This is a genomic window from Streptomyces luteolifulvus, from assembly GCF_008806595.1.
GTDB classification, from domain to species: domain Bacteria; phylum Actinomycetota; class Actinomycetes; order Streptomycetales; family Streptomycetaceae; genus Streptomyces; species Streptomyces luteolifulvus.
This window is the reverse complement of the sequence record NZ_VZRB01000006.1, coordinates 228,340-284,507: the sequence shown is the minus strand read 5'-3', so window position 1 is coordinate 284,507 and position 56,168 is coordinate 228,340. Positions and strand designations below refer to the sequence as shown.

General features: G+C 69.0%; 54 protein-coding genes and 2 pseudogenes (2 of these 56 only partly in view). 39 read left to right on the top strand and 17 right to left on the bottom strand.

Translation table 11 applies throughout. From position 1 onward, the window contains the following. Both F7R91_RS11810 and F7R91_RS11805 read left to right on the top strand, forming a co-directional pair. Positions 1–1,638, top strand: the 3' portion of a protein-coding gene (locus F7R91_RS11810; RefSeq protein ID WP_150947382.1) for a P-loop NTPase fold protein. It extends 135 nt beyond the left edge of the window; the window shows 1,638 of its 1,773 coding nt (coding positions 136–1,773); the start codon falls outside the window, past its left edge; the stop codon is at positions 1,636–1,638. Positions 1,639–1,738: 100 nt separating this feature from the next. Beyond that, positions 1,739–2,590, top strand: a complete 852-nt coding sequence (locus F7R91_RS11805) for a S1 family peptidase (RefSeq protein WP_150947380.1) — start codon at positions 1,739–1,741, stop codon at positions 2,588–2,590. Between the two features lie 26 nt (positions 2,591–2,616). Here F7R91_RS11805 and F7R91_RS11800 read toward each other — a convergent pair whose 3' ends face one another. Both F7R91_RS11800 and F7R91_RS11795 read right to left on the bottom strand, forming a co-directional pair. After that, positions 2,617–4,227, bottom strand: a complete 1,611-nt coding sequence (locus F7R91_RS11800; RefSeq protein ID WP_150947377.1) for an N-acyl-D-amino-acid deacylase family protein — start codon at positions 4,225–4,227, stop codon at positions 2,617–2,619. 11 nt (positions 4,228–4,238) lie between these two features. Further along, positions 4,239–5,504 (bottom strand): amino acid deaminase, encoded by a 1,266-nt coding sequence (locus F7R91_RS11795; protein ID WP_150947375.1) that lies wholly within the window; start codon positions 5,502–5,504, stop codon positions 4,239–4,241. A 136-nt stretch (positions 5,505–5,640) separates the two neighbouring features. Between F7R91_RS11795 and F7R91_RS11790 the strand changes: the two genes are divergently transcribed. The 4 genes from F7R91_RS11790 (at position 5,641) to F7R91_RS11775 (ending at position 8,573) form a co-directional block, all read left to right on the top strand. Next, a complete protein-coding gene (locus F7R91_RS11790) occupies positions 5,641–6,798 on the top strand; it encodes a sugar kinase (RefSeq protein ID WP_150947373.1) in 1,158 nt (385 codons plus the stop codon). Beyond that, entirely contained in the window at positions 6,795–7,556 is a 762-nt protein-coding gene (locus tag F7R91_RS11785) for an IclR family transcriptional regulator (RefSeq protein ID WP_150947371.1), read from the top strand. Before F7R91_RS11790 ends, F7R91_RS11785 begins: the two co-directional genes overlap by 4 nt. Then, on the top strand, positions 7,553–7,963 hold the full coding sequence (locus F7R91_RS11780) for a RidA family protein (protein WP_150947369.1): 411 nt from the start codon (positions 7,553–7,555) through the stop codon (positions 7,961–7,963). Before F7R91_RS11785 ends, F7R91_RS11780 begins: the two co-directional genes overlap by 4 nt. Before the next feature lie 85 nt (positions 7,964–8,048). Beyond that, the gene (locus F7R91_RS11775; RefSeq protein ID WP_150947367.1) at positions 8,049–8,573 is read left to right on the top strand and encodes a hypothetical protein; all 525 of its coding nucleotides are present in this window, start codon (positions 8,049–8,051) and stop codon (positions 8,571–8,573) included. Here the strand turns inward: F7R91_RS11775 and F7R91_RS11770 are convergent. The 3 genes from F7R91_RS11770 to F7R91_RS11760 all read right to left on the bottom strand — a co-directional run bounded on the left by F7R91_RS11770 (position 8,531) and on the right by F7R91_RS11760 (position 12,728). Then, the gene (locus F7R91_RS11770; RefSeq protein WP_331000553.1) at positions 8,531–9,439 is read right to left on the bottom strand and encodes a hypothetical protein; all 909 of its coding nucleotides are present in this window, start codon (positions 9,437–9,439) and stop codon (positions 8,531–8,533) included. The genes F7R91_RS11775 and F7R91_RS11770 overlap by 43 nt on opposite strands. Before the next feature lie 10 nt (positions 9,440–9,449). After that, positions 9,450–10,808, bottom strand: coding sequence for a M14 family metallopeptidase (locus F7R91_RS11765; RefSeq protein ID WP_150947365.1), 1,359 nt, complete (start codon positions 10,806–10,808; stop codon positions 9,450–9,452). A 240-nt stretch (positions 10,809–11,048) separates the two neighbouring features. Continuing rightward, positions 11,049–12,728 carry a chitinase gene (locus F7R91_RS11760; RefSeq protein WP_225320605.1) on the bottom strand — a complete coding sequence of 560 codons (1,680 nt, stop codon included), beginning with the start codon at positions 12,726–12,728 and terminating at the stop codon, positions 11,049–11,051. Positions 12,729–13,061: 333 nt separating this feature from the next. Between F7R91_RS11760 and F7R91_RS11750 the strand changes: the two genes are divergently transcribed. The 14 genes from F7R91_RS11750 to F7R91_RS11685 all read left to right on the top strand — a co-directional run bounded on the left by F7R91_RS11750 (position 13,062) and on the right by F7R91_RS11685 (position 24,551). Beyond that, positions 13,062–13,943, top strand: coding sequence for a hypothetical protein (locus tag F7R91_RS11750; RefSeq protein WP_191971456.1), 882 nt, complete (start codon positions 13,062–13,064; stop codon positions 13,941–13,943). 76 nt (positions 13,944–14,019) lie between these two features. After that, entirely contained in the window at positions 14,020–14,727 is a 708-nt protein-coding gene (cpaB, locus tag F7R91_RS11745) for a Flp pilus assembly protein CpaB (protein WP_150947358.1), read from the top strand. A gap of 9 nt (positions 14,728–14,736) precedes the next feature. After that, positions 14,737–15,993 (top strand): AAA family ATPase, encoded by a 1,257-nt coding sequence (locus tag F7R91_RS11740; RefSeq protein WP_150947356.1) that lies wholly within the window; start codon positions 14,737–14,739, stop codon positions 15,991–15,993. A gap of 3 nt (positions 15,994–15,996) precedes the next feature. Then, entirely contained in the window at positions 15,997–16,401 is a 405-nt protein-coding gene (locus F7R91_RS11735; RefSeq protein ID WP_150947354.1) for a TadE/TadG family type IV pilus assembly protein, read from the top strand. Continuing rightward, the gene (locus F7R91_RS11730; RefSeq protein WP_150947351.1) at positions 16,385–16,771 is read left to right on the top strand and encodes a TadE/TadG family type IV pilus assembly protein; all 387 of its coding nucleotides are present in this window, start codon (positions 16,385–16,387) and stop codon (positions 16,769–16,771) included. The genes F7R91_RS11735 and F7R91_RS11730 overlap by 17 nt, the downstream gene beginning before the upstream one ends. Before the next feature lie 10 nt (positions 16,772–16,781). Beyond that, positions 16,782–18,119, top strand: coding sequence for a CpaF family protein (locus F7R91_RS11725; protein ID WP_150947349.1), 1,338 nt, complete (start codon positions 16,782–16,784; stop codon positions 18,117–18,119). A 14-nt stretch (positions 18,120–18,133) separates the two neighbouring features. Continuing rightward, positions 18,134–19,078, top strand: a complete 945-nt coding sequence (locus tag F7R91_RS11720) for a type II secretion system F family protein (protein ID WP_150947347.1) — start codon at positions 18,134–18,136, stop codon at positions 19,076–19,078. 13 nt (positions 19,079–19,091) lie between these two features. Next, complete coding sequence (locus F7R91_RS11715) at positions 19,092–19,979, top strand: DUF5936 domain-containing protein (RefSeq protein WP_150947345.1); 888 nt, start codon at positions 19,092–19,094, stop codon at positions 19,977–19,979. Positions 19,980–20,104: 125 nt separating this feature from the next. Continuing rightward, positions 20,105–21,577, top strand: a complete 1,473-nt coding sequence (locus F7R91_RS11710) for a sensor histidine kinase (RefSeq protein ID WP_150947521.1) — start codon at positions 20,105–20,107, stop codon at positions 21,575–21,577. Beyond that, positions 21,574–22,419, top strand: coding sequence for a response regulator transcription factor (locus F7R91_RS11705; protein WP_150947343.1), 846 nt, complete (start codon positions 21,574–21,576; stop codon positions 22,417–22,419). Before F7R91_RS11710 ends, F7R91_RS11705 begins: the two co-directional genes overlap by 4 nt. A gap of 108 nt (positions 22,420–22,527) precedes the next feature. After that, complete coding sequence (locus tag F7R91_RS11700; protein ID WP_150947341.1) at positions 22,528–22,722, top strand: Flp family type IVb pilin; 195 nt, start codon at positions 22,528–22,530, stop codon at positions 22,720–22,722. Then, on the top strand, positions 22,719–23,342 hold the full coding sequence (locus F7R91_RS11695) for a pilus assembly protein TadG-related protein (RefSeq protein WP_150947519.1): 624 nt from the start codon (positions 22,719–22,721) through the stop codon (positions 23,340–23,342). Before F7R91_RS11700 ends, F7R91_RS11695 begins: the two co-directional genes overlap by 4 nt. A gap of 13 nt (positions 23,343–23,355) precedes the next feature. Continuing rightward, positions 23,356–23,928: a hypothetical protein gene (locus tag F7R91_RS11690; protein ID WP_150947338.1), complete on the top strand. Its 573-nt coding sequence runs from the start codon at positions 23,356–23,358 to the stop codon at positions 23,926–23,928. An 8-nt stretch (positions 23,929–23,936) separates the two neighbouring features. Then, the gene (locus F7R91_RS11685) at positions 23,937–24,551 is read left to right on the top strand and encodes an OmpA family protein (RefSeq protein WP_150947336.1); all 615 of its coding nucleotides are present in this window, start codon (positions 23,937–23,939) and stop codon (positions 24,549–24,551) included. Positions 24,552–24,559: 8 nt separating this feature from the next. Here the strand turns inward: F7R91_RS11685 and F7R91_RS11680 are convergent, their stop codons facing one another. Further along, positions 24,560–24,928: a DUF192 domain-containing protein gene (locus F7R91_RS11680; protein WP_150947334.1), complete on the bottom strand. Its 369-nt coding sequence runs from the start codon at positions 24,926–24,928 to the stop codon at positions 24,560–24,562. Between the two features lie 228 nt (positions 24,929–25,156). Here F7R91_RS11680 and F7R91_RS11675 point away from each other — a divergent pair, with 228 nt between their 5' ends. The 6 genes from F7R91_RS11675 to F7R91_RS11650 are packed head-to-tail and all read left to right on the top strand — an operon-like array spanning position 25,157 to position 29,804. Beyond that, positions 25,157–25,819: a hypothetical protein gene (locus F7R91_RS11675; protein ID WP_150947332.1), complete on the top strand. Its 663-nt coding sequence runs from the start codon at positions 25,157–25,159 to the stop codon at positions 25,817–25,819. Next, positions 25,807–26,844, top strand: a complete 1,038-nt coding sequence (locus tag F7R91_RS11670) for a hypothetical protein (protein ID WP_150947330.1) — start codon at positions 25,807–25,809, stop codon at positions 26,842–26,844. The genes F7R91_RS11675 and F7R91_RS11670 overlap by 13 nt, the downstream gene beginning before the upstream one ends. A 36-nt stretch (positions 26,845–26,880) precedes the next feature. After that, on the top strand, positions 26,881–27,504 hold the full coding sequence (locus F7R91_RS11665; RefSeq protein ID WP_150947328.1) for a hypothetical protein: 624 nt from the start codon (positions 26,881–26,883) through the stop codon (positions 27,502–27,504). After that, positions 27,505–27,807: a hypothetical protein gene (locus F7R91_RS11660; protein ID WP_150947326.1), complete on the top strand. Its 303-nt coding sequence runs from the start codon at positions 27,505–27,507 to the stop codon at positions 27,805–27,807. Then, positions 27,804–29,195, top strand: coding sequence for a hypothetical protein (locus tag F7R91_RS11655; RefSeq protein ID WP_150947324.1), 1,392 nt, complete (start codon positions 27,804–27,806; stop codon positions 29,193–29,195). Before F7R91_RS11660 ends, F7R91_RS11655 begins: the two co-directional genes overlap by 4 nt. Positions 29,196–29,201: 6 nt before the next feature. Beyond that, positions 29,202–29,804 carry a hypothetical protein gene (locus tag F7R91_RS11650; protein WP_150947322.1) on the top strand — a complete coding sequence of 201 codons (603 nt, stop codon included), beginning with the start codon at positions 29,202–29,204 and terminating at the stop codon, positions 29,802–29,804. Here the strand turns inward: F7R91_RS11650 and F7R91_RS11645 are convergent. Beyond that, positions 29,787–30,257 carry a hypothetical protein gene (locus F7R91_RS11645; protein WP_191971448.1) on the bottom strand — a complete coding sequence of 157 codons (471 nt, stop codon included), beginning with the start codon at positions 30,255–30,257 and terminating at the stop codon, positions 29,787–29,789. The genes F7R91_RS11650 and F7R91_RS11645 overlap by 18 nt on opposite strands. A gap of 649 nt (positions 30,258–30,906) precedes the next feature. Between F7R91_RS11645 and F7R91_RS11640 the strand changes: the two genes are divergently transcribed. The 4 genes from F7R91_RS11640 to F7R91_RS11620 all read left to right on the top strand — a co-directional run bounded on the left by F7R91_RS11640 (position 30,907) and on the right by F7R91_RS11620 (position 35,320). Continuing rightward, positions 30,907–31,566 (top strand): hypothetical protein, encoded by a 660-nt coding sequence (locus F7R91_RS11640; protein ID WP_150947319.1) that lies wholly within the window; start codon positions 30,907–30,909, stop codon positions 31,564–31,566. Then, a complete protein-coding gene (locus F7R91_RS11635) occupies positions 31,554–32,582 on the top strand; it encodes a hypothetical protein (RefSeq protein ID WP_191971447.1) in 1,029 nt (342 codons plus the stop codon). The genes F7R91_RS11640 and F7R91_RS11635 overlap by 13 nt, the downstream gene beginning before the upstream one ends. A gap of 338 nt (positions 32,583–32,920) precedes the next feature. After that, a complete protein-coding gene (locus F7R91_RS11625; RefSeq protein WP_150947315.1) occupies positions 32,921–33,796 on the top strand; it encodes an LLM class flavin-dependent oxidoreductase in 876 nt (291 codons plus the stop codon). 732 nt (positions 33,797–34,528) lie between these two features. Then, entirely contained in the window at positions 34,529–35,320 is a 792-nt protein-coding gene (locus F7R91_RS11620; RefSeq protein WP_150947313.1) for a class I SAM-dependent methyltransferase, read from the top strand. Between the two features lie 3 nt (positions 35,321–35,323). Here F7R91_RS11620 and F7R91_RS11615 read toward each other — a convergent pair whose 3' ends face one another. Next, positions 35,324–36,478, bottom strand: a complete 1,155-nt coding sequence (locus F7R91_RS11615) for a winged helix DNA-binding domain-containing protein (protein WP_150947311.1) — start codon at positions 36,476–36,478, stop codon at positions 35,324–35,326. Positions 36,479–37,376: 898 nt separating this feature from the next. Here F7R91_RS11615 and F7R91_RS11610 point away from each other — a divergent pair. The 4 genes from F7R91_RS11610 (at position 37,377) to F7R91_RS11590 (ending at position 42,380) form a co-directional block, all read left to right on the top strand. Then, positions 37,377–38,150 carry an isoprenyl transferase gene (locus tag F7R91_RS11610; RefSeq protein WP_150947309.1) on the top strand — a complete coding sequence of 258 codons (774 nt, stop codon included), beginning with the start codon at positions 37,377–37,379 and terminating at the stop codon, positions 38,148–38,150. A gap of 318 nt (positions 38,151–38,468) precedes the next feature. Beyond that, on the top strand, positions 38,469–39,794 hold the full coding sequence (locus F7R91_RS11600) for a PhoH family protein (RefSeq protein WP_150947305.1): 1,326 nt from the start codon (positions 38,469–38,471) through the stop codon (positions 39,792–39,794). Positions 39,795–40,212: 418 nt separating this feature from the next. Continuing rightward, on the top strand, positions 40,213–40,908 hold the full coding sequence (locus F7R91_RS11595) for an aggregation-promoting factor C-terminal-like domain-containing protein (RefSeq protein WP_150947303.1): 696 nt from the start codon (positions 40,213–40,215) through the stop codon (positions 40,906–40,908). A 137-nt stretch (positions 40,909–41,045) separates the two neighbouring features. Further along, positions 41,046–42,380: an AI-2E family transporter gene (locus tag F7R91_RS11590; protein WP_150947301.1), complete on the top strand. Its 1,335-nt coding sequence runs from the start codon at positions 41,046–41,048 to the stop codon at positions 42,378–42,380. A gap of 72 nt (positions 42,381–42,452) precedes the next feature. Here the strand turns inward: F7R91_RS11590 and F7R91_RS11585 are convergent. Next, positions 42,453–42,749 (bottom strand): annotated as a pseudogene (locus F7R91_RS11585) (carboxymuconolactone decarboxylase family protein); the annotation flags it as partial. Between F7R91_RS11585 and F7R91_RS11580 the strand changes: the two are divergent. The 4 genes and pseudogenes from F7R91_RS11580 to F7R91_RS11565 all read left to right on the top strand — a co-directional run. After that, a pseudogene (locus F7R91_RS11580) lies at positions 42,742–43,167 on the top strand (LysR substrate-binding domain-containing protein); the annotation flags it as partial. The pseudogenes F7R91_RS11585 and F7R91_RS11580 sit on opposite strands and share 8 nt — an antisense overlap. A 182-nt stretch (positions 43,168–43,349) precedes the next feature. Continuing rightward, positions 43,350–44,225 (top strand): MarR family transcriptional regulator, encoded by an 876-nt coding sequence (locus F7R91_RS11575; protein ID WP_150947299.1) that lies wholly within the window; start codon positions 43,350–43,352, stop codon positions 44,223–44,225. A 96-nt stretch (positions 44,226–44,321) separates the two neighbouring features. Continuing rightward, entirely contained in the window at positions 44,322–44,708 is a 387-nt protein-coding gene (locus tag F7R91_RS11570; RefSeq protein WP_191971446.1) for a roadblock/LC7 domain-containing protein, read from the top strand. Between the two features lie 4 nt (positions 44,709–44,712). After that, the gene (locus F7R91_RS11565; RefSeq protein WP_150947297.1) at positions 44,713–45,141 is read left to right on the top strand and encodes a hypothetical protein; all 429 of its coding nucleotides are present in this window, start codon (positions 44,713–44,715) and stop codon (positions 45,139–45,141) included. A 45-nt stretch (positions 45,142–45,186) separates the two neighbouring features. Here F7R91_RS11565 and F7R91_RS11560 read toward each other — a convergent pair whose 3' ends face one another. The 5 genes from F7R91_RS11560 to F7R91_RS11540 all read right to left on the bottom strand — a co-directional run bounded on the left by F7R91_RS11560 (position 45,187) and on the right by F7R91_RS11540 (position 49,991). After that, positions 45,187–47,520: an ABC transporter permease gene (locus F7R91_RS11560; protein ID WP_150947295.1), complete on the bottom strand. Its 2,334-nt coding sequence runs from the start codon at positions 47,518–47,520 to the stop codon at positions 45,187–45,189. Continuing rightward, positions 47,517–48,209, bottom strand: coding sequence for an ABC transporter ATP-binding protein (locus F7R91_RS11555; protein ID WP_150947293.1), 693 nt, complete (start codon positions 48,207–48,209; stop codon positions 47,517–47,519). The genes F7R91_RS11560 and F7R91_RS11555 overlap by 4 nt, the downstream gene beginning before the upstream one ends. Beyond that, complete coding sequence (locus tag F7R91_RS11550) at positions 48,206–48,730, bottom strand: PadR family transcriptional regulator (protein WP_150947291.1); 525 nt, start codon at positions 48,728–48,730, stop codon at positions 48,206–48,208. The genes F7R91_RS11555 and F7R91_RS11550 overlap by 4 nt, the downstream gene beginning before the upstream one ends. 104 nt (positions 48,731–48,834) lie before the next feature. Then, positions 48,835–49,122, bottom strand: a complete 288-nt coding sequence (locus F7R91_RS11545; RefSeq protein ID WP_191971445.1) for a hypothetical protein — start codon at positions 49,120–49,122, stop codon at positions 48,835–48,837. Next, positions 49,068–49,991, bottom strand: a complete 924-nt coding sequence (locus F7R91_RS11540; protein ID WP_150947287.1) for an SPFH domain-containing protein — start codon at positions 49,989–49,991, stop codon at positions 49,068–49,070. Before F7R91_RS11540 ends, F7R91_RS11545 begins: the two co-directional genes overlap by 55 nt. A gap of 261 nt (positions 49,992–50,252) precedes the next feature. On the opposite strand from F7R91_RS11540, the gene F7R91_RS11535 reads away from it, so the two are divergent. After that, entirely contained in the window at positions 50,253–52,613 is a 2,361-nt protein-coding gene (locus F7R91_RS11535; RefSeq protein WP_150947285.1) for a transglycosylase domain-containing protein, read from the top strand. Positions 52,614–52,674: 61 nt separating this feature from the next. Here F7R91_RS11535 and F7R91_RS11530 read toward each other — a convergent pair whose 3' ends face one another. From F7R91_RS11530 to F7R91_RS11520, 3 genes are all read right to left on the bottom strand, one after another. After that, positions 52,675–54,801, bottom strand: a complete 2,127-nt coding sequence (locus tag F7R91_RS11530; RefSeq protein ID WP_150947283.1) for a SpoIIE family protein phosphatase — start codon at positions 54,799–54,801, stop codon at positions 52,675–52,677. Positions 54,802–55,097: 296 nt separating this feature from the next. Beyond that, the gene (gene fomD / locus F7R91_RS11525; protein WP_150947281.1) at positions 55,098–55,790 is read right to left on the bottom strand and encodes a cytidylyl-2-hydroxypropylphosphonate hydrolase; all 693 of its coding nucleotides are present in this window, start codon (positions 55,788–55,790) and stop codon (positions 55,098–55,100) included. Between the two features lie 79 nt (positions 55,791–55,869). After that, on the bottom strand, positions 55,870–56,168 hold the final stretch of the coding sequence (locus tag F7R91_RS11520; protein WP_150947279.1) for a class II fumarate hydratase. Its footprint extends 1,087 nt past the window's final position; 299 of the gene's 1,386 nt are visible here — the last part of the coding sequence; its start codon lies beyond the right edge, outside the window — the gene reads right to left on this strand; its stop codon occupies positions 55,870–55,872.

The window sequence follows — 56,168 nt, the reverse complement described above, 5'->3', positions numbered from 1 at the left end:
GACGCCGGGTGGGGCATGGGCAAGAGCAGCCTGATGCGGCTGGTGGAGACGGAGCTGCGGCAGCGCGGGGACGTGGAGACGGTCTGGTACAACGCCTGGACCTCCACGGGGGCCGACGCCCTGGAGGGGCTGATCAAGTCGGTCCTGATGCGGTTCGACCGGCGGGTGCTGCGGCGCGCGGTGCACCGGCTGGCCGAGCACAGGACGCTGATCACGGCTGTACGCGCGACGCTCACCGTGGCCGTCGCGCCGTTCGGAGTGGCGGGGCTCGTCGACCGGCTATGGCATGAGCTGTCCGTCGGCCCCAAGGCCCGTAACGCCATGCGGGACGCGCTCTACGACCTCGCCACCGAGTGGGCCGAGACGGCACAGCACGAGCCGCGGCGGCTGCTCGTCGTCTTCGTGGACGACCTCGACCGCTGCTCGGAGGAGACGGTCCTCGCGGTGTGCGAGGCGGTGAAGGTCTATCTCGACGTGCCGGGACTCGCGTTCGTGATCGGCTGCGACCGGTCCGCGCTCGGGCCGTCGGGACTGCTGCGGGAGCTGGGACCGGCCGGTTCGGCGTTCATGGAGAAGATCTTCCAGACGAGCTACCGGCTGCCGGCGGCGGGCGGCGAGGACCTGGAGGCGTACGTCCGTCACTGCGCCGAACACTGCGGGCTGCGCGAGCTCCTTGACGACGACCTGGTGAGGCTGATCGCCGACCGCTCGGCCCGCAACCCGCGCCGGATCAAGCGGCTCATCAACGGCTTCGGCCTGGAGTGCTCCCTCAATCCCGTGTGGGCGGGGTTCAAGCCGGAGGCGGTCATCAGAACGCTGCTGCTCCAGCATCTGTACCCGGACTTCTACCGCATCCTCGTGGCAGGCGACGGCACCTACGCCCACGCGGCCCACGAGTTCCTCGAATACCGGGTGGCCCGGCGGGTGCTGAGCCAGTGGGCCCAGGCAGATCCCGAGGTGTGGCGGACCACGGTGGACTCCGTGACCGGACACGGTCTCGCGGCACCGGACCCCGAGGACCGGGACACCTGGGAGGCCGTACGGGCCCGGCTGGAGGAGGAACTGCCCACCGCGTTCCCGGCGTTGGCGCGCGACCAGAACTTCGTCCCTCTCGTCGAGGAGTGGATGCGTCTTCCGCAGATCGACGATCTGGTGAAGCAGTTGCAGGAGGGCGGGGCGGCGCCCGTCACCGCGATCCGCGCTGACGAGGAGCCGCGGACGGCCGCGGACGGGACGCCGGCCGAGGGCCGGGACACCTACCGGGGCATCCGTGTCCTGTGGGTGGACGACCATCCGGAGAACAACACGTCCTTCGCCCGCTATCTGGAGCAGCACGGCGCCCATGTCCTGACGGCGGAGAACGGTCAGGCCGCCGACCGGATGCTCGGCCTGCACGCCGTCGATCTGGTGATCTCCGACGTGGCGCGCGGCCTCGACCGGGACGCCGGGCTGACCGACCTCGCCCGCTGGCGTGAGTGGGGGAGCTTCGACGGGCCCGTCGTGTTCTTCACCGGCCGGGTCACCCCGGCACGCGAACAGCGCTGCCGTGAACTGGGTGCCGTGATCGCGGTCGACGGTACGGCGCTGTTCGATCACATCGACGCCGCAACCGTCGAAATCCGCCAACGCCGGTCTTGAAATAACTCCTTGCCCGTCCACCCCTCTGTAATGACAATGCCCATGACAAGACAACGCCCGGAAGATCTCCGGTCGTTCACGTCTCAGAGGGGACCCCCACATGAGAAAGCCTCTCCTTGCCACGCTCACAGCCCTGGTGATATCCGGGGCGGGCATGGCACCCGCGGTCGCCGCGACCGACCAGGCGGCACCCGCGAAGAAGGCGTCGCCGACGCTGAAGGCCGTCAGCCTCGCCGGGACCGTCGCACTGAGCAACTGCTCCGGCTCCGTCATCCGCTTCCCCAACTCCGCGGACACCGACCCGGGCTTGGTGCTCTCCAACGGCCACTGCCTGGAGACGGGCTTCCCGGAGCCCGGCGAGGTCATCGTCAACCAGGCCTCCAGCCGCTCCTTCGGACTGCTCAACTCCTCCGGTACACGGGTCGGGACGCTGCGCGCCAGCAAGGTCGCCTACTCGACGATGACCGACACGGACGTGACGATCTATCAGCTCACCCGCTCTTACGCGTCCATCAGGAACACCTACGGCATCAGCCCGCTGACCGTGCAGGACACACACCCGGCCGCCGGCACCGCCATCACGGTCGCCTCCGGCTACTGGAAGCGGCTGTACAACTGCAACATCGACGGGTTCGCGTACCGCCTCAAGGAGGGCGACTGGACCTGGAAGGACTCGGTCCGCTACACCTCCGCCTGCCAGACCATCGGCGGAACCTCCGGCTCGCCGGTCGTCGACCAGGCCACGGGCAAGGTCGTCGCCGTCAACAACACGGGCAACGAGGACGGCGAGACCTGCACCGTGAACAACCCCTGTGAGGTCGACGCGAACGGCAACGTCACCGTCCGCGAGGGCATCAACTACGCCCAGGAGACCTACCAGATCCCGGCCTGCTTCACGACCCGCAACCAGCTCAATCTGAACGCGAGCGGCTGCGTTCTGCCCAAGCCGTAGGCGCAGGGACGCGGAAGGGTGTTCCGTCACACGGGACTGCGACGGACCGCCCGCCCCGCCAGTACGTCCGTCCGCCGCCCGTCCTCGATCACGAACCGGCCGTCGACGAGGACGTGGGGGATGCCCGTCGGGAGGGTGCGCGGCCGCTCGAAGGTGGCGCCCGCCGCCACCGTCGCGGGGTCGAACAGCACGAGGTCCGCCCGGTGGCCCTCGCGGACCACACCCCGGTCCGGCAGCCGCAGCCGGGCCGCCGGACGGCCGGTGAGGTGGGCGATGCACTCCTCCAGCGACAGCACGCCCAACTCCCGCACATAGTGGCCGAGATACCGCGGGAAGGTGCCGTAGGCGCGCGGGTGCGGCTTGCTGCCCTGCAGGATGCCGTCGGAGCCGCCGGTGTGGACCGGATGCCGCATGACGGCCGCCACGTTCTCCTCGTGGCCGACGTGCTGGAGGATCGTCGGGCCGAGCCGGTCCTCGACCAGCAGCCGGCGGGCGGTCGCCCAGGGGGCCTCGCCGCGCAGCAGCGCCGACTCCTGGACCGTACGGCCCACGAAGTCGCCCAGCGCCGGATCCGTCACGCCGGAGATCTCGACCGTGTCCCAGTCGACGGGCACACCGTGGCAGCCGTCGGCGCCGACGGTCTCCAGATCGTGCCGGATGCGTTCGGCGGTCTCCTCGTCCGCGAGCCGCGCAAGGACCGCCTCCGGCCCGCCCTCGCCCGCCCAACCGGGCAGCAGGGCGACGAGAGTGGTGCAGCCGGGGGTGTACGGGTAGGTGTCGAGGCTGATGTCGGCCCCGCCCGCCAGCGCCTCGTCGAGGAGCGACAGCAGCTCGGGCGCCCGGCCCTTGTTCACACCGAAGTTCAGGGTGGCATGGGCGAGGTGGAGCGGGCAGCCGGCCTCCCGGGCCACGGCCACCATCTCCTCGTACGCCTCCAGCGCGCCGGCGCCGTAGGAGCGGTGGTGGGGGCAGTAGTAGCCGCCGTGCTCCGCCACCACCCGGCACAGCGCGGTGAGTTCGGCGGTCCCGGCGTACATGCCGGGCGTGTAGGTCAGCCCGGAGGACAGGCCGACGGCGCCCTGCTCCAGGCCCTCGGCGACCAGCTGCCGCATCCGCTCCAGCTCCCGCGGGGTGGCCTCGCGGTCCTCCCAGCCGACGACGAGCGCGCGGACCGTGCCCTGGGGGACGAGATAGGCGGCGTTGACCGCGATCCCCCGGTCGAGCCGGTCGAGGTACTCGCCCACCGACCGCCAGTCGAAGTCGATGTCGTCGCCGGGGCCGTTCCAGCCGGTGACGGCCCGGCGCACCTCGTCGAGTGTGCGGTCGTCGACCGGCGCGTACGACAGCCCGTCCTGGCCGATGACCTCCAGCGTCACGCCCTGCGCCGCCTTCGCGCTGTGGTCGGGGTCGCGCAGCAGGGCCAGGTCGCTGTGGGCGTGCATGTCGATGAAGCCGGGGGAGAGGACCAGGCCCTCGGCGTCCAGTTCCCGGCGTGCCTTGGGGCGCTGACAGCCCGCGGCCGCCGCCTCCTTGACGACGGACACGATCCGCCCGCCGTCGACGACCACGTCGGCGCGGTACGACGGGTCACCGGTGCCGTCCACCACGTCCGCGTCCCGGATGACGAGCTCCTCCACGCCGTAACCCCCTAGAAGAACGTACGGATGTAGTCGACGACCGTGCCGTCCGCCTCCGCCACCGGAATCAGCGGCCACTTGTCGAAGGACGTGCACGGATGGGACAGGCCGAGGCCCAGCCAGTCGCCGATCTCGATGTCCGCCCCGGGGGCCGTCCGCAGCCAGGCGTGCTGGTCGGACAGGGCGGTCACCTCGATTCCGGCGGCCGGACGCTCGGTGCCGTCCCGCCGGACGACCTGCGCGAAGGGCAGGCCGAGGTCGTAGGCGGCGTCCCGCTTGCCCGCGTTGACGAACGCCTGGTCGGGCGACGGGCGGGAGACGACCTGGGTCCACAGGCGGAAGGCGGGCTCCAGGGCACCCTCCTCGGGCACCCGGTTGAACGGCGTCAGCTTGCGGTAGTGGCCGTCGTCGTGCGAGACGTATGCGCCCGAGCGCAGCAACTTCAGTACGGGGGACGAGAGTTCGGGGATCTCGGCGAACACGTCGGCCACCGCGTCGAACCAGGCGCTGCCGCCCGCGCTGACCACGATCTCCTCGACGCCCGGGAAGCGCCCGGCCTTGTCGAAGCCGACGGCCAGCGCGACCAGCCGCCGCAGCCAGGCGTGCACCCGCTCCGGGTCCGCCCGCGGGACCTCACCCTCGTAACCGGCCACGCCGACCAGCCGCAGCGCCGGCGTGGCAGCCACCGCGTCCGCGACCGCCGCGCACTCCGCCTCCGTACGGACCCCGGTCCGGGCGCCCTCCCCGCCGGCCAGCTCGACGACCACGTCGATCGGGCGGGCCGCCCCGCGCAGCGCCTCGGCCATCAGCTCCACTCCGCGCGCGGAGTCGGCGTAACAGATGAAGCGGAAGCCGGGGTCGGCGTCGAGTCCGGCGGAGATCCAGCGCAGGGCCGAGGGGTCCACCAACTCGTTGGCGAGGAACACGCGTTGTACGCCGAACGCCCGCGCCACCCGCACCTGGTGCGGCACCGCCAGCGTGATGCCCCAGGCACCGTGCTCGATCTGACGCCGGAACAGCTGCGGGGCCATGGAGGTCTTGCCGTGCGGGGCGAAGGCGAGACCGTGCCGGGCGGCATACGTCTCCATCAGCTGCAGATTGTGCTCCAGGCGCTCGGCGGACAGCGCGAGTACCGGCGTCGCGAAGCCGCCGGTGAACAGGTTGCGGCGCTGGGCGGCCAGCTCGCCGACGGTGAGGCCGTCGGCGTCCGGGGGAAGGCCCTTGAAGCGGTGATCGACGCGCTCCTCAGCCAGTCCGGCGAGCGCCTCTGTGCTCATGGAACCTCCCTGATCAGGCACGTTGCGATGTATGCAACGACCATTGCGTATATCGCTCTCTGCTGTCTAACATCTCGCCCGACGCGGGGTCAACGAGGCCGCAGCCCCCGCACCAGGCCCAGGAGCTACGACGATCGTGACCCCCAGCGGACTCCGCAATGCCCCCGACGTCGTGGACGTCGTCGCGCTCGACGAGTCCATGGTCACCTTCCTGCCCTCCCGGCCGGGCCGCCTCGCCGACGTACCGTCCTTCGAGAGGGCCATCGGCGGCGCGGAGTCCAATGTGGTGTGCGTGCTGGCCGCGGCAGGGCATTCGGCACGGTGGGTCAGCCGGGTCGGCGCGGACGGCTTCGGGGACCACCTGGTCGAGACGATCGGGTCGTACGGAGTCGACGTCGCGTCCGTACGACGCGATACCGCCCGCCCGACGGGCGTCTACTTCCGTACCGCCGGTGACCGGGCCACCGACGCCCACGAGGTGGCGTACTACCGCACGGGGTCGGCGGCCTCCGCGATGACGGCGGGGAACGTGGACCTGGGGGCGGTGCGGGCCGGGCGTGTGCTCCATCTGTCGGGCATTACGGCGGCGCTCTCGGGGGAGTGCCTTGCACTGCTGCGGGAACTGACGTCCCCTCGCCCGGGCCGGCCGCTCGTCTCCTTCGACGTCAACCACCGGCCCGGGCTGTGGCGCGATGCCCGCGGACCTGACGTGCTGCTGGAACTGGCGCGCCGTGCCGACCTCGTGTTCGTGGGGGAGGACGAGGCGGAGCAGGCCTGGGGACTCAGCGGCGGCCCCGAAGCCGTCAGGGAGATCTTCCCGGAGCCGGGGGTGCTGGTGGTGAAGCAGGGGGCCCGGGGGGCTACCGTGTTTCTCCGCCCCACCGCGGGCAGCCGTGCCGCCGGGGCGGCGCCCGCCCCGAAGAGCGCCGGCACCCCGCCGGCGCCGGGCCGCGCGGCCCACCCCCGGCCGGCATCGGCCCCGGGCCCCTCACAGCCGGCCGCGTTCGTCCCGGCCCCCCACGTCGACATCGCGGCAGCGACCGGCGCCGGCGACGCCTTCGCCGCCGGCTTCCTCTCCGCCACCCTGCGCGGACTCCCCCTCCGCGACCGCCTCCGCCACGGCCACCTGTGGGCCGCCGCCGCCCTCACCACCCCCGGCGACCTCGCCACACCCCCCACCCGCCACCACGCCGACCGCTTGGCCGCCCTGGACGACGACTCGTGGGGGACACTTCGACTCGGCCCCGGCTGGACGCACACCGAAGAGGCCCCGGAGGAGGCACGCACCCCATGAGCCAGACCGTCGACCGCGCGCTGAGCATCCTGCCGCTGCTCGCCGAGGGACCCGCCGACCTCGGGCAGGTCGCCGACCGCCTCGGCGTCCACAAGTCCACGGCCCTGCGTCTGCTGCGCACGCTCCACCAACACGGCCTCGTCTACCGCCAGTCCGACCAGCGCTACCGCCTCGGCGCCCGTCTCTTCGCCCTCGCCCAGGAGGCGATGGACAACCTCGACATCCGCGAGATCGCCCACCCCCACCTCGTACGCCTCAACGAGCAGTGCGGGCACACCGTCCACCTCGCCGTCCACGAGGAGAACGAGGTTCTCTACATCGACAAGGTGGAGAGCCGCTACCCGGTCCGCATGTACTCCCGGATCGGCAGACCGGTGGCCATCACCGTCGCCGCCGTCGCCAAGCTGCTCCTCGCCGATCTTCCCGAACCCGAGCGCCGCGCCCTCGCCCAGAAGCTCGACTACCCCCTGTACACGGCCCGTTCGACCCCCAACGCCGCTGCCTTTCTGCGGGAGTTGGAGAAGGCGCGTCACCAGGGCTGGGCCACCGACCTCGGCGGCCACGAGGAGTCCATCAACTGCGTCGCGGCCCCCGTCCGCGGTGCCGACGGCCGGGTGGTCGCCGCGATGTCGGTCTCCGCGCCCAACGTCGTCGTCACCGCCGACGAACTGCTCACCCTGCTCCCGCTGGTGCGCCGTACCGCGGACGCCATCAGCGGCGAGTACTCCGGAAGAACCCCTGTGGAGGAGTCCGTATGACCGAGAAGACCGCGCTCGTCCCGAGGACCCACACCACCCCGCCGGCGAAGTTCTCCCACGGCGTCAAGAAGGGCAACATCCTCCAGGTCGCCGGCCAGGTCGGCTTCCTGCCGTCCGGGGAGGGCGGGCCGCCCACGCCCGCCGGCCCCGGCCTGCGCGAGCAGGCCCTCCAGACCCTGGCCAACGTCAAGGCGGTTCTTGAGGAGGGCGGCGCCTCCTGGGACGACGTGATGATGATCCGTGTCTATCTGACGGACGTGGACCACTTCGCCGAGATGAACGAGATCTACAACGCGTACTTCGAGGAGCAGGCGCTCACCGCGCCGCCCGCGGCCCGTACGACCGTGTACGTCGGCCTTCCTGCCGGACTCCTCGTCGAGATCGACGTGCTGGCCGTGCTCGGCTGATGCCGGGCCCCGTCGTGTAGGGGTCTGATAACGAAGTCGGGGTCGGCTGTGTCCGGCACAGGATTGTCGACCATACTGCCTTGCTGTGGAGCAGCGCATCAGTTCTAGCAACCAGCCCCTGGAGGGCGCCGGTTTCGACCCGGCCTTCATCCCCGGGCTCGTGAAGCCGGAGAACGAAGAGGCGGACACGACGGCGGAGCCCGAGGCCCCGGCCGACGGGAAGGACGTCTCCGAGGAGCCCGTCTCCGCGGAGGACGGGGCCCCGGACGAGTCCGAGGCCCCGGAGGAGTCCGAGGAGCCCGCCGACGGCCCCGCCTTCGAGGCCTCCGACCGCAGGGCGAAGATCGTCGCCGACAGCAAGGGCGTCCGGCTCACCCTGGACGACCAGGAGTGCGAGTTCCGCTGGGACGAGATCGGCGCGGTCGAGACGGAGTCCCCCCGCTTCGGCAAGCGGTTCACCGTCACGGTCCACACCCCGGACCGCCGCTGGTACCCGATCGAGATCGAGGCGACGGCCAGAGCGCGCTTCCCGGAGTGGGAGCAGGAGTTGGACGCGGTCCTGGACGCCTACTTCGAGGACGCCGACCAGCCGGCTCCGGGTGCCTCGTAGACGGGCGACGGTGCGGTCCGTGCCCGAGTGACGGCGTCGTGGAGGGCCTTCGGGTCGTCCGCGTGCAGCCTGATCAGCCGTACGGGGCGGGGCGCGCCGAGCAGTCGCGGCGCGTCGACCGGCTCCGTCAGTTCGAGGGTGACGGAGGTCTGCGAGCCGACGTCCAGGTTCAGCTCGCCGTCCGCCTTCTCGTGGGTGAACCGCGTTTCGCGCCGGACACGGACGATCCGGTCGAGCGGCACACGGACGTCGACGTGGGCCGCCTGCCGGACGCGCAGGACACCGTCGGCGAGCACGTGCGGCCGGGTGACGGAGGCCGCGTGCAGACCGACGACGAAGAGGACGGTGTAGACGTCCAGGACGAGCACCACGGCGTGCACGACGGGCCAGTGGGCGGGCAGGAACGACATGCCGACGGTCTCGACCAGGCACACGAACGCAAAGCCGTACATCATGGGGGCCTGGTCGCGGGCGTGCGGGAAGACCGCGCCGGCCCCCTCGACGCCGTGCGGGCGGCGGGCGACCCACCGGACCAGGCTCGTCATGAGCCGCAGTTCGTGCCCGACGAGCCGCAGCACGGGCTCGGGCACGAGCTCCCCGAGCGCCTCCCGCCGGGAGAGCCCGCGCCGCCGCAGCCGCAGCCAGACGAACGCCTCGGCGCCGAACAGCACCAGCATGAGCAGTTCGCCGCCGAGCAGGACGGGGCCGGGTATCCGCACCCCGCCGATCAGACAGACGGCGAGCACGAGCTCGGCGGGCAGCGCGGCGTACGCGACGGCGCGCAGCCCCCGCAGGACCCGCCCCCGTGGCGGGGAGGCGGGCCGGGGCAGGGCCACCCGGGTCTTGGGAGCCGTCAGCTTCCCCACCTCGTGACCGCTAACTGCAGTACTGGGCCTCCTTGCCGATGGACCGGTACATACAGTCCGCGTTCTCCAGCAGTTGCAGCACCGCATCCCGGTTCCGTGAGGTCTCCCGCTCGATGACCTCGTCGGGCGGGTAGAACCCACCCCCGGAGCCGGACCGCGGATACATCTCGAAGGTGTACGAGAAGATCTTGTGCGCACCCCAGAGATAGTCGTCGATCGACCCGTCGGTGATGTACAGGTCGCTCGCCTGCTCCGGCGTGTACCCGTTGCTCGCGGCCATCTTCTCCCCGACCGTCCTGAAGGCGTTGTAGTCGTCCGCCGTCATCCCGGTCGTCGTGTTGGCGTAGGTGTACCCGAACGGCCACAGCACCAGTTCGCTGTACGTGTGGAAGTCGATCCCGGCGGTGATCTGCTGCTTGCCGCCCACGACCCGGCCGCGCACGAAGTCGGAGACCACCTTCACCTCGGGCGCCGACTCGGGGGCGGTGCCCCGGTACGTCTCCGAGGACTTCGATCCCGAGGACCCGCCGCAGCAGCCCCACTTGTAGTTCCAGTTCCGGTTCAGGTCCGTACCGACGTACGACGAACCGGAGTTGGGCTGACGGTTCTTGCGCCACGACCGGTACGAGCCGGTGGCGATGTCGTACTCGCCGCCGTCCGGGTTGAGGTCGGGCACGATCCAGATCTCACGGCTGTTGACCATGCCGGTCACGCGGGAGTCGCTGCCGTAGCCGGCTCCCAGCTCGCGCAGCAGATACAGCGCCATCTCCACCGTCAGATGCTCACGGGCGTGCTGGTGGAAGGTGAACAGGACCTCCGGCTCGTTCTCGTCGGTGGCGACGTTGTCGCTGATCTTGATGGCGACGATGTCCCGGCCCTGGTACGACTTGCCGATGACCCGCCTGCTCATGATGCTCGGATAGGCCGCGAGCCGTGTGCCGATCTCCGAGGTCATCTCGGCGTAGTTGTGGTACTTCGAGTCGGCCGAGGGGAAGTCGTAGAGCCGTAAGTCGTCCGCGTCGGTGGACCGGTCCGGGGCCGAGCCCAGCAGCGTGACCTCGTACCCCTGTTGGCGCAGTTTCCTGACCTGTGCCGCGCGCCCGGAGACGACGACGGTCTCCTCGTCGGCCTCGTCCACGCTCACCCCGGACCGGGCGATGGCGGTGCGGGTGACCGGGGTGTTGTGGTCGACGTGGATCTCGTACTGGCGGATGTCGTCGGAGGAGGGTGCCGCCTTGCGGGTGCTGTCGGCGCTGGCGTCGGTCGCCGTCGCGGAGAGGGGGGCTGCGAGGGCGAGGGCCATCAGCGCGGCGAGGGCGGCGGTTCGTCTCCCGCCTCGGACGCCCGGGCCTTGTGTGCGAAGTCGCATGAAGTCTCCTTGTGTCTCCAGGGATTCCGGGGTCTCCGGAAGTGGGGAGTGGAGTCGAGTGGAGTGTGGGGGGTGGTTCAGCGACGTGCTGGTGCGGGTGCCGCTCATCGTGCGCTCGTGGCATGAGCAGGTCAAGGCTGTTTCCGGGCCTTCGTCGGACGGAGGCCCGCCGACCCGGTCATGCGCACGCCCCTGCCCTCGTCAGCGGGAGCAGGGGCGTGCACGGTCGGTGACTCTCGGCTACGGCAGCCCGTGCACGTGCGGCCCCACCGCGTTCGACCAGGCGTTGCCCGCCGTCGCGTCCCAGTTGGTCGACCAGGTCATGGCGCCCCGCAGGTCCGGATAGGTCTTCGACGGCTTGAAGGTCCCGCAGCCGGTTCCCTTCGTCAGGCAGTCCAGCGCGTTGTTCACCACGCTCGGTGACACATAGCCGCTGCCCGCGCCGCGCGTCGAGGCCGGCAGGCCGAGGCCCACCTGGGACGGGGACAGCCCGCCCTCCAGCTGGATGCAGGCCAGTGCCGTGAGGAAGTCGACGGACCCCTGGCTGTACACCTTGCCGTCGCAGCCCAGCATCGAACCGCTGTTGTAGTACTGCATATTGACGACCGTGAGGATGTCCTTCACGTTCAGCGCGGTCTGGAAGTACGCGTTCGACGTCGACTGCATGTCGATGGTCTGCGGCGCCATCGTGAGCACGAGGGACGGTCCGGCCTTCGCGGCCAGCGCCCGCAGGGCCTGCGTCATGTAGGTCGCGTTGAGGCCGTTCTCCAGGTCGATGTCGACGCCGTCGAAGCCGTACGTCTGCATCAGGGAGTGGACCGAGTTCGCGAAGTTCGTCGCGGACGCCGAGTCGTTCACCGACACCGTGCCGCGTTCACCGCCGACCGAGACGATGACCTTCTTCCCGGCCGCCTGCTTCGCCCTGATGTCCGCCTTGAACTGGTCGACCGTGTAGCCGCCGAGGCCTGCGGAGTCCAGGTTGAAGGTCACGGCACCCGGCGTCGTGGTCGCATCCGCGAAGGCCACGGCGATGATGTCGTACTGGGCCGAGACGTCCGAGATCTTCTGGACGGTCGCCCCGTTGTTGAAGTTCTGCCAGTAGCCCGTGACGGCATGCTTCGGCAGCGTCCCGCCGCCCCCGCCGCCCGGCGTCGTCGTCCCCGTCACCGCAGCCGACTTCGCCGACTCACCCGCCGAGTTGGTCGCGGTGACCTGGAAGGAGTACGAGGTCGAGGCCGCGAGGCCGGTCACCGTCGCCGAGGTGCCCGACACCGCCGTCACCTTCGTACCGTTGCGGTAGACGTTGTACCCCGTCGCGCCGGAGACGGTGTTCCATCCCAGCGAGACGGAGGACGAGCTCGTGCCCGTCACCGTCAGGCCGGCCGGGGCCGCCGGGATCGTCGGCGCGGGGTCGCCGCCTCCGCCGCCGTCGGGGCCGTGGACCGACACGTCGTCGGCGTAGTAGGCGGGCTGGCCGTACCAGCCGTGCGTGTACACCGTCACCGATGTCGTCGAAGCGCCCGTGGTGAACGTGGTCGTCAGCTGCTTCCAGGACGTGGAGTCCGGGGTCCAGGTCGACACATCCGTGGTGCCCGTGCCGGTCGCGCCCAGATAGGCGTAGCCACCCTGCACCCAGGTGCTCAGCGTGTAGGTCGAGCTGGGCTTGACGGCCACCGTCTGGGTGCACCGGGCGTTGTCCTGGCCGGCCGGCGTCGCCTTCAGCGCGGCCGAACCGCCGTGCACCGGGGAGGAGACGGTCGTACCGCTGCCCGCGGAACAGGTCCAGTTGCTCAGGCCGGACTCGAAGCCGGCGTTCTTGGCGTTGTTGACGTCCACGGCGGACGCCTGGCCCATGCCCGCGAAGCAGAGGGCGAGGGCGCCGAGGACGGCCCCCACCCATCTGCGGGTGGGTCTGGGCATGCCTGGTGCGCGGTCCACTGAAGCCTCCGAGTGGGGGAGAGAGACGAGGAACGGTGGCCACCGCTGCCGTATAAGTTGGTCCAGACCAATTCAACTGTCAAGAGGTTCAGTCCAATTCACCTGTCACCCCATCTGTGAGGGAATCCACCCCTTCGAACTCCCGGAAGGCGAACAACAGAAGAAGGAAGTCAAAGAAACGCTGTTCTCCGGTCATACGGGCGTGGTTACAGTGCTGAGGTAGTCACGCAGTGAAGTCATCCGGGTGTGCCGGAGTAACACCGGTGGGACCCACGGGCAGGGAACGGGGAGCTGGGCGTGCCAACTGCCATTGCCGTGACCAGCGCCGACCTGGCGCTGCCGCCGCAGGACGAGCGAACCATGCCCGCCGTTGTGCTGCCGGATCTCGGCACCCAGCCGCTCGAACAGTCGCTGGCCACCCTCCAGTCGCTGACCGACCAGCACGGGCATGTGATCGTCGTCTGCTCGAAGGCCGTCTCCGAGGGGGTGGCGCGCCGGCTGCACACCGTCCGTTCCCTCCTGGAGAGCGACCGCATAGCCCTGTTCCGGCCAGATCTGCCCCCGCTCGGACTCGCCGTCCTGGCCCGCCAGTTACGCCAGCTCGCGTCCTGCGACCTCAGCCCCGGCGTTCTCGCCTGCGCCGGACGGCTGCTCACCCACTACCTCCACGCCGGGGCGCTCCTCGGCTCCGTCGCGAGGCTCGACCGGGTCCCCGTCGGCCTCACCTCGCACGCCAAGTCCTGGGTGCCCGGCAGCCAGTTCGCCGTACTCGCCCATCCGGTACCGCAGTTGGCACGGATCGGCCACGAAACCACCCTCGCCGGACCGGAGTTCGCCACCTCGATGCTGGTCGCCAAGGGCCAGCTCCAGTCCGACTGGATCACCGCGACCCTGGCCAAGGCCTGGAACGTCCAGGGACTGCGCGAGACCCCGCTGCCGGCCGAGTCACCGCAGTGGTGGGGGACCGGCAGACTGATCGAGTTCTGCACGTTCCTGCCCGACCTGTCGGTGCTCTACCAACTGGTCGCCTCCGTACGGCAGTCCGTCTGCCACTGGTGCGGCATCGACGTCATCGGCGACCGCTGCGTCTTCTGTTCCGCGACCGCCCCGTCCCTGGCACCCACGTCATCCGCGTCATCCACGTCTTTCGCGTCATCCGCCTCATCCGTGCACGAGAACCAGCTGCCCGCCGGCTGAGCCGCCCTGGCCGCCACCCCGCCACCCCGCACCCCGACTCCGCTCGACCGAAACCCCCAATGAGGTTGTACGGTTCATGAACTCCCGTCAGCGCCGCGGCGTGATACTCCTGCTTCTGTCGGTCCTGTGCGCCCTCGCCGCGTTCGCCGGCGTGCTGTCCGTCATCAGCGACGTGAAGTCCAAGGTCGGCCCCGAAGTCACCGCCTACCGGCTGAAGTCGAAGGTGGAGCCGTACACCCGCCTCACCCCGGACCAGTTCGAGAAGATCAGGATGCCCGAGCGCTGGCTGTCGGCCACCGCGGTCACCGACCTCTCCGAGATCCGCGGCAAGATCGCGGTCACCATGCTGCGCGAGGGCTCCCTGCTGCAGAGCGACATGATCGTCGATCAGCCCGCCCTGCAGCCCGGGCAGCAGGAGGTCGCCATCATGATCGATGCGGCGACCGGCGTAGCCGGCAAGATCACGCCGGGCTCCACCGTCAACGTGTACGCCACCTTCGAGGGACAGCGGGAGGGTGATCCCGACCTGTCGAAGATCATCGTAACCAATGCCAAAGTCCTCGACGTCGGCAGGCTGACCCCGCTCGAACCCGACGACAACCACCGGAACCGGGAGCTCACCGAGGCCGTCCCGATCACCTTCGCGCTCTCCACCGCCGATGCCCAGCGCATCACGTACGCCGAGTCGTTCGCCCAGCGGGTCCGGCTCGCGCTGGTCGCGCCGGGCGGGCCCACGACCGTCCCGGAACAGGACCGCACGTACGAACTCGCGAAGGACAAGTGAGAGCCCGCCATGCCCACGAGGATCCTGCCGGCAGTCGGCGACGCGGACGCGGTCCGCTCCCTCACGACACTGCTCAGCCAGCTCCCCGACGCCGAGCCGGTGGCCCCGGTGGCCGACTCCACCCAGCTCATCGACACCCTCGCCCGCCTCGCCGCCGAATCCATCGACGAGCTGCCCGAGGTCGTCGTCGTCCACGAGCGCATCGGCCCGGTCCCGGCCCTGGAACTCATCCGTGAAGTGGCCCTGCGCTTCCCGGCCGTGGGCGTCATCCTCGTCACCTCGGACGCCGGTCCCGGCCTCTTCCAGGCCGCCATGGACTACGGCGCCCGCGGTCTGATCGCCCTCCCCCTCGGCTACGAAGAACTGGCCAGCCGCGTCCAGGCGGTCGCCCAGTGGTCGGTGGGCGTACGGCGTCATCTGGGCGCCGGGGGCGATGTGTTCACCGGAGCCGGCGGCACCGTCGTCACGGTGAGCGGCGCCAAGGGAGGGGTCGGCGCGACCTTCACGGCGATCCAGCTCGCCCTTGCCGCCCAGGCGTCGGGCCGCGGCACCGCACTGGTCGACATGGACCTCCAGACCGGCGACATCGCCTCCTACCTCGATGTCCAGTTCCGCCGCTCCGTGCTGGACCTGGCGGCCATCACCGACATCTCACCGCGCGTCCTCGCCGACGCCGTCTTCCGCCACGACAGCGGGGTCGCGCTGCTGCTCGCCCCCGGCGAGGGCGAACGCGGCGAGGACGTCACCGACCGGGCCGCCCGCCAGATCGTCAGCGCCCTGCGCTCCCGCTACGAGGTCGTCGTCGTCGACTGCGGCGCCCAGCTCGGCGGCGCGGGAGCCGCCGCGGTGGAAATGGCAGACACGGCCCTGCTGGTCACCACCCCGGACGTGCCGGCGGTCCGCGGCGCCAAACGCACGGTCCGCATGTGGGACCGGCTCCAGATCCGCAAGGCGGAGGAGACGACGGTGCTCGTCAACCGCTACTCCCGTGGTACGGAGATCCAGCCCCCGCTGATCCAGAAGATCACCGGCACGGCGGTCGCCGCCACCGTGGTCCCGTCCGCCTTCAAGGAACTCCAGAGCGTGGTGGACGCGGGCAGAATCCACGAGCTGGACAGCAGAAGCACGGTGAAGCAGGCCCTGTGGGGCCTGGCCGGCGAACTGGGGCTGGTCAAGGTCCCCGAGGGCGACCGGAAGAGCGGCAGGTTCCGGGGCGGCGACCGGGGATCGGTGAGTTTCCGGCGGCGCAGGGACGGAGGGGGGTAAGGGATGCGGACGCCTTCCCTGGGGTGGCGGCGGGACGAGGGACAGGTCACCGTCGAGTTCCTCGGCATGACCCCGCTGATCGTCGTCACACTGGTCCTGCTGTGGCAGTTCGTGCTGGTGGGGTACACGTTCACGCTCGCGGGAAATGCTGCGGACGAGGCGGTGCGGCAGGGGACCGCGGCGGAGCCGGAGGGCAGACAGGCGGCATGCGAGCGGGCGGGTCTGGACAAGCTCCCGGGGGCGTGGAGCGGCGAGGTGTCCTGCACCACGAGCGACGGCTATGTCACGGCCGACGTCAAGCTCACGGTCCCCGTCCTCTTCCCGGGCGCGATCGGCTTCCCGTTCGGAAAGGTCGAGGGCCACGCCGGCGCCGTAGAGGAGGCGAAGGGACATGCCGTACGACGGTGAAGGCCGCGACCGAGGTCAAGTCGCCCTGGAATACCTCGGGTTCATCCCGATCCTGATCCTGGTCGCCATGGCGGGCGTACAGATCGGGCTGATCGCGTACACCGCGCAGCAGGCGGGGACGGCGGCCCGGGCGGGCGCGCGCAGTGCCTCGCTCCAGGAGAGCGCCCAGCAGGGCTGCCGGACCGCCGTCAGCTCCTGGCTGGCCGACGGCACCGACTGCTCCGACGTCGTGGACGGCGGTGATCAGGTGACCGTCACGGCCACGGTGCAGATCCCGTCCATCGTCCCCGGCTGGACCTTCGACCCCGTCCGCAAGACCGCCACCATGCCGCTCGACCACAAGGACCGACCCATGAGGACCGACCCATGAGGACTTTCCGATGAGCCTGCGGGCGCGCATCAACTCCCCCGAGGAGAACGGCAGCCGGGGCGAGGACGGCCATCTGGTCGCCTCGTACCGGGCCAAGCTCCTCGAGGAGATCGACCTCGCGGAGATGAGTTCGCTGGCGGCGGCCGAGCGCAGGGCCCGCCTGGAGCGGGTGCTCGGGCACATCATCAGCCGGGAGGGCCCCGTCCTGTCGACGGTGGAACGCTCTCAGCTGATCCGCCGGGTCGTCGACGAGGCACTCGGCCTCGGCATCCTGGAACCGCTCCTCGAAGACGCCTCCATCACCGAGATCATGGTCAACGGCCCGGACGCGATCTTCGTCGAACGCGGCGGCCGCGTCGAGCAGTTGCCGCTCCGCTTCCCTTCCCACGACCAGCTGATGCAGACCATCGAGCGGATCGTCTCGACGGTCAACCGCCGGGTGGACGAGTCGAACCCCATGGTCGACGCGCGACTGCCCTCCGGTGAGCGTGTGAACGTCATCATCCCGCCGCTGTCCCTCACCGGCGCCACGCTCACCATCCGCCGCTTCCCACGCTCCTTCACGCTCAGCGAGCTGGTCGGCTTCGGCTCGCTCGACGAGCACATGCTGTACCTGCTGGCCGGCCTGGTGCAGGCGAAGTTCAACATCATCGTCTCCGGAGCGACCGGCACCGGAAAGACGACGCTGCTGAACGCCCTGTCGGGCCTGATCCCGGAGCGCGAACGCATCATCACCATCGAGGACTCGGCCGAACTCCAGCTCCAGCAGGGGCATGTGATCCGGCTGGAGTCGCGCCCGGCGAACGTCGAGGGCCAGGGCCGGGTCACCATCCGCGACCTCGTCCGCAACTCGCTGCGTATGCGCCCCGACCGCATCGTCGTCGGTGAGGTCCGCGGCGGCGAGTCGCTGGACATGCTCCAGGCGATGTCGACCGGCCATGACGGCTCGCTCGCCACCGTCCACGCCAACAGCGCCGAGGACGCGCTGATGCGCCTGAAGACCCTTGCTTCGATGTCCGAGATCGAGATCCCCTTCGCGGCGCTGCACGACCAGATCAACAGCGCGATCGACGTCATCATCCAGCTCACCCGCTTCCCCGACGGCGCCCGCCGCATCACCGAGATCGCGATCCTCGACAGCCACGGCGGCGAGCCCTACCGCCTCGCCACCGTGGCCCGCTTCGACGCCCGGCCCATGACCGCGGACGGCCGGATCTACGGCGCCTTCCAGTACTTCCCGCTCCCGCGCCGCACCGCCGACCGCCTCTACATGGCGAGCCAGCCGATCCCCCAGGCCTTCGGCGTCGCCCAGTCCGCAGAACAACTCGCCACCCGAGAAGCCAGGTAGGTGGGACCGCCCCCATGGAACTCCAGACCCTCGTCACGCTCACCACCGGCATCACGCTGCTGACCTGCGTCCTGGCCGTCGTGGGCGTGCACACCTACGCCAAGGGCAGGGCACAGCGGGCGGCCCTGGTCGACCGCCTCTCGGCCGCCGGCCAGCTCCCGCCCGCCGGCCGCCGGCGCCGCTTCCGCAACCTGGACCGCCGGCTGCGCCGCACACAGCTCGGCAGAAAGCTGGAACTGAGGCTCGCGGCGACGGGCCTGGACGTCACCCCGGGCGAGTTCTTCGCCGCCATGCTCGCCACCGTCGGCGGCCTGTGGCTGATCGGCCAGGCGACCCTCGCGCCCTTCTTCGGCCCGATCGCCGGACTGCTCGGCATCTGGGCGGCGCTCCAGTTCCTCAGCTGGCAGCGTCAGAAACGCATCGAGAAGTTCATCAACCAGCTTCCCGAACTGGCCCGCATCCTGGCCAACGCCACCCACGCAGGCCTCGCCCTGCGCACCGCGATCGGCATGGCGGCGGAGGAACTGGAGGCGCCGGCCGGCGAGGAACTGGGCAAGGTGGCCGACCAGTTGGCCCTCGGTGCGTCGATGGACGACGCGCTCGGCGAACTCGCGGAACGCCTGCCCTCCCGCGAACTGGTCGTCCTGGTCACCACGCTCGTGCTGTCGAACCGGGCCGGCGGCCAAGTGGTGAGCGCCCTGCGCAACCTCACGGAGACACTGGAGGAACGCAAGGAGACGCGACGCGAGGTACGGACCCAGCTGTCGCAGGTGAACATGACCTCGTACGCGGTACCGGTCCTCGGCGTCGGCTCCCTGTTCCTCATGAACGGCGTGAAGGACGGAGCCCTGGACCGTATGACGGGCTCCCCGGTCGGCCAGGGAGCCGTACTCGTCGCCTTCGCGCTGTACGCGGTCGGCTTCGTCCTCATCCGCCGCCTGTCCCGCATTGACGTCTGAGGGGAGGACGGCCATGGGACTCCTGCTGGCGCTCGCCATGGGCTTGAGCATCTGGGGCATCTTCGCCGGCATCCGCATGTACCGGGCGGACACGAAACTCCCCTCCGACCTGGCACTCGCCCTGGAGGTCGGCGCCACCCGCACCGGCGCGGTCGACTCGCTCGTCGACCGCCTCGGCATGCGCTACGCCCCCACGGTGCTCCGCCTGATGGGCCCCCGCCAGGTGGCCAGGTACCGCCGCAAGATCGACCTGGCGGGCAACCCCGGCGGCCTGACCATCGACCGCTACGCGGCCCGGCGCGCGGTCTACGGCGTCCTCGGCGGCGTCGGCTTCCTGGTGTTCCTCTTCCGGGGCAACGTCCTGGTGGCGTTGTTGCTGCTGGCCTTCGGTGCGTTCTGGACGGAGGTCGGCATCTGGTCGGCGATCCGCATCCGCAAGGACGTGATCGAACGAACGCTCCCGGACTTCCTGGACGTGCTGGCAGTGGTCGTGAGTGCCGGACTGGGCTTCCGCCAGGCCCTGGACCGGGTCGCCTCGAAGTACGAGGGCCCCTGGGCCGACGAACTCCGCATCACGCTCCGCCAGATGGACCTCGGCATGAGCCGCCGCCAGGCCTTCGCGGAACTGCGCCGCCGCAACGACTCCGAACAGGTGGCGATGTTCGTGACGGCACTGCAGCAGGGCGAGGAACTGGGCGCACCGATCGTGGACACGCTGGTGGCCCTGGCGAAGGACATGCGCCGCACGGACGCACAGAACGCCCGCCGCAAGGCGGCACGCGCGGTCCCCAAGGCCACGATGATGATCACGACGTTCATGGTCCCCGCAACGATGATCCTGCTGGCCGCAGGCCTGCTCCTGGGCTCCGGCACGGACTTCGGGTCTCTTACGGGGGAGTAGGGGTGGGGGTTGTGGTGATGCGGCGAGTGGGGAGCACGGGGGCGGCGAGGGGGACACGTGCGGCGGGGGTGGCGAGGCTGTGGCGGGTGCGGGGGGTGGACGGTCGGGCGGTGTCGGATGGACGGATGCCGGAGGCGGACGGTCTGGGGGCGACGGCGGAAGGGAAGACGACGGCTGGACGGCCGACAGCGACTGGACGGCTGACAACGATTGGAGGGCCGACAGCGACTGGACGGACAGCCGCCGACGGCGATCAGCCCCCACAGGGGCCACCCGCACCCGACGACGAAAGCAGTACGGGTGGTGCGGGTGGGAACCCAAACCCGGCCGAAGGCCGGGTGGCGCCCAACAACCCACCCGCTCCCGCTCCCGCACCAGAACCCATCCGCCTACAAATCAACGCCCTACAGGCAATGTGCCGCCAAGTCTTCGGCTTCCGCCTCGCCATGATCGCCGTAGCCGCCCCCTCCGCCCTCCTCAACGCCGCCCCCGGCTTGGGCACCCGCGTGGTCAGCGCAGCCGTAATCGTCACCTTCATGGCCTCGTACGCGCTCTTCAGAGACTGGGAACGCTTCGGCCCCCTCCTTCTGCGCCACCCCACCCTCCTGGCCGTGGACACCCTCCTGGGCTCCTTGCTCCTGATCTCCGCGGGCCCGGACACAACCCTCGCCTACGTAAGCGTCTGCACTCCCCTCCTGGCCGGCATCGTCTACAGCTGGCGAGGCGCCGCCGTCTTCGCCTCACTCCAGTCGCTGATCCTCCTCCTCGTGTACGCCACCCTGGAGGGCCCCCACACAGACCTGGCCGAGTCCCTGCTCCTGCCCGGCCTCTGCATCATCACGGGTGCCCTGGGCTCGACCCTGCGCAACCTGATGCTCCGCTTCGGCGAGGCCACGCACGCTTTGACGACCGTCCAGGCCCGCCTGGCCGTAGCGGAGGCGATCAGCGCCGAACGCGCCCGCCTGGCCCGGGAGATGCACGATTCGGTGGCCAAGACGCTTCACGGCGTGGCCCTGGCCGCGGACGGCCTGGCCACGTCGGCGAGCACGGACTGCATGGACCCGGCCCTGGTGAAGCAGCAGGCAGAACTGGTCGCCCGCTCAGCAAGGCGCGCCGCCGCGGAGTCCCGCGAACTCCTGACCGACCTGCGCCGGGAGTCGGACCCGACCCACACCACGGACGTACTCGAAGAACTGGCCGCCCGCACCCGCGACTTCTCCGTCCGAACGGGCCTGCCGACCACATACACCCCGACCTGCGAAGGCACCCCCGGACCCCGGATCCCACCCGCCGTGGCCCGCCACCTCCTCACCATCACCACCGAGGCGATGGAAAACGCCCACCGCCACGCGAACGCCACCCGCGTCGACGTCAGCGCGGGCGTCCACGGCGACCTGCTCCGCATCAGCGTGTACGACAACGGCTGCGGCCTGCCCCCCGGCACCACCCTCGAACACCTCCGCAGAACGGGCCACTTCGGCCTGGTCGGAATGCTCGAACGGGCGGCCTCGGTGGGCGCAGGCCTCCGCATGGGCCGCGGAGACCACACCAGCGGCACGGAGATCAGCCTGGAACTCCCGCTGGCGGCACTGAAATGACCACAGGCAACGACAAGAGAGGAGGCCGTCAGGTGTTACGGATCTTGGTGGCCGACGACAACCCGGTGGTCCGCGCCGGTCTCACGGCCCTCCTCTCCAGCCACCCGGACATCACGGTCGTGGCGGAGGCAACAGACGGCCGGGAGGCGTACGAGGCGGCCCACCGCAACCACCCGGACGTCATCCTCCTGGACGTCCGCATGCCGGGCGTGGACGGCATCTCGGCACTCCCGCACCTGGTACGCATCGCCCCGGTCGTGATGCTCACCTACAGCGGGGAGTCGGACATAGTCGAAGAGGCCCTACGCCGAGGAGCAGGCGGCTACTTGGTCCACGGTGAGTTCACGGCAGACGAACTGACGACAGCCGTACGCGACATCACCAGGGGCAGAGCCCACTTCACTCCCACGGCGGCGGACGCCCTCCTGACCCAGCTCCGCCGGACCCCGAGCGGCGGCCCCCCGCTACCGGAGGGCCTGGGATCGAAAAATGCGATTGCACACGAACTGATCCTCCCACGCATCCCATCTCCGCCCACTTCCCCAGAAAACCTTTCGCAAATGCAACTGGGTATGGGACAGTCGTCGTATGGATGGAGGGGCGACCGTCCGACCACTCCCGACAGGACGCCGTTCCACCTGAGCACGAGGGAGGCGGAGATCATGGACCACATCGCAACGGGCCTGAACAACCAGCAGATCGCCGCCGCCTGCTTCATCAGCGAGAAGACGGTCAAGAACCACATCAACCGCATCTTCGCGAAGCTCCACAGCACAAGCCGAGCGGAAGCCGCCGCCAAGTGGCTGGGCACAGCCCCCTCTTCACCCCGAGGCCTGTCATGACCCGCGATTGGGCCCGGATTTGGGCCCTGGGACCCTCCGCCGCCCCGGACGCCCCGGCGTACCTTGCCCACGCTGCAAAGACTTGCCGGCCCCCCGGAGGGACACACGATGAGCAACTGGATCAACACCACGGTCACTTACCTCCAGTCCCGCACCACCCACAACGACAAGGGCCAGACCGCGGTGGAGTACCTGGGCATCATCGCGGTGGTGGTGGCGATCGTGCTGGCGATCACGGGGACGGACATCGGCCAGACGATCTACGACGCCATTGTGGACAAGATCGACGAAGTCACCGGCTGATCCAGCCTCGCAGGTTCGACGACGCAGGGCAGGCCTTCCCCATCTACATCACGGTGGTGGCGGGCCTGCTCTTTCTCGCGTTCGCCTACCTTGCGGTCGGCCAGGCCGCGGCGAACCGGAACGGTGCCCAGACGGCGGCCGACGCGGCAGCACTCGCGGCTGCGTTGGACACCCGGGACAAACTCGCAGACGAGTGGGCGGACAACGTACGCGACCCCACCAAGTGGCAGGCCATCTTCGACGGCAGCAGGGTGACGCTGGACGGTTGCGGGCGTGCAGACGAACTGGCCGCGCAGAACGACGCCGGCGCGGACTGCACACCTCTGGATGGTTTGCCCCCTGGCTACAGGGTCAAGGTCCGGACGAACAAGCCCGTAGGTGATTCGATCGTCCCCGGTACCGAGAACATCCACTCCATGGCGATCGCCACCGCCGTGATCGAGTCGCTCTGCGAGCCCGAGCTTCCTGGAGAGGGCGCAGACGAGGACGAACTGCCGAAGCTCACCTGTGAGGACAGAGAAGAGTGGACTCTCGACCCGGACGACCTCTCGGATCTCCCGGGCCCCGAGGACCTCTTCGACGTCCATCTGGCCGACCGACAAGCGAACGACGAGGGATGAAGGAAGCAGAGTGATGAGCATTCGGTTCACTGCGAAGGCCCGCAGGGGGATGGTGGCGCTGTCGGTTGCGGCCGGGCTGGCTCTCGGCGCGGCCGGCTGCGGCGGTGGCGGCGACGACAAGAAGCCGGGGGCATCCTCCGCCTCCAAGAGCAGTGGATCCGACACGAGTGCTCAAGAGGGGACCGACGAGCCACTCGCGGAACTCAAGGGGGAGAACGGCCTCATTCTGAAGATCACATCCGCTCAGAGGGATTCGGGTGGGTTCGTCACCGTGAGCGGTGAACTGAAGAACGACGGTGCTGAGGCCACGCGTGTGTCGGTACGGACGGCAGGCGACGAGACGGAAATCATCAGGCACGGCTCGTCGCTCGGCGGAGCGACCCTCGTGGACTCCGCCAGCAAGAAGCGCTACTACGTGCTGAGGGACACGGACGGCCGTCCGCTGACGACGACGGGCATGCCGAGGATCGAGGCGGGCGCGACCATTCCGGTGTTCATGCAGTTCCCGACGCCACCGTCCGGCACCAGCGAGGTCAACTTCCAACTGCCCACGTTCGCCGCCGCATCCATCCAGATCTCCGGGTGAGGCCGCCGATGACCCGCGCACACCTCACCCTGATCACCACCACAGCCTCTTGCCTGCTCGCCGTTGCACCCATCGCCCACGCCGACGACAGCCCCAGCGTCCCCCCAGGCACCGAGGCAACGGCCTCCGCCCCGGTCGAAGTGGACGGCAACGACCCGGACCTGAAGCTCCCGGAAGGCGCGACCCTGGCCCAGGCCAAGGTCCTGGACATCAAGCAGGTCGTCGAAGAACAGAGCGGCGACGAACGCCGGGAGGACACCAACGCGGACGTGAAGTTCGCCCTCCAGGCCGAGGTCCTGTTCAGCAAGGACAGCGCCAAGCTGAGCGCCGAGTCGAGGGCCCGAATCGCCGCGATCGCGGAGGAGATCAAGACCCAGAACGCAACGAGGATCCGCGTCTTCGGCTTCACGGACAACCTGGGCTCCTCGGCCCACGGCGATGTCCTGTCCAAGCAGCGCGCGAACGCCGTACAGGACGTCCTAGACCAGGAACTGAACGACTCCAACGTCACCTTCGAAGTACGCGGCTACGGCGAGCAGTACCCGATCTCCTCCAACACCACGGAAGCCGGCCGCAAGAAGAACCGGAGGGTGGAGGTGTCCTTCCCCCGCTCGGAGTCGTAACGGCACCACTACCCAACCACCACCTCCACACGCACCCCTGCCCGCACCCCCCACCCGGCCATCACGCCCGCTTCGGCCTCCAGCACATGCCGGGAACGGAACCGGGGCAGACCCAGCCGGCCCGGCTTCATGGTCCGCACGGCGATGACCGTGAGACGGCGATCGAGGTAGGCGACGTCGATAGGGATGCGCATACGAAAGGTGTGCACGCCGGAAGCGGGAGAGAGCAGGATGGCGCCTTCGACGGAATCCCGCCCCAAGAGCCCCTTGGTACGCGCCCGATACGACGCAGCGATCTCCAGCGGAACGGAGACGACGCCCACGCGCTCCCCGTGCACGACCAACGTCCCCCGACCGTCACGCCAGCGTCGGCTCATCACCAGCGCCGTCTCCTTTGCTTGTTCATAAGTGGAACGCCCTGCTCAGCACGGCACGCTGCGGGCCGACCGGCGAGTTACGCAACCGTTACGGCTCAACTAATCTGCTGGAGACCCGATTTGGCCCCATGCACCCCTCCGGTCGACAAGATTAACCCTGGTGTGACCCCGTGCCGGTGGATAGCGTTGGTTCGCTGAAGAGAATCCTCGCCTCACCGGGAGCCGAACGTGAACCGCCGCCCCACCCTCCTCGCAGCGATCGCGCTGACCGCCGCAGCGGCCCTTTCGCTGTCCGCGTGCGGGAGCGATGACAGCTCCAAGGACAAGAACACCGACAAGATCGAGGGAGCCGACACGGGGAGCGAGACCTCGGCTTCTCCTAGCGCATCCGCATCAGGGCCTGGCGCCACGCGCCCCAAGATCAAGCTTCCCTCCGATCTCCACCACGTCTTCGAGTGGAAGAAGACCGGTGACGCGGAGAAGGACGCGGTCCTCCACGACGGCGAACAGTTCATCAAAGCCACGGACCAGGCCATCGCCAACCAGGACGCGCTCGACCCGGCATACCGCTTCTATTCGGAGGGCGAGTTGGCCGCTGCGACGCAGAACTATGTGCAGAGGTTTGTCGACCACAAAGCTCGTACCACCGGTACATATCGCTTCTACAGTGAGTTGGTGACCCTTCGAGGGAACGGGCGGGCATCGCTCAGGTACTGCGAGGACCAGGGCAAAGCATTCAACAGGAACGTGGAAACCGGAAAGATCGACAAGACCCCGGTGACCAAGGACAGCTACATCCTCTACAACACGGCGCTGAAGAAGAATTCGGACGGGGTTTGGGCGACGCAGGACATGATCTCGGAGAGGGGAAGCAGTAAATGCCAGCCGTGACGAAGCGCGGAGCCGTCGTTGGCTTGGTCGTGACGTTGGCGATGCTTGGCAGCTCCCCGCCCGATGACGACTTCGGCGGAGGAAGCCAGAAGCCCAGCGATCCACCTGCGTCCGGGGACGCCACCCAGGACGGCACCCTCTCCGCGACTGCGGGAACTGTCGTGTTCGACAACTCCAAGAACGGCTCTGGTGGCTCTTCGGGCCCGGTCACGTCCAGCTCCACCTGGACGCCGCCTGCCTGCTATTACGCCCCGAAGTACACCCCGGAACAGCTGCAGAAGTATCTGGAGTCGATCTGGGAGGTAGGTTCGACGGGGTCTGAGTGGGATCTCCAGCAGCGCAACAAGTACGTGAACGGCGGCGTCGCCAAGGACTTCAACAAGGCGAAGACCGGCAAGGGCTACTGGTGGGACTCGTACGTCACGCCCGGCCGCGAGGGTGACCCCGGCGCGCTCGACTGCACCGAGGACATCTTCTGGGTGGACACGGGCGAGGACCCGCCGGCGGACATCCCTGAGGCGATCACTCCGGAGGTTCTCGCCCAGCTGGCCTACGCCGAGATCCGCGTCCCGTCCACGAAGGTGGAGCTGGCCCCGGAGGGCACCACAAAGGTGAACCTGCCGACCTGGGCATGGCTGGACGGGGCGAAGTTCAAGCCGGTGTCGGTGACGGCGAGCGTGCCCCTCCTCGGCGTCACCGCGACGACCACCGCCGAACCGGTGTCACTGAAGATCGACCCCGGTACGGACGACGCGGTCACCTACCCCGCCTCGGGTGTGTGCCGGATCAACGCTGACGGTTCGATCGGCGCTTCGTACGCCAAGGGCAAGGCCGAGGAAACCCCGCCCTGCGGCGTGAAGTACCTGCGCTCCTCGGGCGACGGTTCGTACCGCCTGAGGGCCACGCTCACATGGAAGATCCACTGGACCGGCACCGGCGTCACCGGCCAACGAGACCTGCCCGACGGCACGTTCGGCGCGGACCAGAACGTAGTCGTACAGGAGATCCAGGCCGTCAACCGCTGACGGCGCAAACGTGCCCTGCACGCGGGAGACCCGAGAATGCAGCAGCCCACAACGCCGGACCAGTCCGCTGACCGTGATCATTCCTTCGGGCTGATCACGCCAGAGGACTGGTATCGCATTCCGCTTCAGCCCGAGGAGCGACGCGAGGCATCGGTCACGGCGCTCATACGACGACAGTTCGCAGGCGTCGATGATCAGCCGGTCCTCCGTCGACGGGCTGAGGAACAACTGTTGGGGGCTGCGGAGGCCGGCGCAGCGCAGGGTGGAGTCGTTCTCTATCTGTCGTTCCTTGCAGCGGCCGGTATCCCGCTCTCTGCATCGTTGCTCATCTCTCGTATCCGGCAGCCCTTTGACAGCCTTGATGCAGTCGCTGCACTCGCGGGCAAGGGCGAGGTGGCACCGGTTGCTCTGCCCGCCGGAAGCAGGGCGGCTCGTCGCCGACGCAGCGAACGAAGCCGGGAGACTGAGAAGTTGGGCTCGGAGTTCCAGGACACCATCGTTGAGTACTTCACACCGGTCCCAGATCGAGACGAGTCTCTGATGCTGACCTTCAGCACGCCGATGGAACCCATCGCCGACGCGATGGTGGAGCTCTTTGACGCCATTGCAGGCACCCTCTGTTGGCGGACACGGAACGAAGAACCTGACGGGGGAGCGTGAATGGGCGAACGACTGAGGGTCTCTACCGACGACTTGCATACAGTGGGGGTCGGGCTGCGGACCGTGGCTACGGAGTTCGAGGGGCTCGACAAACTCCTGGACTCCTATGACCGGCGCACTGTTGGGCACAAAGGGTTGTATGAACGGCTACAGGATTTCTCCGATGACTGGGACGACAACCGCAACAAGATGATCAAAGAGATTGAGGGCCTGGGCACGATCGCCAAGGAGGCAGCCAAGGCCTATGTCCAACTCGACACTGCTCTATATCAGGCCCTCATCGGTAAGGACAAGAAGAGGTGAGCCGTCCCGCCGATCACCGCTGGGAGGTGCTGGGGGAGGATGCCGACCCGACGCCGGGCGACGTCCATGACCTCAACGCGTTGGCACGCCGGTTCACCGCTACGGCCAAGACCATCAAAGACACAGCAGATGCACTGCGACGCGTCGGAAACCAAGAGAGCTGGGATTCCGATGCTGGGCGTGAATTCGCCGGGAAAGCCAGCGAGACCGCGAAAACAGTGAGCAAGGCTCACGATCGGTACGAGGTAGCTGGCGAGGCGCTCAAGAAGTACTACACCGACCTTGAGACCATCCAGGATGAAGCTGATGGTCTGCTCGGTCGGGCCGAAGCGAAGGCGGGAGAACTGGCAACGGCCAAGTCTCGGGCTGACAACCCTTCCAAGGGCACGGATCGCGATGCGCAGGACAAGCTCGACGGCAAGGTCACGCAGCTTCAAGAGGGTCTGGACGGGCTGCAGGGGAAGCTTGCAGGGTTGAAGGAACGCCACAAATCGGCCGGCGACACAGCCGCCAAGAGTATTGAGAGCATCGTCGAAAGTGACGGCCTCAACGATAGCTGGCTCGACGATCTGCGTGACACCCTGGAGCTCATCAGCAACCTAGCAGGAGCCATTTCCGCAGTTTGCGGAGTGATGGCGCTCTTGGTCGGTTGGATCCCGGTCATCGGGCAGGCGATCGCCGGTGTTCTGGGAACCATCGCCCTGGTGATGACCGTGGTGTCACTCATCTGCCATACGCTCCTCCTCATCAATGGTGACGGCAGTTGGAAGGACGTTGCCATGGATGTTCTGGGCCTCGCGACCTTCGGCATAGGAAGGGTCTTCTCCGCGGGCGCCAAACTCGCTGCAACTGTTGGGCGAAGCAGGGTCTGGACTGCTGCGACTCAGTACGTTCGAGCGTGGAATCCGACCATGAGCGCGGCCGCGAGGCGTGCTCTCGTCGTGGAGATGGTCGGTGCGAGGGCTGGCGCGGTTGCGCACGCGGCGCGGCCTGACGTCAGTCTCGGTGCTGCGTTCAAGGGTCTTCCACGCTCGTTCGCGGATGACTTGAGCACCATCCGGGACAATTGGAGCGACTTGTTCAAAGTGGGGGACAATCTGTCCGCCGCCCGCGACGCTTGGAACACCGGTGGGGTACGTGGTCTGGCCAGCATGTACGTCGGGCCGGGCATGACCGACGAGCTGGGACGGATGAAGAGCATCGACGCGGGGGACCTCAACTTCATCGGGACGTCCGATGCCTTCAAGCAGGCATTCCAATACAACTCCTGGGCTCTCGGAGCCACCGGTACCGGAGCCGGATCCGACAGTTACAGCTTCTTCAAGTTGTTCGGGAGTGAGCCGGAGATCGATGTCACGGGCGCCGACGCCTCGCTTGCCGGGACGTGAGCTGCCGTGCTGCCTTCCTCAGAGACGTCAGCTCCTGACTGGCGCGAATGCCGGATCGATTTACCCTCGCCGGAGAGTTGGCTGACTCTCGACCTCGATACCGATGAGCCCGAGTCCTGGGCCCTCTCCGTCGCTGAAGCGCACCTCGGCCCGGATGTTGCGGCGGATTGGCATCAGGCCTTCGCCCAGGACGTGTTGTGGTACTGGGTTGGCGCGGTACGTCAGCGGGCCTTGTGCGCTGCCTTGCTCGCTCCGCCGAACAACTCGGTGATTGCGAGCTATACGGTGCGAGAACTGAGGATTCCTAATGAATCTCTGAATCTGGACGCTTTGCATGCAGAGGGGGAGCGTGCCGCAGGGCCGTACTTCGGCAGCCCCGGAATCGTGGAGGTCGAGCTCCCTCTGGGGCCGGCGCTGCGCGTGCATCGCCTGGAGCCAACAGATCCCGATCTCGATCACGGCAGCATTGTGGAGGGAGTGGCTCATTACGTCCTTCCACAGGCGTACGCCACGGCCTTGGAGTGCCGACTGCTCTGGGCGTCGCTGGGACTGGGTGAGGAACTGGGAAGAATGGCCGACGAGCTCGCGGCGTCAATCAGGCTCGTGTGATCCATGTGTCTTGCTGCGACGGGTGAATTGCTTCCCGATGTTGCTGGTCAACCAGAATTTTTCCCAGGGAATGACCGCCAAAGGGATCCAACTGAAACCGATGGCGAAGACACTGATGAGACGGGTAAGTCCCTCGGGGAGAGCCCACCCAAGCTGGGAAACGACCACAGCGACGACCAGAAGATAGACGTCGAAGACAAGAAGGCCCAGTAGCTTGAGCCAGGCTTCTGGCGGGCGAAGTCGTGTCGTCTTTGAGGTCCCGCGGAATAGGCCGAGCAGGATCAATGGCAGAAGAATCCCCGTCAGCGCGCCGAGGCCGATGCCTCCGATCACGAGGGAGCCGCGCCCGTCTTCAGGGATCACTGCCGAGAGGAACGAAGCATCTGCCAACCTCTCGGTGAGGGCGACGCCTGCGAATCCGCCCAATACCATGGCTACCAGGACGAAGGTCACTCCGACACCGAATGCAATCTTCCCCGTAGTTGTGCGACCAGTGGTACCAGTCCCGGGCCCACCCGATCCTGAATCAGTGGACATGGCTCTCCCATTCCTCGCGAGGTGAGACCGAGGGTAGCGGGCATCTTGTACGTGGTGCGTTGGGCTGCTTCGCAATTCTCGCAGCGCTCATCGGGGCCACAATGCAACAGGTGGGTCGGCTGCCAGCACCACGTCGGCAAGCGCAACGTTCCAAGGCCGATGAGACGCCCCGACGTAGGCGACGCCGTCCAGGGCTCGTGTCCTGGCAGTTGGCTAACGCCCCTCGCCCTTGGCGAGCAACTCGCCGCGCACCGGCTATGTTCCGCCCCGGCCGTGTGGTCGCGGGCACGCCCGGACACTTCTGATGTGGCTAAGCATGAGATCGGCTGGCCGGGCCCACTGGGTCACCTGCTTCTTTGCTTGTTCATAAGTGGAACGGTCTGTTCAAAGTTCTCCCCAGTCAGCGAAGGGTGAGTTACTCAACCGTTACTGGTCAACCCCGGCCCTGTACGGGCTATTTGGGTCCATACACACCGTCAGTCGACAAGCCCTCACTGGTGTCACTCCGTGCCGGTGGATAGCGTTGGTTCGCTGAAGAGAATCCTCGCCTCACCGGGAGCCGAACGTGAACCGCCGCCCCACCCTCCTCGCAGCGATCGCGCTGACCGCCGCAGCGGCCCTTTCGCTGTCCGCGTGCGGGAGCGATGACAGCTCCAAGGACAAGAACACCGACAAGATCGAGGGAGCCGACACGGGGAGCAAGCCGCCGGCGACCCCGACCCAGAGCGCATCGGACTCCGCCGGTCGCCCCAAGATCACCTTTCCGTCGGACGCCTCGAATGTCTTCGAGGACCAGAAGACGGGTGACGCGACGAAGGATGCCGTTCTCGCGGACAGCGCCATGAGCGTCAACTCCGTGGATGAAGCAATCTTCAAGGCCAGCACAGGCACAAAGGCGCTTGGCTTCTACAACACCGCCAAGGCTTTGAGCTCGTCGATCACATATGTGCGGGGGTATATCGACGACAACGACACCTGGGTCGGGGTGACCCGATACTTCGATCGCAAGGTGACACTTTCTGGGAACAATCAGGCGTACGTCACCTACTGCTCCGACGAGAGCAAGTCCTACATCAAGAACAAGAAGACCAAGAAGGTCGACAGGTCGCCGGCGACGGCGAACAGCTACGTGTTGTACCACACTAAACTCACCAAGAACGCCGAGGGAGTCTGGCAGACCACCGACATCGTCTCGGACAGGGGGGACAAGGCGTGTCAGCCTTGAGAAACTCGGCGAGGACCGTGACGGTCCTGGCGCTCACATGTGTCTCCGTCTTTGCTTCTCATGCGGCCTTCGCTGAGCGCGACAAGCATGGCAACAACGGCCAGCCCCAACAAACGGCCGACACCGGAGACGACCGCAGCGTCTCCGTGACCGTCGGCGTCGTATTCGACCGTTCGAAGAACGGCAGCGGGGACTCCGCCGGCGGGCTGACGTCGAGCACATCGTGGACGCCGCCTCCCTGCTGGTATGCCCCGAAGTACACCCCGGAGCAGTTGCAGAATTACCTGGAACCGATCTGGGAGGCTGGCTCGACGGGCTACGAGTGGGATGCCCAGCAGAGGAAGAAGTACGTCAACGAGAAGGACCACAAGAAGGACTTCAACAAGGACAAGACCGGCAAGGGCTACTGGTGGGGCTCGTACGAAAACAAGAGCTACCCCCCAGGCTGGGACTCTTGCGACGAGGACTACTTCTGGGTGGATGCGGGCGATCCCCCTCCCGCCGACATCGACAACGCCGTCACCCCGGAGGTCCTCGCCGAACTCGCGTACGCCGAGATCCGCGTCCCGGGCACCGAGGTGACCCTGGCCCCCGCGGAAACGACCAAGGTCAACCTCCCGACCTGGGCCTGGCTCGACGGTGCCGAGTTCAAGCCGGTCTCCGTAACGGCGTCCGTTCCTGAGATCGGCATCACGGCGACCGCGACGGCGGAACCGGTCTCTCTGAAGATCGAGCCGGGTACCGCGGATGCCGAGACGTATCCGGCCTCTGGGGTCTGCGAAATCAACAACGGCCGCATTGGGGAGCCTTACGCCAAGGGCAAGGCCGACGAGACCCCGCCGTGCGGTGTGAAGTACCTGCGTTCCTCGGGCGACGGCTCATATCCGCTCAAGGCCACTGTCACCTGGAAAATCCACTGGACCGGCACCGGCGGCGCGGGCGGCGACCTTCCCGACGGCAACTTCGGCGCCACGCAGGACGTCGTCGTACAGGAGATTCAGGCCGTCAACCGCTGAGCGGTTGTGAGGATCCGTCGTGATCTGCCCGCTCCCGTGGCCGGGGGCGGGCATCCGGCCGTTGCCCCACCAGTGGAACGGCTACCGCCGCTTACTCGTGGCAACACCGGGAACGGGGGACAGTCGCGTGGTGAACCGGCTGGCCGTTGATGACGATGAGCTCCTGCACTTCATGAAGTTGCCGAAGAAATCCAGCAGTTCCTTGAAGGCATGGCGCAAAGTGTTGAGCGACGCCACCGTCACCTGGACGGTGAGGCTGTCGCAGCGTGACGCGCACTCCACCCCAAACCGCCCCGTAGAGACGTTGCCCACTTCAGCCCCGCCCGATAGGAAGCCCCATGACTGGACTCGGTGCAGTGTTCCGCCCCCAGCTCGCCCCCGAGCGGCTGCGTGCCATCGCTCGGCTTGCTGATGAGAGCGGGCTCGAAGAGCTCTGGTTGTGGGAGGACTGCTTCGGGGAAGGTGGGATCTCCACCGCCGCTGCCGCGCTCGCCTGGACCGAGCGGGTGCGGGTTGGTGTGGGGCTGTTGCCCGTGCCCTTGCGGAACGTGGCCCTGGCCGCGATGGAGGCGGCCTCGCTGTACCGGATGTTTCCCGGGCGTGCCGTTCTTGGGGTCGGGCATGGGGTGCAGGACTGGATGGGGCAGGTGGGGGCGCGGGCGGAGTCGCCGGTCACTCTGCTGCGGGAACATCTTCTCGCGTTGCGTGCTCTGTTGCGCGGGGAACGGGTCACTACCAGCGGGCGGTACGTGAAGCTTGACGACGTCGCCCTCGACTGGCCGCCCCAGGGCCCCGTCGAGGTCCTGGCCGGTGCCACCGGGCCGCGCTCGCTTCAGCTGGCCGGTGAGGTCGCGGACGGGACCGTGCTCACCGCCTCCACTTCGCCGGAGGGTGTACGACGAGCACGTCAACTCATTGACGAGGGGCGGGCGTCGGGCGGGCGGTCCGGTGATCCTCACACGGTGGTCGTCTATCTCCTCGCCGCCACCGGGCCCGACGCCGCCACCCGGCTGCGTGCCGAGTTGGTCGCAGAGGGCCGGGACCAGGTTCCCGACCTGGGCGTCGCCGGTGACGCTCGCGCCGTAGCCAACGCCGTCCAGCGGCTGGCGGACGCCGGTGCCGACACCGTGATCCTCCAGCCCACCGGCGACGAACCGGACCCGGAAGGTTTCGTACGCTTCACGGCTGAGGAAGTCCGGTCCCTGGTGCCGTGACATGACCGGGCGAGGAGGTCGCGTACGCGTGTCGTCCGTCCTCCCCGATCCCTGGCGCCTCCCCTTCGAACTGGCCTGGGAGGCGTTTCGGGCCGGGAGTCGGCCCGTCGGGGCGGTTCTCGTCGATGCCGGGTCGACGCGTCGTCGCCACCGGCCACAACCGGAGCCAGGAAGCAGCGCTCTCATCCACCCCCACGTCTGCCATGTTGTGTACGCCGCGTCCGACGCCCCGTGGCGCGGCATCGAAGGCGTCCCCGGCGTCCCCGGCATGGCCGGGCCGCTCGCCGCCTTCAGCGAGCTGCTCGTCAACCTGTGGGGCGGTGCTGCACACCCCGACGAGACGGACGAGTCCACCACCCACGCCGTCCGCCGTCGCCCGCCGCCGACGGCCTCCTCGGCGCCTCGCCCGCCGCGGTCGCGTACGACCTTCTCCGGCCCCAACTTTGACCGCTGGTCCTGCGGAGCCCTGGGCCTGCGGACCCGCTCGTCTGCTGCCCCGGCCCCCGGCCTGCGGCCCTGTACTAGTGGCCCAGGGCCCGCGAACCCTCGTCGGGGACGACACCCGCCCGCACTGGCCTCCTGCACCGCAGACACCCCGCCCGCAGACACCCCCGCTCCGCAGGCCCAGGCTTGCGACCCCCCGGCGCGCCATCCCCCCAGCCTGCGGCCTCCGCCCACACCCCCCAAAAAAAATCAGCGGCGCACCCCCAAACCCCCTGCCACGATCACCCCATGCCTCATCCCCACGACCACCGCCGCTTCGAAGACCTCGTCGCCGAAGGCGTCTCCGTGCCCACCGAGGGATGGGACTTCTCCTGGTTCGAGGGGCGGGCCAGCGAGGCGCGGCCCTCGTGGGGGTATGCGCAATTGATGGCCGCGCGGATCGGCCGCGCGGCCGCCGTGCTGGATGTGCAGACCGGCGGTGGCGAGGTCCTGGACTTCGCGCTCGGTGCCGCCCGGAAGGCGCCGCAGGTGGTCGTCGCGACCGAGGGCTGGCCGCCCAACGTCGCCAAGGCCACCGCGCTGCTGCGCCCCCGCGGCGTCGCGGTCGTCGCGGTGCCGGAGGACGCGCTGCTGCCGTTCGCGGACGGCGCCTTCGATCTCGTCGTCAGCCGGCACCCCGTACGCCCCCACTGGACAGAGATCGCACGGGTGCTGGGCCCCGGTGGCACGTACGTCGCCCAGCATGTGGGGCCGAGCAGTGTCTACGAGCTCGTCGAGTACTTCCTCGGCCCGCAGCCGGAGGAGCACCGCAACGCCCGTCATCCCGAGCGTGAGCGGGCCGATGCCGAGGCCGCAGGGCTCGAGATCGTCGATCTGCGTGCCGAGCGGCTGCGGATGGAGTTCCACGACATCGGCGCGGTGGTGCACTTCCTGCGCAAGGTGATCTGGATGGTTCCCGGGTTCACCGTGGAGGCGTACGACAGCCCGCTCCGTTCCCTCCATGAACTCATCGAGTCGCAGGGGCCCTTCGTCGCGCACAGCTCCCGTCACCTCTTCGAGGCGCGCAAGCCGGTCCGGTGAGTCTCAAGCGTGCGGTCCGGCAGTGACCTTTCCGATCACCAACTCCGGCCTTGCCTCCAGCACTTCGCCCGCCCTCTCGACCTGTTCGCCCAGCTCCCGTTCCTGCCGCGCCGTCAGGCGCCCCAGTGGCTCGACCGTGACGGTCGTACGGCGTCCCTGGCGGCGTTGGTGCCAGACCCCGGCCACCACCCCGTCGACCAGCAGCACGGGGTAGTTGCCGGCCTGTCCGCCGGACAGGGCCCGTTGCCAGGCGTCGCCGGGAAACAGCAGGTCGCGCGGCTGCGCGGCGATCGCGTACGCGTCGAAGTAGGGCAGCAGCCGCACACCTCGGAAGGAAGCGTCCGGGAAGTCGGTGTCGCCGGCCGCCACCCAGGCCGCAGGTCGGCCCGCGAGGCCGACCTCCTCGATTTCGCCCGCCTTCCCGAGCTCCGCGAACAGCCTCGCGGCCCAACCCGCGGGCGCCGCCAGCCACTTGGCGAAGTGTTCCGGCGTCGCCGGTCCGTAGGCGTGCAGATAGCGGCGTACGAATGTGTGCAGTGCCTCGTCCGGCGGCAGCGGGTCGAAGTGCGGCGGGCGGGTGTACGTCACCTTGCGGCCCCGGTTCGGTCCGAAGCACAGCGCGCCCGACTGGCCGGCCCGGTGCATCACCAGCCGCCAGCGCGGCCACATCCCTTGGAACGCGGGCATCACCAGGTCGCCGGCCCAGGCACCGGTGCGGGCGAGGACCTCCTCGCCGAGCTCGTCCGCGGTCAGGCACACCCCGTCGAGCGCGTCGCCGATCGCCGCGACGATCTGCTCGGCCTGTTCCTCGGTGACCCGGACGCCGGGCGGGAAGGGGCTCGCGCCGGGCGGGACCGCGGTCAGCGCGGAGCACCACAGGGGCAGCTCGTGGGCGGCGAGCAGGTGGACGGTCCCGCGCGGGCCGTGTGTCTTCACCAGCGAGCGGTCGTCCCACAGCGCGGTGCGCACGTGCGTCCGGGTGGTCCCGGCGGCCCGGATCCCCACCGACAGTTCGGCTGCGGACAGCACCTGCGCATGCGCGCCCAGCATCGCGGCGACCACCTCGGCGAGCGGTGTCCCGGCCGGGGCCGGCCGGGACAGGAACTGCCGCTGGAGCCGCCGTGCGCTGACCTCTTCCCAAGTGGTCCTTACGGTCATGGGACGACGCTAGGCCGGAATGAGGCCAACGGATGTCCCCTCTCCGCTCGCATTTCGCGTCACACATAGTGCAAATGGGGTGATTTGCCCAGGGGGTGGCGGGCCGCTCGTTCTTCTCCGATCTGACATGCGGAGTTTTCACATTGTTATCCCGTCGGGTCGCACCCAGTCTCATGCGTCACGTAAGTTCAGACCAAGGCAATTCGCGTGAGCAAAGCTGCGCGGGCGGTACCGCGCAGAGGAGGGGGCTGCGCGGTGCCGTGTTCTGGTGTGAGGGTGCGTCGTGGCGTCAAGCGGCCATTCGCTGACGTGGTCACCCGAGGGAAGTGCGTGTAGGGGTAAGCCGTCGAACGGGCCTCAAGGTGGATCAAAACCTCCCGATCCCTCTCGATCCCTCCTCATTCCGCGCCATCCAGGCGCTATCCCGGCGGTATCCCGCCCGATGCCCCAGTCATCCGCTGTGATTCGGCCATCAAGGAGCCCGGAAAAGGGCCTCACGTGACCATCGGCGCGTCGCCACCCGACTCCGGAGAGTAATTGTGACACGCCGATGCGCGCAGCATCACTTACAAAGGGTTATGGTGGAAGCCCCCCCTCGGGCCGGTCCGTCTCCCCCCCACGGACCGGCCCGTCTTCTTGTGCCGGGACGCCCCCCTTCTTGAGCCGGGGGCCCGCTTCCTTGAGCCGACGAGTCCGGACCCCCGCCCCCTCTCCCCTCTCCTCCCCTCCCCTCCGCCCCCACCCCCAGCACCCGTTGGCCGTGATTCCGCCCCGCAGGGGTAGGCTTCGCCTCCGGGGACCGTCGTAGGGAGCCCCCGGACCGCCACACGGACAAGGACCGCCCTCGGTCGTACCGGGGCCGCGCCTGTCCGATCCGTACGGAGGGGCTGACAATCACGTGAACCTGCGCGACAAGCTGCGCGGCCTGCTGGTCAGGCTGTACGCACGCCGGGTGGAAGGCCACCTGGACCACGCTCAGGTGCCCAAGCACATCGGCGTCATCATGGACGGCAACCGGCGCTGGGCGAAGGCCGCGGGCTCCACCACCGTGCACGGTCACCGGGCCGGGGCCGAGAAGATCGAGGAGTTCCTCGGCTGGTGCTCCGAGACGGACGTCGAGGTCGTGACCCTCTGGCTGCTGTCGACGGACAACTTCGACCGGCCCCAGGACGAGCTCGGCCCGCTCCTCGGGATCATCGAGGACGTCGTCCGCACCCTCGCCGCGGACGGCCGCTGGCGGGTGCATCACGTGGGCACCCCCGATCTGCTGCCCTCCGGGATGCAGACCGCGCTGAAGGAGGCCGAGGAGGCCACCGCCCACGTCGACGGGATAGTGGTCAACGTCGCCATCGGTTACGGCGGCCGCCAGGAGATCGCCGACGCGGTGCGCTCGATGATCCTCGACGCCGCCGACAAGGGCACCTCGATGCCGGACCTCGCCGAGGCCGTCGACGTCGACATGATCGGCCGCCACCTCTACACGGGTGACCAGCCCGACCCCGACCTCGTGATCCGCACCAGTGGCGAGCAGCGTCTGTCCGGATTCATGCTGTGGCAGACGGCCCACTCGGAGTACTACTTCTGCGAGGTCTTCTGGCCGGCGTTCCGCAAGGTGGACTTCCTGCGCGCCCTGCGCGACTACGCTGCGCGCCATCGCCGTTACGGCGGCTGACACCCGAAGGGTGTCCTGACTACCCCTTTTGGGGCGGAAGTAACAAGGAGTTCACCGGGGCGCCGTCACGTGCTGTGGCATGGCTGCGCATGTTCGAGGGCATAAGCCAGACAGGTCGACGCCCGAACCACGGGTGTCGGATCTCAGCGGACGGCACGGGGCCGTCCGCCCGGGAGGCCCTTTGCACCAGCCCTACCGTGCGGTCCCAGCACGGACGAGGAAGCGGAGGGCCGGTTTTCGGCCCGCGCAGGGCGGCCGACGACCGGTCCAGTTCCACTCCGTCGCTCCCCGACCTCATCCGAGGGGGTACGTCCTTCCGTGGTGACCAGCACAAAGCGCCACAAGCCAGACCGGCGCACCTATGTTCTCGACACCAGCGTCCTGCTGGCCGACCCGAACGCCCTGAACCGCTTCGACGAGCACGAGGTCGTGCTCCCCATCGTCGTGGTGACGGAACTGGAGGCCAAGCGGCACCATCCCGAGCTCGGCTACTTCGCCCGGCAGGCGCTGCGCCTGCTCGACGAGTTCCGGGTCCGGCACGGCCGTCTCGACGCCCCCATTCCGATCGGGGACCTCGGCGGAACCGTACGTGTCGAGCTCAACCACTCGGACCCCAGCGTGCTGCCCACCGGCTACCGCCTGGGGGACAACGACTCCCGCATCCTCGCGGTCGCCCGCAATCTGCAGGCCGAGGGGTTCGACGTCACCGTCGTGTCGAAGGACCTCCCGCTCAGGATCAAGGCGTCCTCCGTCGGCCTCCTCGCCGAGGAGTACCGCGCCGAGCTCGCCATCACGGACTCCTCCGGCTGGACCGGGATGTCAGAACTGACCCTGGGCGGGGAACAGGTGGACATCCTCTTCGAGGACGGGCACGCCTTTGTGCCCGAGGTCGCCGGCCTGCCGGTGCACACCGGTCTGACGATCCAGTCCGAGCGGGGCAAGGCGCTGGGACGGGTCACGGCCGAGGGCAACGTCCGGCTGGTGCGCGGCGACCGTGAGGCGTTCGGCATCAAGGGCCGGAGCGCGGAACAGCGCATCGCGCTGGACCTGCTCCTCGACCCGGACGTGGGGATCGTGTCGATGGGCGGCCGGGCCGGCACCGGCAAGTCGGCGCTCGCGCTCTGCGCCGGCCTGGAGGCGGTCCTGGAGCGCCGTCAGCACCAGAAGGTGATGGTCTTCCGGCCGCTGTACGCGGTGGGCGGGCAGGAGCTCGGCTATCTGCCCGGCACCGAGGCCGAGAAGATGAGCCCCTGGGCGCAGGCGGTCTTCGACACGCTGTCGGCGGTCACCAGCCGCGAGGTCATCGAGGAGGTCACCGCGCGGGGCATGCTGGAGGTCCTCCCGCTCACCCACATCCGCGGCCGCTCGCTCCATGACGCGTTCGTGATCGTGGACGAGGCCCAGTCACTCGAACGGAACGTCCTGCTGACCGTACTGTCCCGAATCGGTGCGAATTCACGGGTCGTTCTGACCCATGATGTGGCACAAAGGGACAATCTGAGGGTCGGGCGATACGACGGTGTCGTCGCCGTCGTCGAGAAACTGAAGGGTCATCCGCTCTTCGCGCATGTCACCCTGACGCGGTCCGAGAGGTCCCAGATTGCCGCCCTTGTGACCGAAATGCTGGAGGACGGGCAGATCTGAGAGCAACCGCCCAATCGGGGTGGATTACGCGGCAGTTGGCGCCGTCCGGCAAAGGCGAGAAGCCTAGCCGGACGGCGTCGGCGTGTGTGGGGGTTTCTTGAAATCCCCTGGGTCAAACACGATGTGAGCTTTCACACGCAACGCAGAATTGCCTTGCGGCGTCCGGTTACGGCAGAGTCTCACTCCTGTCAGGCCTCGCATACGACACACCTGTACCCCCAGCGGTACGGCACCACAGAAGAAGCACTGCTAACTCCATAGAGTTGTCGTATGCCGCCCGAGCACCACGCGGCGCTTCCCTCGGGGAGTTGCCCACCGGGCCCGCGCCTCCCGTGACCCCGCAGTTGGGAGGCCAGTGTCAGGGGCACGATTGCGTCCGCCAGGGTCACCGAAGCGGGCGATGCTGGAAGGAAACCGTGTGAGCCGGATTTCGGTCCGGGGGTTCGCAGTGGCTTCGGCCACGGCGGTCACCGCTGTCGGTAGCGTCGTCGGAGTTGCCTCGGGCAGCACCGCGCAGCCCAACGACGCCGAGGCGACGGCAGCCGACTCGACGCTCCTCGCGGACATACCCGCGGGCCAGCAGGCCCAGGTGCAGACCGCCTCCCTGACGCAGCAGGCCAATGTGCAGGCCATCGCGGCGGACGCGAGCGCCAAGAAGGACGCCGAGGAAGCCGCTCGCAAGGCGGCCGCCGAGAGTGCGATCGCCAAGAAGGAAGCCGCCGAGAAGGCGGCCGAGGAAGCCGCCAAGGAGCGCGCCGAGGCGAAGGCCGCGGCCAGCCGCAGCTCCGCCTCCTCCGCGGACTTCCCGGTCCAGAGCTCCTACTCGGTCGCGCAGATCCAGGCGATGGCTCGGCAGATGGTGGCGAGCGACCAGTTCCAGTGCTTCAGCAACATCGTGGACCACGAGTCGAGCTGGAACTACCAGGCGGTCAACCCCTCCTCCGGTGCCTACGGTCTCTTCCAGGCCCTGCCCGCCGGCAAGATGGAGTCCGCCGGCTCCGACTGGCGGACCAACCCGGCCACCCAGATCAAGTGGGGCCTCAACTACATGAACGACCGGTACGGCAGCCCGTGTGGCGCTTGGTCGTTCTGGCAGGCCCACAACTGGTACTGAGACTCCGGGGGCCCCGGCTCCCGCTCTCAACCCCGCGCAGCCCCTCCCCGTCCTAGGGGGAGGGGCTATCGCCATGTACGGTCGGACGCAACGACTCCAGGGGAGTGGTGGGGATCGACGGGGGAAGAGGACGGATCATGTCGCGAGTGCCATGGTGGCTCGGTCGGCTCGGCGCCGGACTGACCGAGATGAGTGAGCGGTTGGACGAGCGGCGTGCCGAGGTGGAGCGGGAGAACGACGAGCCCGAACCGGTGACGGCTGCGGAACACGTCCCGGCGTCCCGTGACCCCGAACCCGTGCCCGTGCCCTCCCCCGTGGCCGCGGCGCGCCCGGACCCCGCGCAGGCCGTGCCGTGGGGAGTGCGGGTCGCGGCGGAGGCCGGCTGGCGGCTGCTCGTGCTGGCCGGCACGGTCTGGGTGCTGATGCGGGTCATCAGCGCCGTACAACTGGTGGTGCTCGCCTTTGTGAGCGCGCTGCTGATCACGGCGCTGCTCCAGCCGACGGTGGCGCGGCTGCGGCGGGTCGGCTTCCCGGGGGGCCTCGCCACGGCGCTGACCGCGGTCCTCGGCTTCGTCGTCATGGGGCTGATCGGGTGGTTCGTGACCTGGCAGGTCATGGAGAACATCGACAATCTCTCCGACCAAGTCCAGGACGGCATCGACGAGTTGCGCAAGTGGCTCCTGAACAGCCCGTTCCATGTCACGGACAAACAGATCAACGAGATCGCCAAGAACCTGCGCGAAGCGATCGGCTCGAACACGGACGCGATCACTTCTGCGGGTCTGGAGGGCGTGACGGTCGTGGTCGAGGCCCTGACCGGCATCCTCCTGACGATGTTCTCGACCCTCTTCCTGCTCTACGACGGCCGGCGCATCTGGGAGTGGACGCTGAAGCTGGTGCCCGCGGCGGCGCGGCCCGGCGTCGCGGGTGCGGGCCCGCGGGCGTGGCGCACGCTGACGGCGTACGTGCGCGGCACGGTGATAGTGGCGCTGATCGACGCGATCTTCATCGGCCTGGGCATCTACTTCCTCGACGTCCCGATGGCCGTGCCCCTCGCGGTGTTCATCTTCCTGTTCGCCTTCATCCCGCTCGTGGGCGCCGTCGTCTCCGGTGCGCTGGCGGTGGTCGTCGCCCTGGTCACCCAGGGCGTGTTCACGGCGGTGATGACCCTGGTGGTCGTCCTGGCGGTCCAGCAGATCGAGGGGCACATCCTCCAGCCGTTCATCCTCGGCCGGGCCGTCCGGGTCCATCCGCTCGCGGTGGTCCTGTCGGTGGCGGCGGGCGGCCTGGTCGCCGGCATCGGCGGCGCGGTCGTCGCGGTGCCCCTGGTCGCCGTGACCAACACGGTGGTGGGCTATCTCCGGGCGTACTCCCAGGAACCGGCCCTCAGGTACTCCCCGAAACCCAGGGGCGCCACGGTGGCCGACGCGGCCCCGGTGACACAGGCGACGACGGACACACCGCCGGCGTAAGACAGCGGGTCCCGCCCACCCGAAGGTGACCGGGACCCCATGAGTGCAGGGCGAGTTACTCCGCCGGCACAGTTACTCCGCCAGCACCGCTTCCGTCTCCAGTGTCGTGCCGACCGCCTGGATCACGGACGCGATCTTGAACGCTTCCTGGACGACCTCGCGCTCGACGCCCGCCTTGCGGAGCACCTGCTCGTGGGAGTCGAGGCACAGGCCGCAGCCGTTGATGGCGGACACCGCGAACGACCACAGCTCGAAGTCGGTCTTGTCGACACCGGGGTTGCCGATGACGTTCATCCGGAGGCCGGCCCGCAGATTGCCGTACTCGTGGTCCGAGAGCAGGTGACGCGTGCGGTAGAAGACGTTGTTCACACCTCTCGGTCACCGGCTCGGCGGACGCGAGGGCATCCCCCGCGAGGCGCTGCGCGCGCTGAACCTGCTGCTTCTCGACGAGGGGCACTGTCTGCGCGACCAGGCCCTGGACATCTGCCGGGAGGCCGGACGCGAGGACGTCCCCGTGACCACGACCGCCGCCGGCCTCGCCACCCTCGTCCAGCTCGTCGCCGGCGGTCTCGGAGTCACCCTGCTCCCGCGCACGGCCCTCAAGGTCGAGACAACCCGCAGCAACCAACTCCTCACGGGCTCCTTCGCCGACCCGGTCCCGACCCGCCGCATCGCCCTGGCCATGCGCACGGGCGCGGCGCGCGGTGCCGAGTACGGGGAGCTGGCGGGCGCGCTGCGTGAGGCGTTGCGGCCGTTGCCGGTGCGGGTGCTCGACGAGGGCGCCTGAAAGCATTCTCCAACATTCGTTCAAATGAGCGCCGAACATCGCTCTTCGAACGGCTGGATATTTCAACTTCCGTCAGGTGAAGGCAGCTAGCAAGACCTCGCCCGGAAAATGCGTCCGGGCTGATACATATTCCTCCCTCAGCGTTACGCGTCAGGCGTATGTGCGACAGGCCAAGGGGAGTGATGTCGGACATTCAGGGTCCCCTCGACCGGTTCGGTCACGACCTGCTCGTGTCGGCTCTGGTCGCGTGCGCGCGTGAGGAGTTCAGCGGGGAACTGCGTGTGTCCGGGATGCCCGGCGGCACCTTCCATCTGCGCGGCGGACTCGTCGTCGCGGTCGAGAGCCCCGGTGCCCCGGGTCCGGAGGCTCTGCTGCTGCGCTCCGGCCGGGTCAGCGGCGAGGAGTGGGCCGGTCTCGTACGGGAGGCCGGCGGTGCGCGCTGGCCGGCGGCCGGACTGATCACCCGCGGGTACGCGGGCGCCGCGCAGCTCAGGGTCGTCTGCGCGATGGCCCTGCACGACGCGGTCTTCGCGATCGTCGCCGGCCGGGTGGACGGCTGCGAACGCGGCCTCGCGGCCGAGCCGTTCACCCAGGTCGCCGTGGGCGAGCCGCCCATCAGGCTGCTCCACGACGCGGCCCGCAAACTGCTGGCGATCACCTCCCTGCCCCACCCCGTACGGCCGGACCGTGAACGCCCCCGCCCCGTCCCGGACCTCGCCGCCCCGCTCACCGCGCTGCAACGCGAGCTGCACGCACAGGCCGACGGCCGCAGTACCTGCCGCGACCTGGCCTTCCGGTCAGGACGCGGGGTCTACACCGTCACCGTCGAGATCGCCCGGATGCTCGGCGAGGGGTTCCTCGTGTGCGAGGGGCCTCCGCCGATCCCGGTCCGGGCCATCCCCGAAGGGCAGGGCGTGCACCACCGCAAGCCTCCCGCATACCCCCCACCGCAGCCACCCCCCGTACCGGCCGCCCTGCCTCGCCGACGGCCCGGCGGCTTCTTCCGACTGCGGAACGGAACCCGAAACGAAGAAAGCGACATGAGCAAGCCGACATGAGCAAGGCGAATGCACAAGCCGGCAGGACGAGCCGGCGAGAACAAGAGTGCATGCACGAGCCGAACAGATGTGAACAGAAACAGGAGAGTTGACTGCATGGACCACAAAGCGCTGGCGCTGGAAATGCGCGGCCTGCGTGAACAGGTCACCGGAATCACCGACACCGCCGTGGCGGCCGCCGACGGGTTGCTGATCGCCGCCGACACGGCCGACTCCATCGACCCCGAGGGCCTCGCCGCCCTCGCCGCGGCGGGCCTCGGCCTCGCCCGCCGTACCGCCGACGCGACCTCGCGCGGCATCCTGCGCCGGACGGTGACCTACGGCAGCCACGGCTGCGCCGCCTTCTACTCGGTCGGCGACACCGCCCTGGTCGTCGTGCTCGGCGACGAGGGACTGGACGTGGACCGTCTACACATGGCGACCCAGCCGGCCCTGGACCGGATCGGCGCGATCCTCACTGACAAGGCCACGGAAGGAGTGTGAAGGCATGGCAACGAAGCGTATGTCTCCCGGTTTCTCCGATCAGGTGATGGGCCTGGTCAAGTCCCTGCGTACCGACGCCCCCGAATGTGTCGCCGCGGGCGCGGTCGACATGTCGACCGGCATGCTGCTGTCGTACGAGACGGTCGACAACCATCCGCCCGAGGTCCTGGATCTGCTGGCGGGAGCGACCCTCGACCTGTTCCAGGGCCGTACGGTCGTGATGATCGAGGACGTCTTCAAGGAGCGCCGCGGGATCACCAGTGACACCCATTTCTTCCAGGAGATTCTGGTCAACAGCGACAACCTCACCCACCTGTTCGTGCGCATGAGCGACCAGCAGGACGTGGTCGCCGTGGTCGTCTGCCGCAAGTCGGTGAACGTGGGCATGCTGTTCGCCCAGGTACGGCGGGTGGTGCGGGAGTACAGCCTGTGAGCATGCCGTGGCCCCTCCCCGTGGCGGGGGAGGGGCCGCCGGCCGCTACTCGGTGCGCAGCCCGTCCGGGCGCATCAGCCGGAGCAGCGGCGGCATGCTGAGCAGGGTCACCACCAGCACGACCGCGGCACCGATGCCGGTCATCGTCAGCACGCTCAGCCAGTCGACGGTCACCTTGGTGCCCGTCATCTTCAGCAGCACCGTGCCCAGCGTCAGACCGACCGTCGAGGCGAGGACCAGGCCGAGCGTGATCGGTATCGCCGTCTGCCACAGCACCGACAGGCTCAGCGTGCGGCGCCGGGTGCCGAAGGCCACCAGGGACGAGAGCAGCTTCTTGCGCTCGCGCAGCTGCTCCAGCTGGGAGACGAGCAGACTCGCCCCGATGAGGACCAGCACACACGTGGCGCCGACGAACAGCCCGGTGCGGATGGACCGGAACTGGGTGGACTGCTCACTGACCGTCATGTTGTACACGTCCGCGAGCGGATCGAACCGGGCGGCCGTGTTGCGTACGTTGTCGCGGGAGTCCGGCACCGACGGGTCGAACCTGACGTACACCTTCTGCGACAGGCCGGCCGTCGCGGCCGCGGGCAGCGCACGGGGAGTGATGAGGAGTCCGTCCCGGGCGTAGCCGGTGGGGTCCTCGCGGGGCGCCGCCGTCTTCAGCCCTGCGGGCACCTTCCAGGCCGCCGCAGGGTGCTCGTAGTCGGTGTACGACGGGTCGAAGTAGACCGTGCGGCCGGCCTGGGCGAGCTCCCTGGTGCCCTCGTCGTACTCACCGCCGAGGATGCGGTAGATCTCGCCGTCCCGGCAGGACTTCAGGGTCGCGACCTCGCGCAGTGCCGCACAGCTGCCGACGGCCACCTCGATGGACGTCTCCGGATTGTTCGTCCGCTCTCCGACATACGTCGTGGTGATGGTCTTCGCCGTCTGCACGCCCTTGGTCTGTGCGAACTCCCGGGCGACCTTCTCCTGGGACGCCCCGCCCCGCACGTCGACGGTCATCTGGGCCCGGCTGACGTCGTTGTCCGTCTCCTTGGTGTAGGCGGCCTCGACTCCCGAGAACAGCATCTGCAGGGCGATCGCGCCGGCCACCGCGACCGCGATGCCGTTGACCAGGCGGGCGGCCGTTCCGCTGCTCAGCTGGAGCCTGCGGACGGCCAGTTGCCAGGAAACCGAGCCGGAGTTCAGCCGGGCGACCACCGCCTCGACGATCCACGGCAGCAGAGCGGTGATGCCGACGAGCAGCAGGACCGTGCCGCCGATGACCATCCATTCGTTGAAGTCGCCGTTGCCGTTGCCCTGTCCGACCATCGGGTACAGCAGGCCGAGGCCGGCCAGCGGCAGCAGCAGCCGCCACCACAGGCGGCGCCGCGGGGGCTTGGTCGTGCGGACCACGCCGAGCGGTTCGATGACGACACCGCGCAGTGCCAACAGCGTCACCAGGACGGCCGCGGCGGGCACGGCGGCCGCAACGAGCAGGGCGAGCGCGGGGGACGGATCGAGGTCGCTGGGAAACAGGCTGACATCGCGCACCTCGAGCAACGCCACCAACTGGCGCCCCGCCAGGAAGAACGCGGTACCGAAGACCAATCCCAGCAGCGACCCCGCGAGCGCCTCGCCCGCCGCGATCCGGCGGGTCATCCGCCCGTCCGCGCCGACCAGGCGCAGTGCCGCGAGTCGGCGGTCCCGGCGCTCGCCGCCGAAACGCACGGCCGCGGCGATGAACACGGCGACCGGCATCAGCAGCACGGTGAAGACCATGAGGACGAGCAGCAGCAGGACCGGGTCCAGACCCTCGCCAGGTGGCTTGACGGACGGCCCGAAGTAGTCGATGCGCTCGACCTTGCCGCCCGACAGACGCTTCCCCAGGCCCTCGGCGCCCGCGTAGTAGGCGAGTTCGGCGGGGCCGATGAGCCCGGACTGAGCGATGGTGCCGGTGACGCGATAGGGCAGGCGTTCGCGCAGCAGCTTGCCTGAGTCCGACTTCAGCAGCCTGTCCAGTGCGGGCGAGACGACCATGTCCCCGGGCGCGGGAAACTTCGTGATGCCCGGAGGCAGCGGCGCCTTGGGACCCTCGGGTTCCGTCAGCCGGCCGCGTATGTCCTCACTGTGGTACGTCGAGTCGGTGCGCGCGATGATGAGCGTGTCGTCGGCCTTCGGCTTGGCCTCGCTGATGTACGTGAAGTCGTCGCGGGCCGATCCCCGGTCGTCCCGGGCCTTGATCGCGCCCGGCAGTGCGGTGGTGAGCAGCAGCAGCGCCACTCCCAGCCCGACCCCGACGGCCGTCAGCAGGACCCGGACCCAGCCCTCGCGGCCGCCGGTGAACGCGAACTTGGCGCCCATGCCCAGGTCGCGCGACCACTGGCCGGCGCTCATACGGCCCGCTCCATGTCCCGGGACTTCCCGTCCCGTACGACGATCTCGCGGTCGGAGTAGGCGGCCACCCGCGCCTCGTGCGTGACCAGCACGACGGCGGCGTTGGTGGACCGGGCGGCCTCTGTGAGCAGTTCCATCACGCGCTCGCCGTTGAGGGAGTCGAGTGCGCCGGTGGGCTCGTCGGCGAACAGCACGCGCGGGCCGGTGACCAGCGCGCGGGCGACGGCGACCCGCTGTCCCTGACCGCCGGAGACCTCGCCGGGCCGCTTGGCCCCGAGGTCGTCGACCTCCAGGCGCTCCATCCAGGCCAGCGCGGTGCGCTCGGCCTCCTTGCGGCCGGTGCCGTTCAGCCGCAGCGGGAGGGCCACGTTCTCGACGCAGGTCAGTTCGGGAACGAGCTGCCCGAACTGGAACACGAACCCGAACTCGGACCGCCGCAGCGCGCTGCGCTGTGTGTCGCTCAGCCCGGCCATCTCCTGGCCGTTGTACGTGATCGAGCCCGCGTCGGGCGGCACGATCCCGGCGAGGCAGTGGAGCAGGGTCGACTTGCCGGAGCCGGAGGGGCCCATCACGGCGACGACCTCGCCGGGGTGGATGGAGAACTCGGCGCCGTCCAGGGCGGTCGTGGGACCGTACGTCTTGCGCAGTCCGGACGCGGCGAGCAGGGAACCAGCCGGATGATGCGTCATCGGGTCACCGCCTCGGCGAGTTTGTCGAGACGCGCGGCGGTCAGCTCCAGCCAGCGCAGGTCGGCCTCGAGATGGAAGAGTGCGTGGTCGCAGATCAGTTGGTCGGCGAGATCGCCGTTGCGCTTGCGGTCGGTGAGGATCCGCATCATCCGCAGATGCTCGGAGCGCTGCGTGTCGAGGAGGTCGGCCGCGTTGCGGTGGGTGAGCAGCGCGAGGACGACCTTGGTGTACAGCGTCGACTGCAGATACGGCTCGGGCTTCTCCGGAGTGGCGAGCCAGAGCGCCACGTCGGAGACCCCGGCGTCGGTGATCGCGTACCGCTTGCGCTCGGGGCCGTCGCCCGCCTCGATCCCGTCGACCTCGACGAGTCCGTTCTTCAGGAGGCGCGACATCGTCGAATAGACCTGGCCGTAGTGCAGCGGCCGGTCGTGACCGAATTTCTCGTCGAAGGCCCGCTTCAGGTCGTAGCCGTGGCGCGGCCCCGACTCCAGCAGGCCCAGAAGGGTGTGACCGATGGACATGACAGCACTCTACACAGCGTGTATACCCGCCATGTATACGCGGAGTGTGTAGATCATGGCGGGGTGTGGGGGAGCGCAGGTGGGGGCCGATTGTCACGGTTCTGCTACTGAGACCGGGGCGGCCGCCCGCGGCGGGGCAGCGGACCCGCCTCGCCCGGCAGCCGCCCCGCCTCCTGCAGCGCCCTGCGCAGCAGGAACTCGATCTGCGCGTTGGCCGACCGCAGTTCGTCGCCCGCCCAGCGGGCCAGTGCCTCGTACACCGCGGGGTCCAACCGCAGCAGCACCTGCTTGCGCTGCTGCGGCCGACGCTGAGGGGCCGGGCCCTCGGACGGGGTCGTCACTGGTAGAGGGACCCGGTGTTGAGGACCGGCTGCGGGCTCCGGTCGCCGCACAGCACCACCATCAGGTTGGACACCATCGCTGCCTTCCGTTCCGGGTCCAGCTCCACGATGTCCCGCTCGGTGATCCGGGCGAGTGCCGCCTCGACCATCCCCACGGCTCCGTCCACGATCTCCCGCCGGGCCGCGACGACCGCCCCCGCCTGCTGCCGCTGGAGCATCGCCGAGGCGATCTCGGGTGCGTAGGCGAGATGCGTGAACCGCGACTCGATGATCTGCACCCCGGCCGCCTCCACGCGTGCGTGCAGTTCGACGGCGAGCTTCTCGGTGATCTCCTCCGCGTCACCGCGCAGCGACAGCCCGGCCTCGTCGTGGGCGTCGTAGGGGTACTCGATGGCGATGTGCCGTACGGCCGCCTCGGTCTGGGTGGCGACGAACTCCAGGAAGTCGTCCACCTCGAAGCTGGCCTGCGCGGTGTCCTGGACCTTCCATACGACCACCGCGGCGAGCTCGATCGGGTTGCCGTAGGCGTCGTTCACCTTGAGGACGGCGGTCTCGTGGTTGCGGACGCGGGTCGAGATCTTCGCGCGGGAGGTGAAGGGGTTCACCCAGCGCAGCCCGTCCTCGCGGATCGTCCCCCGGTACCGCCCGAAGAGCTGCACGACCCGCGCCTCACCCGGCGACACCATGTTCAGCCCGCACATCGCGAGGAACGCGGCGGCGGCGATCACGATGCCGGTGACGATCAGCGCGGCCTTGGGGCCCGCCACGGCGACGGTCGAGCCGCCCATGATCGTCCCGGCGCCGATCAGCAGTCCGACCAGCCCGAGCAGCAGCGCGAGCCCGCCGCCGATGTTGTGCGCGGCGAACTCCTGCACGCGTGGCGCGGGCATCTCGGGTATGTCGTCGGTGTGTGCGGACATGGGGTCCCCGTTCTGTCGGTGCTCCGGTCGCTGTCGCTAGCTCCGGTCTATCTAAGTGATAGCACTTTAACCGTCCCTGCCGCATCCCGAGCAACCCTCGGCCCCCGTTATTCGTCGGTTCCGTTGGAACGGGTGCTGATTCTCACGCCCGTAAAGACCGGATCGCGCGCCGTTTGTCATAGAGAGCGGTGTTAGCTTTCTGAGCTGACCTGAGCCACGACCCTGCATGACGGCCGAGTAGAAAGCGGAGCGAAGCGACTCATGGGACGAGCGGAAGAGAGACGAGCGCGACAGCGTGGTGGCCGTCGCGCAGCGCCCAGGAACCGCTCGTCGCAGGCGGCCATGGGCTCGGCGCCGACGGCTCCGCGGGGCCGGGCGGCCGCCAGGAGGAGCGCCAGGGGCGGCACGAGCGACAAGAGCCTCATACGCAGGCTGTTCACCTGGAAGAAGATCCTGGGTACGTTCTTCGGCCTGTGTCTGCTCGGTATCGGCTCCTTCGTCGTGCTGTACCTGATGATCGACATCCCCGCCAGCGGGAACGAGGACGCCAGGCTCCAGAGCAACGTCTACAAGTACAGCGACGGCACGATCCTGACCCGCAACGGCGACCTCAACCGTGAGGTCGTGGACCTCGCGCAGGTCCCCAAGCCCGTGCAGAAGACCTTCGTCGCCGCCGAGAACAAGACCTTCTACAAGGACGCCGGCGTCGACCTCAAGGGCACGGCACGCGGTCTGCTCAACACGCTCTCCGGCAAGGGCGCCCAGGGCGGCTCGACGATCACCCAGCAGTACGTCAAGAACTACTATCTGACCCAGGATCAGACCGTCACGCGCAAGCTGAAGGAACTGGTCATCTCGCTGAAGCTGGACCGCGAGAAGGACAAGGACTTCATCCTCGCCGGCTACATCAACACCAGCTACTACGGCCGCGGCGCCTACGGCATTCAGGCCGCCGCCCAGGCCTACTACCGCGTCGACGCCGAGAAGCTCAGCGTCGCGCAGGGCGCCTACCTCGCCGCTCTGCTCCAGGCACCGAGCCAGTACGACTGGGCCGTCGCCACCGACAACGGCAAGAGGCTGGTCAAGAACCGCTGGAACTACGTCCTGAACAACATGGTCGAGGAGGGCTGGCTGGACCAGGCCGAGCGCGACTCGATGAAGTTCCCGGTGCCCAAGGAGCCGAGGCCCTCGGCCGGTATGCGCGGCCAGATCGGCTACCTGGTGGACGCCGCCAACGACGAGATGGAGAAGCAGCTTGTCGCCCAGGGCACCGCCGAGGACGCCAAGCAGGCCGAGGCGATGGTCGAGGCCGGCGGCTGGACCATGACGCTCAACATCGACAAGAAGAAGCAGACGGCGCTGGAGAAGGCGGTCAAGGAACAGCTGACCAGCAAGCTCGACAAGAAGAAGCGCAAGGTCGACGGGAACGTTCAGGCCGGTGCCGCCTCGGTCAACCCGAAGACGGGCGCGGTCGTCGCGATGTACGGCGGCGTGGACTATCTCAAGCACTACACGAACAACGCCACCCGCCCGGACTACCAGCCCGCCTCCACCTTCAAGCCGGTGATCCTCGCCGCGGCCTTCGACGACGAGGCCGAGACGCAGGACGGCAACCAGATCATGGCGAACTCGGTCTACGACGGCACGAGCAAGCGCCCCGTCGAGGGCAGCGACATCGCCTTCGCCCCGGAGAACGAGGACGACCGGAGCTACGGGAACGTCACCGTCCAGACGGCGATGAACAAGTCCATCAACTCCGTCTTCGCGCAGATGGGCGTCGACGTCGGCATGGACAAGGTGCTCAAGACCGCGAGCGACCTGGGCATGCACACCGACGGGCTGGAGGCGGTACCGGCGCAGACCCTGGGCACCATGGGCGCGAGCCCGCTGGAGATGGCCGGTGTCTACGCCACCCTCGACAACCACGGCAAGAAGGTCACCCCGGCGGTCATCAAGAAGGTCGAGCACAGCTCCCTCAAGGTCGACCCCCCGGATCCGGTCGGGGACGAGGTCATCAGCCGCGAGGCAGCCGACTCGGTCACCTCGGTGCTCACCGGCGTGGTCGACGACGGCACGGCCCGGACGTCGGTGCGGGACAACCCGAAGCGCATCGGCCAGAAGGTCGCGGGCAAGACCGGTACGTCCGACAACAACAAGTCGGCCTGGTTCACCGGTTACACCCCGAACCTGGTCACCTCGGTGGGCCTGTTCGGCGAGTCCGCCAAGCCGCCGCACCCCCAGGTCACCCTGACCGGCGCCACGGGCCTCATCCCGGCCCCGGGCCGTATCAACGGTGGCGGCTACCCGGCGCAGATCTGGGCGGCGTACACCTTCGGAGTCGACACCAAGATCACCCAGTTCGACCTGGACACCGACCAGGGCGCCGCGGTGCAGCCGATCCAGTCGCCGACCTTCTCGCAGAAGCCGTCCTCCACGCCTTCCGACGAGCCGACGACCAAGGAGCCGACGACCGCCCCGCCGACCACCAAGGAGCCGACGTCCGCCCCGCCGACCTCCGAGGAACCGACGACCCCACCGACGACGAACGAGCCCACGGCCCCGACGACGTCACCGACGGGTGAGATCCCCGAGGATCCGGTGGATCCGAACAGCGGCCAGTAGGAACGAACAGCAGCCGGCAGGAACAGCGAAGGGCGCCCCGATCGGGGCGCCCTTCGTACCGCTACCCCCGGTTCAGTTCGAACCAGACGACCTTCCCCGTACTCAGCCGAGTAGCGCCCCACCGCCGAGCCAACCTGTTCACCAGATACAGCCCACGCCCACCCTCATCCGTCGCCCGCGCCTGCCGCAGCCGAGGCAGCTGCGGCACATCGTCACCGACCTCGCAGCGCAGCACATCCGTGCGCAGCAGCCGCAGCGTGACCGGACGGGAGGCATAGCGCACGGCGTTGGTCACGACCTCGCTGACCAGGAGCTCGACGGAGTCGCTGAGCTCCTCCAGACCCCAGCGGGACAGCGCGCGCCGGGCCAGGCGCCGGGCCCGGCCGGGGGCCGCGTCCTCCGGCTCCAGGAACCAGTACGCCACGTCGCTCGGCGCGATCCCGTCGAAGCGGGCGGCGAGCAGCGCGATGTCGTCGTCCCGGTCGCCCGGCCCGAGCATGTCGAGCACCTCGTCGCACAGCGCTTCCAGCGGCGGCGGATGATCGGGGCCGGTGAGCTGCGCGGTCGCGGCGAGCTTCTCGCGCAGCTGCTCTATACCCGTCCACACGTCCCGGAGGCGGGATTCGACGAGCCCGTCGGTGTAGAGGAGCAGGGTCGCCCCCGCGGGCGCGTCCAGCTCCACGGCCTCGAAGTCGACACCGCCCACACCGATCGGCGCGCCCGGCGGCACCCGCAGCACCTCGGCGCGACCGCCCAGGTGCAGCAGGACCGGCGGGGGATGGCCGGCGTTGGCGATGGTGATGCGGTGCGAGACGGGGTCGTAGACGGCGTACAGGCAGGTCGCCATGCGGTCGGTGCCCAGGCGCTGGGCCTGTTCGTCGAGATGGTGCAGGACCTCCTGCGGCGGCAGGTCGAGCCCGGCGAGGGTCTGGGCCGTCGTCCGCAGCTGGCCCATGATCGCGGCGGAGGTCATGGAGTGGCCCATGACGTCGCCGACGACCAGGGCGACCCGGCTGCCGGGCAGCGGAATCGCGTCGTACCAGTCCCCGCCGACCCGCGCGGTCTCGGCGGCCGGCAGATAGCGGGACGCCAGCCGGACGCCCGTAGGCCGTGGCAGCGTCTCCGGCAGCATGGTGCGCTGGAGCTCGTCGGCGATGTACGCCTCACGTCCGTACAGCACGGCCTTGTCGATGCCGAGCGCGCTGTGTGTGGCGAGCTGGGCGGCCACCAGCAGGTCGTCGGCCTCGAAGGGGATGCGCTCCGGGCGGCGCAGGAACAGCGCGGCGCCGATGACCCGGCGCCGGCCGCGCAGCGGGGCGAGGATGGCGCGCTGTTCGGCGGGCACCACGAACTCGCTTCCTTCGCCCAGCAGTTCGGGCAGTGCGGCACGGGCGGCGGGCGTGTCCGTGAAGACGGGCCGCACCCCGCGCAGCACCTCGGCGAGCGCGCTGCCGGGCCGTACCTCGCACAGTTCGGTGCCGATGGTGTCCAGTTCGGAGGGCTCCGGCTGGACGGCGGGCGTGAACCCGCCGTCGGTGTCCCGCTCCTCCGGGATCCGGTCGGTGCGGCGCAGCCGCAGCACCAGCGGGCCGGTGGGCCGCTCGTCGCCGACCGGCAGCGGGTCGCGCAGATAGACGAGGATCGCGTCCGAGAAGGTCGGCACGGTGGCCCGGCACAGCCCCATCACGATCTCGTCGAGGTCGATGCCGCGGGCGATCCGCCGGGTCGCGGCGCCCACGAACCGCAGCCGGTCCCCGTCCCGCCGCATCGGCGTGGGCCGCCCGGGCGGCAGTCCCTGTCCGGAACGGCGCTCCTGGCCGGCCTGGGACACGGCCGTCCGGTCCTGGTCGGCGGCCGGCTGCACCGGGATGGCCTCGGCCTCCGGCACCGGCCGCGGACGGTGGGTACCGGTCTCGGCGGTGGCGGGCTGGGAGTGCTCGGGGCCGGTGCCGTCGGAGCCCACCGCACCCGAGGGGTCCTTGCCGTTGCCGCACGGCGTGGTGGTGCCCGGTGCGGTGGTGCCCGTGCCGGGCCTGGACGGCGTCTCTCCCGTCCGTCCCTGTGCGGGTAAGGCGCTCGCGCCGGCGGGCGCCGGGGGAGGCGCCGAGGAACGCAGGAGCGCCCCGCGGGGGTCCGCGGGGTCGGCGCCCGGCTGGGGGCGCTCGAACGAGGTGGGGTACTCCGTCACGCGTGTCGAATCCGTCCGTCCGGGGCTGCGCGCCGCGCGTGCAGTTCGTCCCGCAGGAATGCCGATACCCGGAATACGTGTCCCCGGAACGGAATCCCCGCGTGGTCAGAGGCTGTTCCTGTGCAACCGGGGCCCCGTGTGCGGCCCCTGCCGGTGTTGCCCTCGTACCCCTCGCTCACGTCCTGCCGCCCCTCGGTGACGATCGGTCAAGCCCAGCGCCTGCGCGGTAAGTTGCCCCAGCGTGCCCCTTGCGGAGGACGATCCTACGTTTCTTGCCCGGGGGCGCATCAAGGGTCTCATGAGGACATCTGCACGGGAGTGCGGTCCCAGTCCTCCGGAAGTGCGGGAACCGTCCAGGACGGATCCGGACGCCAGTGCTGCCAGCCGTCCGAGAACGGCGGGCCCCAGGCGCGGATCACCTCCACCGCGGACCGCCCCGCCTCCCGCACCAGCGCGGCCAGCCGGGCGTCCATCAGCCCGTCCTGCTGGGCCTGCGCGAACTCGTCCTCGTCCCGCCAGTGCCAACTGCGATCCGGGTGGACGGAGATGTCCAGGAAGTGGTCCTCGGAGTCGACCCCGCCGTGCCAACGCGCCAGCGGCTGTTCGAGGTTCACGTACCAGTTCTTGAACCGCCAGCCCGGCTCCCAGAACAGCCACACCGACCACGGCTCACCGGGGCGCGCCAGTTTCAGCACCCCGGTGCCGAACCACCGGTCGCGCTGCACCGTCCTGGGCTTGGTGTAGCGCGACTCCAGCGGTTCCTGGTGCAGCGGCGTGCCGTCGGCGAGCGCGGGCTTGACGCACTCGGTGCCGGGCGCCATCCAGACGGCGAGTATCTCGTCGTCGTCCCGTACGACGGTCACGGGGCGCGCGATATGGAAGCGTGCGCCGGCGTTCTCCCGGTACCGCCACAGGATCTGACTCCCGGGCTCCCAGTGCGCCGCCGACCCGCCCGCTTCCGCTCGTCTCATCGCTCCACCGCCTGCCATGGACAGATATTAGGTGCCATAGGCATACGACGCTGCGCTTCCGGTCATGGTTCACACGCCCGTCATCGGGCTCGTCCGGTTACGGGTGTGTCATCCGCAGCACATCCAGGGCCTCGTCCAGCTGTTCCACCGTCAGGTCCCCGCGTTCGACATACCCGCCCTCCAGGACGACCTGGCGGATCGTCTTGCGCTCGGCCAGCGACTTCTTGGCGACCTTGGCGGCCTCCTCGTATCCGATGTACTTGTTGAGCGGGGTGACCACGGAAGGCGAGGACTCGGCGTACTCGCGAGCCCGTTCCCGATGCGCGACGATCCCGTCGATCGTCCGGTCCGCGAGCAGCCGCGAGACTTGGGCCAGCAGCCGGACGGACTCCAGGA

Bases quoted from the DNA above. Each gene is read 5' to 3' on its own strand.
- F7R91_RS11805 (WP_150947380.1), top strand. From the start codon at position 1,739: ATGAGAAAGCCTCTCCTTGCCACGCTCACAGCCCTGGTGATATCCGGG.
- F7R91_RS11795 (WP_150947375.1), bottom strand. From the start codon at position 5,504: ATGAGCACAGAGGCGCTCGCCGGACTGGCTGAGGAGCGCGTCGATCAC.
- F7R91_RS11785 (WP_150947371.1), top strand. From the start codon at position 6,795: ATGAGCCAGACCGTCGACCGCGCGCTGAGCATCCTGCCGCTGCTCGCC.
- F7R91_RS11780 (WP_150947369.1), top strand. From the start codon at position 7,553: ATGACCGAGAAGACCGCGCTCGTCCCGAGGACCCACACCACCCCGCCG.
- F7R91_RS11765 (WP_150947365.1), bottom strand. From the start codon at position 10,808: ATGCGACTTCGCACACAAGGCCCGGGCGTCCGAGGCGGGAGACGAACC.
- F7R91_RS11760 (WP_225320605.1), bottom strand. From the start codon at position 12,728: ATGCCCAGACCCACCCGCAGATGGGTGGGGGCCGTCCTCGGCGCCCTC.
- cpaB (WP_150947358.1), top strand. From the start codon at position 14,020: ATGAACTCCCGTCAGCGCCGCGGCGTGATACTCCTGCTTCTGTCGGTC.
- F7R91_RS11740 (WP_150947356.1), top strand. From the start codon at position 14,737: ATGCCCACGAGGATCCTGCCGGCAGTCGGCGACGCGGACGCGGTCCGC.
- F7R91_RS11735 (WP_150947354.1), top strand. From the start codon at position 15,997: ATGCGGACGCCTTCCCTGGGGTGGCGGCGGGACGAGGGACAGGTCACC.
- F7R91_RS11730 (WP_150947351.1), top strand. From the start codon at position 16,385: ATGCCGTACGACGGTGAAGGCCGCGACCGAGGTCAAGTCGCCCTGGAA.
- F7R91_RS11725 (WP_150947349.1), top strand. From the start codon at position 16,782: ATGAGCCTGCGGGCGCGCATCAACTCCCCCGAGGAGAACGGCAGCCGG.
- F7R91_RS11720 (WP_150947347.1), top strand. From the start codon at position 18,134: ATGGAACTCCAGACCCTCGTCACGCTCACCACCGGCATCACGCTGCTG.
- F7R91_RS11715 (WP_150947345.1), top strand. From the start codon at position 19,092: ATGGGACTCCTGCTGGCGCTCGCCATGGGCTTGAGCATCTGGGGCATC.
- F7R91_RS11710 (WP_150947521.1), top strand. From the start codon at position 20,105: ATGCCGGAGGCGGACGGTCTGGGGGCGACGGCGGAAGGGAAGACGACG.
- F7R91_RS11705 (WP_150947343.1), top strand. From the start codon at position 21,574: ATGACCACAGGCAACGACAAGAGAGGAGGCCGTCAGGTGTTACGGATC.
- F7R91_RS11700 (WP_150947341.1), top strand. From the start codon at position 22,528: ATGAGCAACTGGATCAACACCACGGTCACTTACCTCCAGTCCCGCACC.
- F7R91_RS11690 (WP_150947338.1), top strand. From the start codon at position 23,356: ATGAGCATTCGGTTCACTGCGAAGGCCCGCAGGGGGATGGTGGCGCTG.
- F7R91_RS11685 (WP_150947336.1), top strand. From the start codon at position 23,937: ATGACCCGCGCACACCTCACCCTGATCACCACCACAGCCTCTTGCCTG.
- F7R91_RS11680 (WP_150947334.1), bottom strand. From the start codon at position 24,928: ATGAGCCGACGCTGGCGTGACGGTCGGGGGACGTTGGTCGTGCACGGG.
- F7R91_RS11670 (WP_150947330.1), top strand. From the start codon at position 25,807: ATGCCAGCCGTGACGAAGCGCGGAGCCGTCGTTGGCTTGGTCGTGACG.
- F7R91_RS11665 (WP_150947328.1), top strand. From the start codon at position 26,881: ATGCAGCAGCCCACAACGCCGGACCAGTCCGCTGACCGTGATCATTCC.
- F7R91_RS11660 (WP_150947326.1), top strand. From the start codon at position 27,505: ATGGGCGAACGACTGAGGGTCTCTACCGACGACTTGCATACAGTGGGG.
- F7R91_RS11625 (WP_150947315.1), top strand. From the start codon at position 32,921: ATGACTGGACTCGGTGCAGTGTTCCGCCCCCAGCTCGCCCCCGAGCGG.
- F7R91_RS11620 (WP_150947313.1), top strand. From the start codon at position 34,529: ATGCCTCATCCCCACGACCACCGCCGCTTCGAAGACCTCGTCGCCGAA.
- F7R91_RS11615 (WP_150947311.1), bottom strand. From the start codon at position 36,478: ATGACCGTAAGGACCACTTGGGAAGAGGTCAGCGCACGGCGGCTCCAG.
- F7R91_RS11590 (WP_150947301.1), top strand. From the start codon at position 41,046: ATGTCGCGAGTGCCATGGTGGCTCGGTCGGCTCGGCGCCGGACTGACC.
- F7R91_RS11575 (WP_150947299.1), top strand. From the start codon at position 43,350: ATGTCGGACATTCAGGGTCCCCTCGACCGGTTCGGTCACGACCTGCTC.
- F7R91_RS11570 (WP_191971446.1), top strand. From the start codon at position 44,322: ATGGACCACAAAGCGCTGGCGCTGGAAATGCGCGGCCTGCGTGAACAG.
- F7R91_RS11565 (WP_150947297.1), top strand. From the start codon at position 44,713: ATGGCAACGAAGCGTATGTCTCCCGGTTTCTCCGATCAGGTGATGGGC.
- F7R91_RS11560 (WP_150947295.1), bottom strand. From the start codon at position 47,520: ATGAGCGCCGGCCAGTGGTCGCGCGACCTGGGCATGGGCGCCAAGTTC.
- F7R91_RS11555 (WP_150947293.1), bottom strand. From the start codon at position 48,209: ATGACGCATCATCCGGCTGGTTCCCTGCTCGCCGCGTCCGGACTGCGC.
- F7R91_RS11550 (WP_150947291.1), bottom strand. From the start codon at position 48,730: ATGTCCATCGGTCACACCCTTCTGGGCCTGCTGGAGTCGGGGCCGCGC.
- F7R91_RS11540 (WP_150947287.1), bottom strand. From the start codon at position 49,991: ATGTCCGCACACACCGACGACATACCCGAGATGCCCGCGCCACGCGTG.
- F7R91_RS11535 (WP_150947285.1), top strand. From the start codon at position 50,253: ATGGGACGAGCGGAAGAGAGACGAGCGCGACAGCGTGGTGGCCGTCGC.
- fomD (WP_150947281.1), bottom strand. From the start codon at position 55,790: ATGGCAGGCGGTGGAGCGATGAGACGAGCGGAAGCGGGCGGGTCGGCG.